The organism is Caballeronia jiangsuensis (assembly GCF_046030135.1).
Classification (GTDB): domain Bacteria; phylum Pseudomonadota; class Gammaproteobacteria; order Burkholderiales; family Burkholderiaceae; genus Caballeronia; species Caballeronia jiangsuensis.
In genome coordinates this window covers 223,830-278,910 of sequence record NZ_JAQQDB010000005.1, presented here as the reverse complement: position 1 = coordinate 278,910, position 55,081 = coordinate 223,830, and the positions used below count along the sequence as shown (strand labels likewise).

At 63.8% G+C, this 55,081-nt stretch carries 52 protein-coding genes and 1 pseudogene (1 of these 53 running past the window's edge); 33 read left to right on the top strand and 20 right to left on the bottom strand.

From position 1 onward, the window contains the following. Positions 1-247: 247 nt before the first annotated feature. From urtA to ureG, 16 genes are all read left to right on the top strand, one after another. The gene (gene urtA, locus PQR08_RS07895; protein ID WP_238212574.1) at positions 248-1,555 is read left to right on the top strand and encodes an urea ABC transporter substrate-binding protein; all 1,308 of its coding nucleotides are present in this window, start codon (positions 248-250) and stop codon (positions 1,553-1,555) included. Between the two features lie 82 nt (positions 1,556-1,637). After that, positions 1,638-3,242: an urea ABC transporter permease subunit UrtB gene (gene urtB, locus PQR08_RS07890; protein WP_408161235.1), complete on the top strand. Its 1,605-nt coding sequence runs from the start codon at positions 1,638-1,640 to the stop codon at positions 3,240-3,242. A 3-nt stretch (positions 3,243-3,245) separates the two neighbouring features. Beyond that, positions 3,246-4,439 carry an urea ABC transporter permease subunit UrtC gene (gene urtC, locus PQR08_RS07885; RefSeq protein WP_238212578.1) on the top strand — a complete coding sequence of 398 codons (1,194 nt, stop codon included), beginning with the start codon at positions 3,246-3,248 and terminating at the stop codon, positions 4,437-4,439. Then, entirely contained in the window at positions 4,436-5,320 is an 885-nt protein-coding gene (urtD, locus tag PQR08_RS07880; protein WP_238212580.1) for an urea ABC transporter ATP-binding protein UrtD, read from the top strand. Before urtC ends, urtD begins: the two co-directional genes overlap by 4 nt. Positions 5,321-5,990: 670 nt before the next feature. Further along, a complete protein-coding gene (gene urtE / locus PQR08_RS07875) occupies positions 5,991-6,683 on the top strand; it encodes an urea ABC transporter ATP-binding subunit UrtE (RefSeq protein ID WP_035503144.1) in 693 nt (230 codons plus the stop codon). Between the two features lie 29 nt (positions 6,684-6,712). Next, on the top strand, positions 6,713-7,573 hold the full coding sequence (locus tag PQR08_RS07870) for an urease accessory protein UreD (protein WP_408161234.1): 861 nt from the start codon (positions 6,713-6,715) through the stop codon (positions 7,571-7,573). Positions 7,574-7,745: 172 nt separating this feature from the next. Next, positions 7,746-8,543 carry a transporter substrate-binding domain-containing protein gene (locus PQR08_RS07865; RefSeq protein ID WP_250483943.1) on the top strand — a complete coding sequence of 266 codons (798 nt, stop codon included), beginning with the start codon at positions 7,746-7,748 and terminating at the stop codon, positions 8,541-8,543. Positions 8,544-8,561: 18 nt separating this feature from the next. Continuing rightward, entirely contained in the window at positions 8,562-9,239 is a 678-nt protein-coding gene (locus PQR08_RS07860) for an amino acid ABC transporter permease (protein ID WP_238212584.1), read from the top strand. Beyond that, complete coding sequence (locus PQR08_RS07855; RefSeq protein ID WP_187605883.1) at positions 9,236-9,886, top strand: amino acid ABC transporter permease; 651 nt, start codon at positions 9,236-9,238, stop codon at positions 9,884-9,886. The genes PQR08_RS07860 and PQR08_RS07855 overlap by 4 nt, the downstream gene beginning before the upstream one ends. Then, positions 9,873-10,592, top strand: coding sequence for an amino acid ABC transporter ATP-binding protein (locus PQR08_RS07850; RefSeq protein ID WP_187605884.1), 720 nt, complete (start codon positions 9,873-9,875; stop codon positions 10,590-10,592). Before PQR08_RS07855 ends, PQR08_RS07850 begins: the two co-directional genes overlap by 14 nt. Positions 10,593-10,668: 76 nt before the next feature. Continuing rightward, complete coding sequence (locus tag PQR08_RS07845; RefSeq protein ID WP_014192076.1) at positions 10,669-10,971, top strand: urease subunit gamma; 303 nt, start codon at positions 10,669-10,671, stop codon at positions 10,969-10,971. 4 nt (positions 10,972-10,975) lie between these two features. Then, the gene (locus PQR08_RS07840; RefSeq protein WP_035503136.1) at positions 10,976-11,281 is read left to right on the top strand and encodes an urease subunit beta; all 306 of its coding nucleotides are present in this window, start codon (positions 10,976-10,978) and stop codon (positions 11,279-11,281) included. A gap of 16 nt (positions 11,282-11,297) precedes the next feature. Continuing rightward, positions 11,298-13,004, top strand: coding sequence for an urease subunit alpha (gene ureC / locus PQR08_RS07835; protein ID WP_408161233.1), 1,707 nt, complete (start codon positions 11,298-11,300; stop codon positions 13,002-13,004). 6 nt (positions 13,005-13,010) lie between these two features. Continuing rightward, the gene (gene ureE / locus PQR08_RS07830) at positions 13,011-13,619 is read left to right on the top strand and encodes an urease accessory protein UreE (RefSeq protein WP_250483944.1); all 609 of its coding nucleotides are present in this window, start codon (positions 13,011-13,013) and stop codon (positions 13,617-13,619) included. Continuing rightward, complete coding sequence (locus PQR08_RS07825; protein ID WP_250483946.1) at positions 13,606-14,286, top strand: urease accessory protein UreF; 681 nt, start codon at positions 13,606-13,608, stop codon at positions 14,284-14,286. Before ureE ends, PQR08_RS07825 begins: the two co-directional genes overlap by 14 nt. An 11-nt stretch (positions 14,287-14,297) precedes the next feature. Further along, complete coding sequence (gene ureG, locus PQR08_RS07820; RefSeq protein ID WP_187605887.1) at positions 14,298-14,948, top strand: urease accessory protein UreG; 651 nt, start codon at positions 14,298-14,300, stop codon at positions 14,946-14,948. Between the two features lie 149 nt (positions 14,949-15,097). On the opposite strand, the gene PQR08_RS07815 is transcribed toward ureG, so the two are convergent. Continuing rightward, entirely contained in the window at positions 15,098-15,820 is a 723-nt protein-coding gene (locus tag PQR08_RS07815; RefSeq protein WP_250483945.1) for a GIY-YIG nuclease family protein, read from the bottom strand. Positions 15,821-16,002: 182 nt separating this feature from the next. On the opposite strand from PQR08_RS07815, the pseudogene PQR08_RS07810 reads away from it, so the two are divergent. Next, positions 16,003-16,320, top strand: a pseudogene (locus PQR08_RS07810) (GTP-binding protein); the annotation flags it as partial. Between the two features lie 6 nt (positions 16,321-16,326). Here the strand turns inward: PQR08_RS07810 and PQR08_RS07805 are convergent. From PQR08_RS07805 to waaC, 4 genes are all read right to left on the bottom strand, one after another. After that, positions 16,327-17,133, bottom strand: coding sequence for an FkbM family methyltransferase (locus PQR08_RS07805; RefSeq protein WP_250483947.1), 807 nt, complete (start codon positions 17,131-17,133; stop codon positions 16,327-16,329). Positions 17,134-17,357: 224 nt separating this feature from the next. Beyond that, positions 17,358-18,680, bottom strand: a complete 1,323-nt coding sequence (gene waaA / locus PQR08_RS07800; protein ID WP_250483957.1) for a lipid IV(A) 3-deoxy-D-manno-octulosonic acid transferase — start codon at positions 18,678-18,680, stop codon at positions 17,358-17,360. A 32-nt stretch (positions 18,681-18,712) separates the two neighbouring features. Then, positions 18,713-19,597, bottom strand: coding sequence for a Kdo hydroxylase KdoO (gene kdoO / locus PQR08_RS07795; protein ID WP_187605889.1), 885 nt, complete (start codon positions 19,595-19,597; stop codon positions 18,713-18,715). A 51-nt stretch (positions 19,598-19,648) separates the two neighbouring features. Continuing rightward, on the bottom strand, positions 19,649-20,644 hold the full coding sequence (gene waaC / locus PQR08_RS07790; protein ID WP_408161232.1) for a lipopolysaccharide heptosyltransferase I: 996 nt from the start codon (positions 20,642-20,644) through the stop codon (positions 19,649-19,651). A 172-nt stretch (positions 20,645-20,816) separates the two neighbouring features. Here waaC and PQR08_RS07785 point away from each other — a divergent pair, with 172 nt between their 5' ends. Then, positions 20,817-21,248: a DUF29 domain-containing protein gene (locus tag PQR08_RS07785; RefSeq protein WP_187605891.1), complete on the top strand. Its 432-nt coding sequence runs from the start codon at positions 20,817-20,819 to the stop codon at positions 21,246-21,248. A gap of 58 nt (positions 21,249-21,306) precedes the next feature. On the opposite strand, the gene PQR08_RS07780 is transcribed toward PQR08_RS07785, so the two are convergent. After that, on the bottom strand, positions 21,307-22,707 hold the full coding sequence (locus tag PQR08_RS07780; protein WP_250483949.1) for a phosphomannomutase/phosphoglucomutase: 1,401 nt from the start codon (positions 22,705-22,707) through the stop codon (positions 21,307-21,309). 117 nt (positions 22,708-22,824) lie between these two features. On the opposite strand from PQR08_RS07780, the gene PQR08_RS07775 reads away from it, so the two are divergent. The 6 genes from PQR08_RS07775 (at position 22,825) to PQR08_RS07750 (ending at position 28,635) form a co-directional block, all read left to right on the top strand. Beyond that, positions 22,825-23,151, top strand: coding sequence for a hypothetical protein (locus PQR08_RS07775; protein WP_187605893.1), 327 nt, complete (start codon positions 22,825-22,827; stop codon positions 23,149-23,151). Then, entirely contained in the window at positions 23,148-24,410 is a 1,263-nt protein-coding gene (locus PQR08_RS07770) for an oligosaccharide flippase family protein (RefSeq protein ID WP_238288454.1), read from the top strand. Before PQR08_RS07775 ends, PQR08_RS07770 begins: the two co-directional genes overlap by 4 nt. After that, positions 24,407-25,213, top strand: coding sequence for a glycosyltransferase (locus tag PQR08_RS07765; protein WP_250483950.1), 807 nt, complete (start codon positions 24,407-24,409; stop codon positions 25,211-25,213). The genes PQR08_RS07770 and PQR08_RS07765 overlap by 4 nt, the downstream gene beginning before the upstream one ends. Positions 25,214-25,256: 43 nt before the next feature. After that, the gene (locus PQR08_RS07760; protein WP_250483951.1) at positions 25,257-26,396 is read left to right on the top strand and encodes a glycosyltransferase family 4 protein; all 1,140 of its coding nucleotides are present in this window, start codon (positions 25,257-25,259) and stop codon (positions 26,394-26,396) included. 25 nt (positions 26,397-26,421) lie between these two features. Continuing rightward, positions 26,422-27,456 carry a UDP-glucose 4-epimerase GalE gene (gene galE, locus PQR08_RS07755; protein ID WP_187605897.1) on the top strand — a complete coding sequence of 345 codons (1,035 nt, stop codon included), beginning with the start codon at positions 26,422-26,424 and terminating at the stop codon, positions 27,454-27,456. 69 nt (positions 27,457-27,525) lie between these two features. Further along, the gene (locus tag PQR08_RS07750) at positions 27,526-28,635 is read left to right on the top strand and encodes an MraY family glycosyltransferase (protein WP_187605898.1); all 1,110 of its coding nucleotides are present in this window, start codon (positions 27,526-27,528) and stop codon (positions 28,633-28,635) included. A 62-nt stretch (positions 28,636-28,697) separates the two neighbouring features. Here the strand turns inward: PQR08_RS07750 and PQR08_RS07745 are convergent, their stop codons facing one another. Continuing rightward, entirely contained in the window at positions 28,698-29,393 is a 696-nt protein-coding gene (locus tag PQR08_RS07745) for a dienelactone hydrolase family protein (protein ID WP_250483952.1), read from the bottom strand. Between the two features lie 736 nt (positions 29,394-30,129). Here PQR08_RS07745 and PQR08_RS07740 point away from each other — a divergent pair. Continuing rightward, positions 30,130-31,551 (top strand): hypothetical protein, encoded by a 1,422-nt coding sequence (locus PQR08_RS07740; RefSeq protein WP_408161231.1) that lies wholly within the window; start codon positions 30,130-30,132, stop codon positions 31,549-31,551. A gap of 11 nt (positions 31,552-31,562) precedes the next feature. On the opposite strand, the gene PQR08_RS07735 is transcribed toward PQR08_RS07740, so the two are convergent. Then, on the bottom strand, positions 31,563-32,021 hold the full coding sequence (locus tag PQR08_RS07735) for a hypothetical protein (RefSeq protein ID WP_187605900.1): 459 nt from the start codon (positions 32,019-32,021) through the stop codon (positions 31,563-31,565). A gap of 196 nt (positions 32,022-32,217) precedes the next feature. On the opposite strand from PQR08_RS07735, the gene PQR08_RS07730 reads away from it, so the two are divergent. Next, complete coding sequence (locus PQR08_RS07730; RefSeq protein WP_250483954.1) at positions 32,218-32,511, top strand: hypothetical protein; 294 nt, start codon at positions 32,218-32,220, stop codon at positions 32,509-32,511. Between the two features lie 14 nt (positions 32,512-32,525). On the opposite strand, the gene PQR08_RS07725 is transcribed toward PQR08_RS07730, so the two are convergent. The 5 genes from PQR08_RS07725 to PQR08_RS07705 form a co-directional block, all read right to left on the bottom strand. Further along, on the bottom strand, positions 32,526-34,760 hold the full coding sequence (locus PQR08_RS07725) for a polysaccharide biosynthesis tyrosine autokinase (RefSeq protein ID WP_408161230.1): 2,235 nt from the start codon (positions 34,758-34,760) through the stop codon (positions 32,526-32,528). Between the two features lie 88 nt (positions 34,761-34,848). Beyond that, positions 34,849-36,003: a polysaccharide biosynthesis/export family protein gene (locus PQR08_RS07720; protein ID WP_035500925.1), complete on the bottom strand. Its 1,155-nt coding sequence runs from the start codon at positions 36,001-36,003 to the stop codon at positions 34,849-34,851. A gap of 50 nt (positions 36,004-36,053) precedes the next feature. After that, positions 36,054-37,433: an undecaprenyl-phosphate glucose phosphotransferase gene (locus PQR08_RS07715; protein ID WP_187605903.1), complete on the bottom strand. Its 1,380-nt coding sequence runs from the start codon at positions 37,431-37,433 to the stop codon at positions 36,054-36,056. A gap of 136 nt (positions 37,434-37,569) precedes the next feature. Then, positions 37,570-39,099, bottom strand: coding sequence for a mannose-1-phosphate guanylyltransferase/mannose-6-phosphate isomerase (locus PQR08_RS07710; protein ID WP_222946537.1), 1,530 nt, complete (start codon positions 39,097-39,099; stop codon positions 37,570-37,572). Positions 39,100-39,242: 143 nt separating this feature from the next. After that, on the bottom strand, positions 39,243-40,241 hold the full coding sequence (locus PQR08_RS07705; protein ID WP_035500959.1) for a GlxA family transcriptional regulator: 999 nt from the start codon (positions 40,239-40,241) through the stop codon (positions 39,243-39,245). Positions 40,242-41,348: 1,107 nt separating this feature from the next. On the opposite strand from PQR08_RS07705, the gene PQR08_RS07700 reads away from it, so the two are divergent. The 4 genes from PQR08_RS07700 to PQR08_RS07685 all read left to right on the top strand — a co-directional run bounded on the left by PQR08_RS07700 (position 41,349) and on the right by PQR08_RS07685 (position 44,910). Further along, the gene (locus tag PQR08_RS07700; protein WP_187605904.1) at positions 41,349-41,801 is read left to right on the top strand and encodes a GDP-mannose mannosyl hydrolase; all 453 of its coding nucleotides are present in this window, start codon (positions 41,349-41,351) and stop codon (positions 41,799-41,801) included. A 373-nt stretch (positions 41,802-42,174) separates the two neighbouring features. Beyond that, entirely contained in the window at positions 42,175-43,233 is a 1,059-nt protein-coding gene (locus PQR08_RS07695; protein ID WP_408161229.1) for a GlxA family transcriptional regulator, read from the top strand. A 46-nt stretch (positions 43,234-43,279) separates the two neighbouring features. Next, complete coding sequence (locus tag PQR08_RS07690; protein ID WP_408161228.1) at positions 43,280-43,867, top strand: phosphatase PAP2 family protein; 588 nt, start codon at positions 43,280-43,282, stop codon at positions 43,865-43,867. A gap of 113 nt (positions 43,868-43,980) precedes the next feature. Beyond that, positions 43,981-44,910, top strand: coding sequence for a LysR family transcriptional regulator (locus PQR08_RS07685; RefSeq protein ID WP_408161227.1), 930 nt, complete (start codon positions 43,981-43,983; stop codon positions 44,908-44,910). On the opposite strand, the gene PQR08_RS07680 is transcribed toward PQR08_RS07685, so the two are convergent. The 5 genes from PQR08_RS07680 to PQR08_RS07660 all read right to left on the bottom strand — a co-directional run bounded on the left by PQR08_RS07680 (position 44,837) and on the right by PQR08_RS07660 (position 50,866). Beyond that, positions 44,837-45,937, bottom strand: a complete 1,101-nt coding sequence (locus PQR08_RS07680) for a glycosyltransferase family 9 protein (RefSeq protein WP_408161226.1) — start codon at positions 45,935-45,937, stop codon at positions 44,837-44,839. The two genes, PQR08_RS07685 and PQR08_RS07680, sit on opposite strands and share 74 nt — an antisense overlap. Before the next feature lie 15 nt (positions 45,938-45,952). After that, positions 45,953-47,851: a polysaccharide biosynthesis protein gene (locus PQR08_RS07675; protein WP_408161225.1), complete on the bottom strand. Its 1,899-nt coding sequence runs from the start codon at positions 47,849-47,851 to the stop codon at positions 45,953-45,955. 12 nt (positions 47,852-47,863) lie between these two features. After that, positions 47,864-48,889 (bottom strand): MraY family glycosyltransferase, encoded by a 1,026-nt coding sequence (locus PQR08_RS07670; RefSeq protein WP_408161224.1) that lies wholly within the window; start codon positions 48,887-48,889, stop codon positions 47,864-47,866. A gap of 181 nt (positions 48,890-49,070) precedes the next feature. Then, on the bottom strand, positions 49,071-50,045 hold the full coding sequence (locus PQR08_RS07665; RefSeq protein ID WP_408161223.1) for a UDP-glucose 4-epimerase family protein: 975 nt from the start codon (positions 50,043-50,045) through the stop codon (positions 49,071-49,073). Continuing rightward, positions 50,042-50,866 (bottom strand): glycosyltransferase family 2 protein, encoded by an 825-nt coding sequence (locus PQR08_RS07660; RefSeq protein ID WP_238288435.1) that lies wholly within the window; start codon positions 50,864-50,866, stop codon positions 50,042-50,044. Before PQR08_RS07660 ends, PQR08_RS07665 begins: the two co-directional genes overlap by 4 nt. A 246-nt stretch (positions 50,867-51,112) precedes the next feature. Here PQR08_RS07660 and PQR08_RS07655 point away from each other — a divergent pair, with 246 nt between their 5' ends. Genes PQR08_RS07655 through PQR08_RS07645 form a run of 3 tightly spaced genes read left to right on the top strand, consistent with a single transcriptional unit; the run spans position 51,113 to position 54,591 of the window. After that, positions 51,113-52,534 carry a UbiA family prenyltransferase gene (locus PQR08_RS07655; protein WP_408161222.1) on the top strand — a complete coding sequence of 474 codons (1,422 nt, stop codon included), beginning with the start codon at positions 51,113-51,115 and terminating at the stop codon, positions 52,532-52,534. Between the two features lie 3 nt (positions 52,535-52,537). Continuing rightward, positions 52,538-53,854 (top strand): FAD-binding oxidoreductase, encoded by a 1,317-nt coding sequence (locus tag PQR08_RS07650; RefSeq protein ID WP_408161221.1) that lies wholly within the window; start codon positions 52,538-52,540, stop codon positions 53,852-53,854. Then, positions 53,851-54,591, top strand: coding sequence for an SDR family oxidoreductase (locus tag PQR08_RS07645; RefSeq protein WP_408161220.1), 741 nt, complete (start codon positions 53,851-53,853; stop codon positions 54,589-54,591). The genes PQR08_RS07650 and PQR08_RS07645 overlap by 4 nt, the downstream gene beginning before the upstream one ends. Before the next feature lies 1 nt (position 54,592). On the opposite strand, the gene PQR08_RS07640 is transcribed toward PQR08_RS07645, so the two are convergent. Continuing rightward, the gene (locus tag PQR08_RS07640; protein ID WP_238288431.1) at positions 54,593-54,991 is read right to left on the bottom strand and encodes a GtrA family protein; all 399 of its coding nucleotides are present in this window, start codon (positions 54,989-54,991) and stop codon (positions 54,593-54,595) included. A gap of 2 nt (positions 54,992-54,993) precedes the next feature. Then, positions 54,994-55,081 carry the end of an O-antigen ligase family protein gene (locus PQR08_RS07635; protein WP_408161219.1) on the bottom strand. 1,214 nt of this gene lie beyond the right edge of the window, so only the last 88 of its 1,302 coding nucleotides appear in the window; the start codon falls outside the window, past its right edge; the stop codon is at positions 54,994-54,996.

Sequence of the window (55,081 nt, the reverse complement as noted above, 5' to 3'; positions counted from 1 at the left end):
AACGAACACGGGATCCGGCAACAGAATAAGCAAAAACAAAGCGAACCCGCACCGCAACGATGCACGCACGCCCCGACGTGCACCAAAACCCCGCCGCCTACTGAGTATCCCGCCCATTAAAATTTCGCTGTACGAGCACCAAACCCTTACCCCAAAAGCATTCCACCCCAATTGGCATAACCCTTGCAGAACGATCCGAGCAATCGTCATTGCTCAAACAAACACATCGGCAAGGGGAACACTCATCATGAAACGACGCAGTCTGCTGAAGTTCGGCTCCATGTCGGGCGCGCTCGCCCTCGCGGGTCAGCTTCCGATCACGAAAGCTCAGGCCGCCGATACGGGTCCGATCAAGGTCGGCATCCTGCACTCGCTGTCGGGCACGATGGCCATCTCCGAGACGTCGCTGAAAGACACGGCGCTCATGACCATCGCCGATATCAACAAGAGCGGCGGCGTGATGGGCCGACAGCTTCAACCCGTCGTCGTCGATCCGGCTTCGAACTGGCCGCTCTTCGCCGAAAAAGCGCGTCAGCTTCTCACGCAAGACAAGTGCGCGGTCGTGTTCGGCTGCTGGACGTCGGTGTCGCGCAAGTCCGTGCTGCCAGTCTTCGAGGAACTCAACGGGCTTTTGTTCTATCCCGTTCAGTACGAAGGCGAAGAGATGTCGCGCAACGTGTTCTATACCGGCGCGGCGCCGAATCAGCAGGCGATCCCCGCCGTCGAATATCTGATGGGTCCGGAAGGCGGCAGCGCCAAGCGCTTCTTCCTGCTCGGCACCGACTATGTGTATCCGCGCACGACCAACAAGATCCTGCGCGCGTTCCTACACTCCAAGGGAGTCAAGGATGCGGACATTCAAGAGGTCTACACACCATTCGGACATAGCGACTATCAAACCATCGTCGCGAACATCAAGACATTTGCCCAAGGGGGAAAGACAACTGTCATCTCTACGATCAACGGCGATTCGAACGTACCGTTCTACAAGGAGCTCGGCAACCAGGGCCTGAAAGCGACCGACGTGCCCGTCGTCGCATTCTCGGTCGGCGAAGAAGAGCTGCGCGGCATCGACACCAAGCCGCTCGTCGGCCACCTCGCCGCATGGAACTACTTCATGTCGGTGAAGAACACCAACAACTCGAAGTTCGAGAAGGAATTCTTCGAGTACGTGAAGGCGCAAAACCTGCCGGGCGGCGACAAGCGCGTGACGAACGATCCGATGGAAGCGACCTTCGTCGGCATCCATATGTGGAAGCAGGCTGTCGAAAAAGCAAAGAGCGCCGATGTCGACAAGGTGCGCACCGCGATGATCGGCCAGACCTTCGCCGCGCCCTCGGGTTTCACGCTGTCGATGGACGGCAATCACCATCTGCACAAGCCCGTGATGATCGGCGAAATTCGCGGCGATGGGCAGTTCAACGTCGTGTGGAAGACGAAGACCGCGGTGCGCGCGCAGCCGTGGAGTCCGTATATCGCGGGCAATCAGGGCAAGCCGGATATCGTCAGCTCCATTCCCGCGTTCCTGCGCCGGCAGCGCGTGCAGGTCGCGTAATGCAAGTGATGGTTTGAAGCAGTGAGGCCGCGCGCGCGTTCGCGATTCGCGCGGCCGTCCATGTCTCATCAGAAAGGCCATCATGACCGGTTCAATCATGCGGGTATTGCTCGCGCTCTTCATCGCGATCGCGCCGTTCAGCGCCCATGCACTCTCGAACGACGATCTCGCCCCGCTCGCCGGCGACGACTTCGACGCCAAATCCGCCGCCATCGACAAGCTCATCGCCAATGCGGATGCGCCTTCGGTCGCCGTGCTCACCGCGTTGTCCGACGGCTCGCTCGTCGCGACCGATAACGGCCACGTCTATATCCAGTCCGACGACGGCAACAAGGACCCGCTCACCGGCAAGACCGTCGAAGCGCCCGACGCGCAGCAGATCACGCTCTCCAATACCCTGCGCACGAAAGTCGCCGGCGCGTTGTCGGGCCTGCAGCTCGCCTCCGCCGACACCGCGAAACGCCGCGACGCGATCGCAGCGCTTCTGAAGAACCCCGACGCCTCGATGAAGCCGCTGATCGACCGCGCCCGCGCCATCGAGAAAGATCCCGAACTGAAGAAGCGGCTCGACACGCTCTGGGCGATGACCGCCCTTCACGATCCCGACGCCGGCAAGCGTCTCGAAGCGGCACAACTCGTCGCGGCGCGGCACGATCTCGACATGTACGAGTTGCTGCGCCCGATCGTCGCGAAGAAAGCGGACGGCTCGTTCAACGAACCCGACGAGAGCGTGCGCAACGCGGCGCAGGAAGGCCTCTACGCGCTCGATTCGATCCAGCGCCGCAGCGAAATCTTCGGCACGATCTTCGCGGGCCTCTCGCTCGGCAGCGTGCTGCTGCTCGCGGCGCTCGGCCTCGCGATCACCTATGGCCTGATCGGCGTCATCAACATGGCGCACGGCGAGTTCCTGATGATCGGCGCATATGCGACCTATGTCGTGCAGAACCTCGTGCAGCATTACGCGCCCGCCGCGTTCAACTGGTATCCGCTGTTCGCGGTGCCCGCATCGTTCGTCGCGGCGGCGCTGGTCGGCATCGTGCTGGAAAGGCTCGTGCTGAAGCATCTCTACGGACGTCCGCTCGAAACGCTGCTGACGACTTTCGGCGTCAGCCTGATCCTCATTCAGGCGACGCGCACGCTCTTCGGCGCGCAGAACGTGCAGGTGACGAATCCTTCGTGGATGAGCGGCGGCGTCTCCGTGATGCAGAACCTGATCCTGCCGTACAACCGTCTGACGATCCTCGCGTTCTCGCTCGCAGTCGTGGCGATCGCGTGGGGCGTGCTCACCAGGACGCGTCTCGGTCTGTTCGTGCGCGCGGTGACGCAGAACCGCCGCATGGCCGCGTGCGTCGGCGTGAAGACCGCGCGCGTCGATTCGTATGCGTTCGCGTTCGGCGCGGGCATCGCGGGACTCGGCGGCTGCGCGCTCTCGCAGATCGGCAACGTCGGTCCGGATCTCGGCCAGAGCTACATCATCGATTCGTTCATGGCGGTGGTGCTCGGCGGCGTGGGCCAGCTCGCGGGCACGGTGATCGGCGGCTTCGGGCTCGGGCTCGTGAGCAAGACCGTCGAGCCGTTCTGGGGTGCGGTGCTCGCGAAGATCGCGGTGCTCGTGCTCATCGTATTGTTCATCCAGAAGCGTCCGCAGGGCATGTTTGCCCTGAAGGGCCGCAGCGCGGAGGCCTGAGCCATGACCGCCTCGACCAATATCGGCGCGAATCTCGACGTCGCGCCGCAACCCGATCCGAGCGCCGCGCGCGCGGGCTTCGCGCTCGGCCTGCCGCCGCGCGCCTCGCTCCTGCCGCGCAAGGGCTGGCTCGCGCTGATCGCCCTCATCATCGCGATGGGCATCTTCGTGCCGGTCAGCGCGCTCGTGCTGCCGGAGACGAGCACGTTCCATTTGTCCGCCTATGCGATGACGCTGACGGCCAAGCTCATGTGCTACGCGATCGGCGCGCTCGCGCTCGATCTCGTGTGGGGCTATTGCGGCATCCTGAGCCTGGGCCATGCGCTCTTCTTCGCGCTCGGCGGCTACGCGATGGGCATGTACCTGATGCGCTCGATCGGCCGCGAGGGCACGTATCAGAGCGACCTGCCCGATTTCATGGTGTTCCTCGACTGGCACAAGCTGCCGTGGTACTGGGAAGGCACGGAGCATCTCTGGTATGCGCTGCTGCTCGTCGTGCTGGTGCCCGGCGTGCTCGCGTGGGTGTTCGGTTTCTTCACGTTTCGCTCGCGCGTGAAGGGCGTGTATCTGTCGATCATCACGCAGGCGATGACCTTCGCCGCGATGCTGCTCTTCTATCGGAATGAAACGGGCTTCGGCGGCAACAACGGCTTCACGGACTTCAAGCGCATCGCGGGATTTCCGATCACGCATCCGGGTACGCGCACGGCGCTCTTCCTCATCACGTTCGCGATTCTCGTGCTCGCGTTTCTCGCGGCGCGCTGGATCGTCACGTCGAAGCTCGGGCGTGTCGTGACCGGCGTGCGCGACGGCGAAGCCCGTCTGATGTTTCTCGGCTACAGCCCGCTCGCGTACAAGCTTTTCATCTGGACGGTGTCGGCCGTGCTGTGCGGCATCGCGGGCGCGCTGTATGTGCCGCAGGTCGGGATCATCAATCCGAGCGAGATGTCGCCTGCGAACTCGATCGAAATGGCGATCTGGGTCGCGGTCGGCGGACGCGGCACGTTGATCGGTCCGATCGTCGGCGCATTCGCGGTGAATGGCGCGAAGAGCTTTTTCACGGCGTACTTCGCGGAATACTGGCTGTTTTTCCTCGGCCTCATCTTCACGCTCGTGCCCTTGCTTCTGCCGAACGGCATCATGGGTCTCGTCGATCTCGCGCGCCGCAGAAAGAGCGCAGGAGACTCCGCAGAATGACCGCACACAATGCATTGATCGTCGATCTTCCGCCGATTCCGCCCGCGCCGGACTCGCTCGAATCGAACCACAAGAACATCAATGTCATCTCCGGCCTGGGCCATGTGCTCGCGCCCGGCGAGATCGACGTATCGCACGGCACGATTCTCTATCTCGAAGACGTCACCGTGAGCTTCGACGGCTTTCGCGCGCTGAACAAGCTGACGCTGTCCATCGACGTGGGCGAGCTGCGCTGCGTGATCGGACCGAACGGCGCGGGCAAGACGACGATGATGGATGTCATCACCGGCAAGACGCGTCCCGATGACGGCAAGGTGTTCCTCGGGCAGACGCTCGACCTCACGCGCATGTCGGAGCCGGTGATCGCGCGCACGGGCATCGGCCGCAAGTTTCAGAAGCCGACTGTGTTCGAGAATCATCCTGTGTGGGAGAACCTCGAACTCGCGATGAAGACCGACAAGCGCTGGTTTGCTTCATTGCGCGCGAGGCTCGACGGGCAGGCGCAGGCGCGCATCGAGGAAACGCTGGAGTTGATTCGATTGCAGCATCAGGCGACGCGGCTTGCGGGTGAGCTGTCGCATGGACAGAAGCAGCGGCTCGAAATCGGTATGTTGCTGATGCAGCAACCGGCTCTTTTGCTGCTCGACGAGCCTGCGGCTGGCATGACCGATCATGAGACGATGGAACTTGCTGAATTGCTCAACAAGCTGCGTGGATCGTGTTCGATGATGGTCGTCGAGCATGATATGGAGTTTGTGGCCGCGCTTGCGGGGGAGCGTGGGAAGGTTACTGTGATGGCCGAGGGCCGCGTTCTTGCCGAGGGGACGCTTGATGATGTCAAGCGGGACGAGGCTGTTATTGAGTCTTACCTCGGGCGGTGATTTGCTTTTTATGTCGTTGGCTTTCTTTTCGTGGAATCCTGAATTCGCTGTGGTCTATTGGCACTGCCCCTGTGCGGGGCGGCAGTCACTTTCTTTGCTGCTGCAAAGAAAGTAACCAAAGAAAGCAGCTCGTTCAGGCCCGCGGTCACACGCACGTTGGCCATGCTTGCCAGCCCGCGGTGGCACTCGCCTAAGTGTCGCCCTCGAAGGACTAACCGGGCTTGGCTCGCACACGGTCTGCCGCCCGAGACGATTCAGCGCGCTGGTTCAGCACGAAAGAGCTTCGGCACAGCGCTTCGCGCTGCCGTGGGGTATGCGAAGGAAACCATCGAAGAAGAAGCACGCGCAAACCCGATTGACCCATCGGCCGCGTAGCGGGCTGGAGCTATTTGGTGCTGAACCAGTGAGGTAAGCGGTGCGAGGTGGCAGACCGTGCGCGATCCAAGCCCGATTGGGCCTTTGGGGGCGACACTTAGGCGAGGGCCACCGCGGGCTGGCAAGCGTGGCCAAACTGCGTGTGACCGCGGGCTTAGACGAGCTGCTTTCTTTGGTTACTTTCTTTGCAGCAGCAAAGAAAGTGACTGCCGCCCCGCACAGGGGCAGTGCCAATAGACCGACACGAATTCAGGATTCCCCGAAAGAAAGCCAACCCGAAAACCGAAACCCGAAAATGCTACAAGTCGACAACCTGAACCAATACTACGGCGGCAGCCACATCCTCCGCGATGTGAAGATGACCGTCCCCGACGGCGAGCTGACAGTACTGCTGGGCCGCAACGGCGTAGGCAAAACGACGCTCCTGCGCTGCCTGATGGGCGTCGTCCCGACCAAAAGCGGCACGATCAACTGGCGCGGCAACAAGATATCTTCGATGCCAACGCATGCGCGCGTCGCAAACGGCCTCGCCTATGTACCGCAGGGACGCGATATCTTCGGCCGTCTCACGGTAGAAGAAAACCTGCTGGTAGGCGCAGCAAGCCGCAAGGCGCCATCGAAGATTCCCGACCGCATCTACGATCTCTTCCCCGTCCTGCGAGACATGAAAAACCGCCGGGGCGGCGATCTCTCCGGCGGTCAGCAACAGCAACTGGCAATCGGCCGCGCGCTGATGAGCGAGCCGCAACTCCTCATCCTCGATGAACCGACCGAAGGCATCCAGCCATCGATCATCCGCGACATAGGCCGCACGCTGCGACAGCTCGTCGATGAAATGGGCATGACGGTGCTGCTCGTCGAGCAATACTACGACTTCGCCCGCGAGCTCGCCGACCGCTACTGGGTAATGAGCCGCGGCGAAATCGTCGCGGGCGGCGCGGGATCGGAAATGGATGCGCATGGAGTGCGCGAGCTGATCGCCGTATGATTCAGGCTCAGCTCTGAAACGCACCGCTCATGCACCACGAATCCCACGCGACGCTAGTCGATCCAAACATCTGGCGCGGCTCGCTCGAACTCGGCTACGCGCATCAGCATGGCCGCACGGTTTGCGTTCATCGCAAGCACGAAGGGCCGTTGAGGCTGCAACGCCCGCTCTATCCCGAAGGCGATATCTGTCACTCGGTCATCGTGCATCCGCCGGGCGGCGTGGCAGGCGGCGATCGCCTTTCCATCGATGTTCGTCTTGAGGAGCACACGCACGCCGTCATCACGACGCCCGGCGCGACCAAGTGGTACAAGGCCAACGGCAAGCTCGCGACGCAGCGCATCGACATCGGACTCGCGGCGCATGCGAAGCTCGACTGGCTACCGCAGAACAACATCGTGTTCGAATCGTCGAACGTCGAGCTCGAATTCAATCTCACGCTCGATGAAAGCGCGAGCGCCATCGGCTGGGATGCGATGCTGCTCGGCCGCGCCGCCGCCGGCGAGACGTGGACGCAAGGACACATCAAGGCGATATCGCGCATCGCGCGGCGCGACGGCACGACGCTCTGGTTCGAGCGCACGCTGCTCGATGCGAACGATCCGCTGCGCGATGCCGCGCAAGGTCTCGCCGGCTTCCCCGCCTACGGCACGCTGTGGGCGATCGGCCCCGCTTGCGACGATGCGCTCGCCGAAGCCCTCACCGCGCAACTGCCCTTCGACGATCAACTGCGCGCCGGCGCATCGTGCGTCGGACCGGGCGTGCTGATCGTGCGCGCAATCAGCCGCTCGATGGAGCCGCTGCAAAACGCGCTCATCGAATGCTGGACGCGTCTTCGTCCCATCGTGCATGGCGTCGATGCGCGGCCTCTGCGTTTGTGGACTACCTAGTACGCACCAGAGAAGCGCATCCGCTTGCACAGCCGTTGTGCGCGCTCATGGACGCGCAACTCGCGAACGCAGACGATACAAAGAAGAGACATCGATGGCACGACTCTCGCTTTAACCCTCGGCTCAAGAGCCGCGCCTTCCAACGCGGCCGCTCAAGACCGAAGGATCATCGATGTTCACCACGCTCACCCCTTTCTCCCGCGCGCGGCGCACCGCGCTCGTCGCGCTGCTGCTCTCCCTGGCTCCTTTCGCCGCGCACGCCGACGCCCTCGACACCATCGCGAAGAACGGCACGCTGCGCGTAGCCGTGCCCGAAGACTATCCGCCCTTCGGATCCGTCGGCGCCGACATGAAGCCGCAAGGCTACGACGTCGACATGGCCGCGCTGCTCGCCAAGTCGATGAACGTGAAGCTCGAACTCGTGCCCGTGAACAGCGCGAACCGCATTCCGTATCTCACGACCAACAAGGTCGATCTCGTGATCTCGTCGCTCGGCAAGACGCCGGAACGCGAGAAAGTGCTCGATTTCTCGACGCCTTATGCGCCCTACTTCCAGGGCGTGTTCGGCCCCGCCGATATCAAGGTCGCCAGCCCCGCCGATCTCACCGGCAAGACCGTCGGCGCGACGCGCGGCGCGCTCGAAGAAATCGCGCTGTCGCAGATGGCGCCGAACGCGACCATCAAGCGCTTCGAGGACAACAACGCGACCATCTCCGCGTTTCTCTCGGGACAGGTGCAACTGATCGCGGCGGGCAACATCGTCGCGGCCGCGATCCTCGCGAAGAATCCGCCGCGCCGCCCGGAAGCGAAGTTCATCATCAAGGATTCGCCCTGCTTCGTCGGCATGAACAAGAACGAGCCGCGCCTGATGACCAAGGTCGACGACACCATCGCGCAGGCGAAAAAGGACGGCACGCTCAACACGATGTCGAAGAAGTGGTTCAGCCAGCCGCTGCCCGCGAGCCTTTGAGAGAGCGCACGGCAACGTATGGCCTATGAACTTCAATTCGCCGATCTCGCGCAATACGCGGGCATGTTCGCGAGCGGCGCGGCAACGACGCTCGCATTGACCGCGGTCTCGACGGCGCTCGGGGTGTCGGTCGGCGTGCTCGGCGCCGCCGCGCGCGACAGCCGGCGTGCGTGGCTGAGTGCGATCGTCGGCGGCTACGTCGAAGCGGTCCGCAACACGCCGTTCATCGTGCAACTGTTCTTCGTGTTCTTCGGCCTGCCCGCGCTCGGCATTCACCTGAGCGAATACGTCGCGGCCATTCTCGCGATGACGCTCAATCTCGGCGCGTATTCGATCGAGATCATCCGCGCGGGCGTCGCGGCCGTGCCGAAGGGGCATCACGAAGCGGCGGCTTCGCTTGCGATGTCGCGTGGCGAGACCTTTCGCCATGTCGTGCTGCCGCAGGCGCTCGCGAAGGTGTTTCCCGCGCTGACCAGCCAGATCGTCATCACGATGCTCGGCTCAGCCGTGGTCTCGCAGATCTCGGTGCCCGACCTCACCTATGCAGCGAGCTATATCCAGTCGCGTAACTTTCGCGCATTCGAAACGTGCTTCTTCATCACGGCGGCCTATCTCATGATGGCGCTCGTGTTGCGCACCGCGCTGAACGCGGCGGGCAAGCGCTTTCTGATGAACCACCGGAGCGCCGCGCGATGATCGAATTCACCCTGGCGCAGATCTTCGAGAACCTGCTGCTCGCGGCGCGCTGGACCGTCGTGCTGTCGATCGTGTCGTTCGTGCTGGGCGGCATCGCCGGGTTTGCGCTGCTGGTCATGCGCGTGTCGAAATCGCAGGTGCTGCGCGCGTTCGTCAAAGCCTATATCCAGATCTTTCAGGGCACGCCGCTCCTGATGCAGCTGTTCCTCGTGTTCTTCGGGCTGCCGCTGCTGGGCATCGACGTTTCGCCGTGGCTCGCCGCGACGGTCGGTCTCACGCTCTTCACCAGCGCCTATCTCGCGGAGATCTGGCGCGGCGCGGTCGAAGCGGTGCCGAAGGGACAATGGGAAGCGTCGTCGAGTCTCGCGATGAGCTATTTCGAGCAGCTTCGTCACGTGATCCTGCCGCAGGCGACGCGCATCGCCGTCGGTCCGACAGTCGGCTTCGCCGTGCAGGCGGTGAAGGACACGGCGCTCGTATCGATCATCGGCTTCACGGAACTCACGAAAGCCGGCACGATGATTTCGAATGCGACTTTCCGGCCGTTCCTCGTGTATGGGCTCGTCGCCATCATCTACTTCGTGCTTTGCTATCCGTTGACACGCTATGCGCGCACGCTCGAAAGGAAATGGAATGCCGCTCGTTGAAACCCGCAATCTTCAAAAGCAGTTCGGCGCGAATCAGGTGCTGAAGGGTATCGACTTTGCCGTCGAGCGCGGACAGGTCGTGTCGATCATCGGACGCAGCGGCTCGGGAAAGAGCACGCTGTTGCGCACGTTGAACGGGCTGGAAAGCATCGACGAAGGCTCGATCGAAATCGACGGCGAGCATTTCGATGCGCGTCATGCCGACTTGCGCGCGCTGCGGCTGAAGGTCGGCATGGTGTTTCAGCAGTACAACCTCTTTCCGCATCTCACCGCCGGAGAGAACGTGATGCTCGCGCAAACGGTCGTCAGGAAGATCCACAAGGCGAAGGCGCGCGCGACCGCGCATACCGTGCTCGAACGCGTCGGTCTCGGCGACAAGTTCGATGCGTATCCCGATCAACTCTCCGGCGGCCAGCAGCAGCGCGTGGCCATCGCACGCGCGCTCGCAATGAAGCCGACCGTTTTGCTCTGCGACGAGATCACGTCGGCGCTCGATCCCGAACTCGTCGGCGAAGTGCTCGCGGTGGTCGAAGATCTCGCGCGCGACGGCATGACGCTCATCATGGTCACGCACGAGATGCGCTTCGCTCGCAAGGTGAGCGACAAGGTCGTGTTCATGCATCAGGGGCGCGTGTGGGAATCGGGTGCGCCGGAAGAGATATTCGAGCGGCCTTCGACGGTCGAGTTGCAGCGCTTCATCCAATGAACTGCAAGCTCGTCGAAAGCCCATCCGATGCTAGCATTGCAAGGCCCAATGCCTTGCGCCCTAAAACGAAAGAGACATGAAACTCACGCCCCGAGAAAAGGACAAGCTGCTGATCTTCACCGCGGCATTGCTCGCCGAACGCCGCCGCGCGCGCGGCCTGAAGCTCAATCATCCCGAAGCCGTCGCGTTCATTTCGGCCGCATTGATGGAAGCGGCGCGCGACGGCAGGACCGTCGCCGAAGTCATGCACTACGGCACCACGCTGCTCACGCGCGACGACGTGATGGAAGGCGTGCCCGAGATGATTCCCGACATCCAGATCGAAGCGACCTTCCCCGACGGCACGAAGCTCGTGACGGTTCATCATCCGATCCCTTAAGACCATGATCCCCGGCGAATATTTCATCGACGATGGCGAGCACGAGCTCAACGCGGGACGCGAGACCGTGACGGTCCTCGTCGCGAATCATGGCGACCGGCCCGTGCAGGTCGGCTCGCATTTTCATTTCTATGAAGTCAACGCGGCGCTCAAGTTCGAACGCGAGAAGGCGCGCGGCTTTCGCCTCAATATCGCGGCGGGCACGGCCGTGCGCTTCGAGCCGGGACAGGAACGCACCGTCGAACTCGTCGCGCTCGCGGGCGACCGGCACGTCTATGGCTTCAACGGCCTCGTGATGGGCCCACTCTGAACAGGACATCAAAAACATGACGCTACGCATCGGCCGCCGCGCTTATGCTGAAATGTTCGGCCCGACGACCGGCGACCGCGTGCGCCTCGCCGACACCGATCTCATCATCGAAGTCGAGCGCGACTTCACCACCTACGGCGAAGAAGTGAAGTTCGGCGGCGGCAAGGTGATTCGCGACGGCATGGGCCAGTCGCAACGTCCTTCGGCCGAGGTCGTCGATACGGTCGTGACCAACGCGCTGATCCTCGATCACTGGGGCATCGTGAAAGCGGATATCGGCATCAAGGGCGGACGCATCTTCGCAATCGGCAAGGCGGGCAATCCGGACATCCAGCCGAACGTGAACATCGCGATCGGCGCGGCGACCGAAGTGATCGCGGGCGAAGGCATGATCGTCACGGCGGGCGGCGTCGATACGCACATCCACTTCATCAGCCCGCAGCAGATCGACGAAGCGATCGCAAGCGGCGTCACGACGATGCTCGGCGGCGGCACCGGTCCCGCGACCGGCACCAACGCGACGACCTGCACGCCGGGCCCCTGGCACATGGAGCGCATGCTCCAGGCCGCCGATGGCTGGCCGGTCAATCTCGGCTTTCTCGGCAAGGGCAACGCGAGCCTGCCCGCGCCGCTGATCGAGCAGGTGAAGGCGGGCGCGATCGGTCTCAAGCTGCACGAGGACTGGGGCACGACGCCCGCCGCGATCGACAACTGCCTCTCGGTCGCCGACGACACCGACACGCAGGTCGCCATCCACACCGACACGCTCAACGAAGCGGGTTTCGTCGAGACGACCATCGCCGCGTTCAAGGGCCGCACGATCCACACGTATCACACGGAAGGCGCGGGCGGCGGCCATGCGCCGGACATCATCAAGGTGGCGGGCGAATCGAACGTGCTGCCCTCTTCCACGAATCCGACGCGCCCCTATACCATCAACACGCTCGACGAGCATCTCGACATGCTGATGGTGTGCCATCACCTCGATCCGTCGATCGCGGAAGATATCGCGTTCGCGGAATCGCGCATTCGCCGCGAGACCATCGCGGCCGAAGACATCCTGCACGATCTCGGCGCGCTGTCGATGCTGTCGTCCGATTCGCAGGCGATGGGCCGCGTCGGCGAAGTCATCATCCGCACCTGGCAGACCGCGCACAACATGAAGGTGCAGCGCGGCGCACTCGCCGAGGACAACGCACGCAACGACAATTTCCGCGCGAAGCGGTATGTGGCGAAGTACACGATCAATCCGGCGATCACGCATGGCATCGCGCATGAAGTCGGTTCCATCGAGCCGGGCAAGTGGGCCGATCTCGTGTTCTGGGAGCCGGCGTTCTTCGGCGTGAAACCCGCGATGATCGTCAAGGGCGGCATGATCGCGGTCGCGCAGATGGGCGACCCGAACGCATCGATTCCGACGCCGCAGCCGGTGCATTATCGCGAGATGTTCGCAACGCGCGGCGGCGCGCTCGGCAAGACGTCGCTGACCTTCGTGTCGCAAATGGCGATGGAAGCGCGCATCGCGGATCGCTACGGTCTCAGCAAGCAAGTGGTCGCGGTGAAGAACTGCCGCAATGTGACGAAGGCCGACATGATTCACAATGCATGGCAGCCGTCCATCAGCGTCGATCCGCAGACCTATCAGGTGATCGCCGATGGGCAATTGCTCACCTGCGATCCCGCCACCGTTCTGCCGATGGCGCAGCGCTATTTCCTGTTCTGAGTCGCCATGCGTACCATCGACAAACGTCTGACCGCCAAGCTCGCGCCCGTGCTCGTGAAGCGCGCGCCCACCCTGACCCTGCCTTTCGATGCGCGCGGCAAGAGCCGTCTCGCCGCCACGCTCGACAACGGCGAGAAAGTCGCCCTCGTGATGCCGCGCGGCACCGTGCTCGCGGACGGCGACATGCTCGTCGCGGATGACGGCGGCTTCGTGCGTGTGGTCGCGGCGGCGGAGGACGTGCTCGTCGTGCGCGCGCCGAGCGTGCGGCTATTGACGCGGGCCGCGTATCACCTCGGCAACCGGCATACGCCCGTGGAAGTCGGCGCGGATTATCTCAAGCTCGAAGCCGATCCCGTGCTCGAAGACATGCTGAAGCGTCTTGGCGTGCTCGTCGCGCATGAATCGCAGCCGTTCCAGCCCGAAACCGGCGCATACGGCGGCGGCCACAAGCACGGCCACGACGAAAGCTTCAGCGAAGACTACGCGCTCGCGCAGAAGGTCTTCGACGAGCATCACGGGCACGATCATTCGCACGACCACGACCACGATCACGATCACTCATCGTGCGGTCATGATCACGGTCACGATCATCATCACGGTCATGCGCATCGCTGAACTCACCGCGCTTTTGCATCTCGCGTCGCCGGCGCTGCCGATCGGCGCGTTCAGCTATTCGCAGGGACTCGAAGCGGCGATCGAGCACGGCCTGATCCACGACGGCGACAGCGCGCGCGACTGGATCGCGAGCGGCCTCAGCACCGTGCTCGCGCGTGGCGAACTGCCGTTGCTCGCGCATCAGATCGAACACTGGCGTTCGCACGACGAAGCCGCGCTGCGAGCCGCGAACGATGAATACATCGCGAGCCGTGAATCGGCGGAGCTGAAACGCGAAACCGAGCAGATGGGCTGGTCGCTCGCGCAGCTGTGCGCATCGCTCGAATGGGGCGACGCGGCGCGCCGCGCGACACTCGCCGCGATCAAACCCATCGCGCAACCGACCGCCTTCGCATTCGCCGCATTCGCGCACGATGCGACGACTGAAGCAGCGCTCGCGGCCTATGCGTTCAGCTGGGTCGAGAATCAGGCGGCGGCCGCGCTCAAGTCCGTGCCGCTCGGCCAGCTTGCGGGGCAGCGCATCATCGTCGCGTTGCGCGAGCCGATCGATGCCGCCGTGCGCCGCGCGCTCGATACATCGCCCGAACGGGTCAACACTTTCGCGCCGCAACTCGGCGTTTTGTCCGCGCGGCACGAATCGCAATACTCGCGGCTTTTCCGCTCCTGAACCGATATTCCATGAACACTCCCGCTTATTCTTCCGCCGCTCGCCGAACCAAGAAACTGCCGCCGTTGCGCGTCGGCGTGGGCGGTCCGGTCGGCTCCGGCAAGACCACGCTGCTCGAAATGCTCTGCAAGGCGATGCGCGAGAAATACGACCTCGTCGCCATCACCAACGATATCTACACGAAGGAAGATCAGCGCCTGCTGACCGTCGCGGGCGCGCTGCCGGCCGAGCGCATCATGGGCGTCGAGACGGGCGGCTGTCCGCATACGGCGATCCGCGAGGATGCGTCGATCAATCTCGAAGCCGTCGATCGCATGGTGTCGAAGTTTCCCGATGCCGATATCGTGTTCATCGAATCCGGCGGCGATAACCTCGCGGCGACCTTCAGCCCGGAACTCTCCGATCTGACCATCTACGTGATCGATGTCGCGGGCGGCGAGAAGATTCCGCGCAAGGGCGGTCCGGGCATCACGAAGTCGGACCTGCTCGTGATCAACAAGACCGACCTCGCGCCTCACGTCGGCGCGAATCTCGACATCATGGCAAGCGACGCGAAAAAGATGCGCGGCGAGCGGCCCTTCGTGATGTGCAATCTGAAGGCGCTCGACGGGCTCGATGACGTCATTCGCTTCATCGAGAAGAAGGGGCTGCTGCTCGCGTAAGACGGGTGATTTTGATCCGCTCGGAAGTAGTGGCCGCACAAATAGTTTGCGCTTCTTCCAAGGAACGAAACGAGTTGCCTATGCCAGCGTCCCCATTTGATCCGGTTCCTCAAAAGAACCATAATTCGGGTGATTGACGGAGCGATGAGCTAGCGGAGGCGCCTGTCCAGCGCCGCAATCTCTGCATCTCGTTCCGCCTCGACGGCGGCATAACGACGCGTTTTTTTCTTCTTCTCTCGCACATATTCTTGGAGCAACGAGCCGGCGAGGGCTCCAATCAGGATACAAATGACATTAAAGCCACCAGAAGGCTCCCTGCCGTTTAACAAAAAGATGCTTAAAAAGGCTGCGACGAGGATGCTTCCGATCACCCAAAAGATAACGAAATGAGGAACCTGTGTTAAGGAAGCGAGGCGCACTTCGTATTTTTTGTCCACTTCCTGTATCGCGCGCTGCTTAGCCTCCGCTTTGTCTCTCGCGGCCTCCTCCTGGCGGCGACGCAATTCCGCTTCTTGCCGTTCGCGCTCTTTCCTCGTTCGACGCCGCTCCTCCTCAAGCACGCGATCCTTTTCTGCCTGAATAAGGCTTCCCGCCGACGCTTTTATAGCTTCTATCGCCGCTACTCTCGAGCACGCAAACCACTCGCGGTCGCGAGACACCCTAACGGCGTGCAGCCTCTGATGAGTTTGGCGCTCGACTAATACTGCATTCGGCACGCGGACGTAGAATTCAACCACCGAGGGAAAAGGCAAAGCAGTCCCGCTCAACTCACTAGCTCGCCGCTCTGGATCGCGTGTTGTATATCCGATCTTGACGTAATCGGGCATCGATTTGTTTGAAATAACATAAACGAAACCTTCGACTCCACTCATTGCTTTGCTATGCTTATTAATTAGAAAGAATCGATTATATTAGGATACTAAGCAACGATCTCTGTGATTTTTTGCTGCAGATTTCCAGTCCGGTTTTAACGTGTTCTCTAACCGGCCAAACCAGCGTTCCCACTTACCCTTTTCGGCCCATGTCGAACCAAGACCCCCCACTCTTGCACCGCGTTCGGCTCGGGCACGACGGCCTCGCTCAAAATGCTCTGCAAAGCGATGTGCAAGAAATACGAACCATCTACGTGATCGATGTCGCGGGCGGCGAGAAGATTCCGCGCAAGGGCGGGCCGGGCATCACGAAGTCGGATCTGCTCGTGATCAACAAGACCGACCTCGCGCCTCATGTCGGCGCGAATCTCGACATCTTGGCAAGCGACGCGAAAAAGATGCGCGGCGAGCGGCCCTTCGTGATGTGCAATCTGAAGGCGCTCGACGGGCTCGATGACGTCATTCGCTTCATCGAGAAGAAGGGGCTGCTGCTCGCGTAAGACGCGCTACATCAGCGATATCGAATTCGATATCGAGAACGCGTTCTCGCCCATCTGCACGAAATCACGCTTCATCTCGACGTGCCATTGCAGGAAGTTGCGGCTGTTCGATTCGCCGGGAAGCATCCAGTCGTGCAACTCGATCACGACGACCGGGAACTGGTTCAGCGCATCGCAATGGCGCGAAAACAGGTCCGACTCCGCGCCTTCGATATCGATCTTGAGAATGAACGGCGTCACGCCGGATGCAGGCATCACGTCTTCGAGCGTGAGCGCGTCGACGGCATAACCTTTCTCGATGGGCTTGTCAGCCGTGCGGAAGGCCCATTCGCCGCCGCCCGGATCGTTGAGATAGAGCGTGCCGCGCCGCGCCGCGATCGCGGCATTCAGCGGCGTGATCAACGGAAAGGCCTCCGCGTTCTTTTTGAGCAGCGCGAAATTCGATACATCCGGCTCGATGGCGACGATCTTCGCTTTCGGGTATGTGAGCGCGTGCCACACCGCGGCAGCGCCGATGTTCGCCCCGGCATCGACGATCAGCGGATTCTCGCAGGCATCGTAAAACGCCGCGATTTCCTTCGCGCGAACCAGATGATCCGTGGCGTATTCGCGCATGAAGAAGATCTGTCTGCACACCTCGCGATCCGCCGCGCAAGGCCGATATTCGAAGCGCCGGTTGCCCGGAAGCACGAGACCGTGCGCGCCGTACCGGACGGTGCCCCATGCATCGGTCGGTCCCGGATGTGGCCGCAAGAGGCGAAGGAGCCCGGGCGGCATCATGTCTTTGACAACGGACTTGAGGAGATCTTGCATGCGCGTCCTCTAAAGAAGATTGGCAGCACGTTCGCAGGCGTCCGGCCCATTGGTACCGTTCGAGGGGGCCGGCGGGGCGTTCAGTATCCCCCTAACCTTTTCGACGTTCAACCCTCTATTTGTCGGCAGAATGCACGATTTTGTCAGATGATTCAGGGAAAAGAACGGGAAAAGCCTGCGGATTGGCCAGTCGATCGGGCGCGCGCCGCTGGTCCGGCAAGCGATCACTTCGCCGCGTCGCTTTCCTCTTCGAGCAATGCGCTCAGCACGCTCACCGTTCGCTCCGTCGCGCCGCGATGCCGCGCCGCGAACGCCGACGCCGCCGCGCTCATCGCGAGCCGCCTCGCCTTGTCGCTGAAGATTTCGCGCAGACCGCGCGCAAGCTCCTGCGGGTCCTGGACACGCAACGCGGCGCCTGCCGCGATCGCATCGTTGGTCGCCTGCGTGAAGTTGAACGTGTGCGGCCCGATCAGCACCGGCACGCCCGCGGCGCACGCTTCGATCAGATTCTGCCCGCCGAGCGGCAACAGGCTCCCGCCGATGAACGCGAGATCGGCCGCGGCGTAATACGCGCCGAGCTCGCCCATCGAATCGCCGAGCAGGACCTGCACGTTCGCCGGCAACGGTTCCGGCACGTCCGCGCCCGATCCCGCCGCGGCCGGCTTCGGCGCCCACACCGAACGGCGCGCGCTCGTCAGCCCGAGGCTCGCGATCAGCGCCGACACTTCATCGAAACGTTGCGGATGACGCGGCACGAGAATCAGCAACGCGTCGGGCACATTGAGCGCCGCGAAGGCGCGCAGCACCAGCGTCTCCTCGCCTTCGCGCGTGCTCGCCGCGACCCATACCGGCCGATCGCCGATCGCCGAGCGCCACGCCTGACCGCGCGCGACCAGTTCGGGCGGCGCGGTCATATCGAACTTCAGATTGCCGAGCACCGCGACGTTGCGCGCGCCGAGCGCGGTGAGCCGTTCGGCGTCGGACGGCGTCTGCGCGAGCACGCGCGAAAAGCCGCCGAACACTTCGCGCACCGCGCGCCCGAACTTCGCCGCGCGCCGGTACGAACGCTCCGACATGCGCGCGTTCGTCAGCACGAGCGGCACGTCGCCGCGCTTGCATTCGTCGATGAGCGTCGGCCAGACTTCCGTTTCCATCACGATGCCGAGCGACGGACGCCACGCGCGCAGGAAGCGCCGCACGAGCACCGGGAGATCGTAGGGAAGATAGCCGCGCCACACGCGATCGCCGAACAATTCGAGGCCCGTCGCGCGGCCGCTCGGCGTCATGTGCGTCAGCAGCACGCGCGCTTCCGGATGCGTTTTCAGCAACGCATCGATGAGCGGTTGCGCCGCGCGCGTCTCGCCGACCGATACCGCATGCACCCAGATGAGCGGCGCGAGATCGTCGGCGCGGCGCGGCGGGATGCATCCGAAGCGCTCGCCGATATGCTCGCGGTATCCACGCTCCTTGCGCGAACGGATGTAGAGCCGCAGCACGGCGAGCGGTGCGACGATCCACCAGAGCGATCGATAGACGAGCCTCAGCACCGCAGCCGATGCGCCCGGGGAAGCGGCGCCGCTCAAACGAGCGCCCTGCCCTTCAGGCGCTCGAGAATGCCGAGCGGCGCGCAATCGGGGCGCGCCATCGCCTTGACGGGCAAAAAGAAGGTCTGTTCCATCATGAACTGGCCGGACATCACGGCGTGCGAAGTGTGATCGGAGAAGCAGACCCACACCGAGCCCGGCGGAAACGGCATCGCCTCCTGCGGCGCGGTCTTCTGATAGTCGAGATCGGCCTTCATCGCGTCATGCAGATGCAGCATCAGATGGTCGTACTCGCTGCGGGGCGACTTGGTGATGTGCAGCAGATTCATGAGCCACGCCGAGCCGGGCATCTGCGTCTTGATGCCGGGCAGGAAGCGCTTGGCCATGTCCTCGAACGGTTCCCCGACGCGCCATACGCGCGGCGCGCCTTGCGGATTGATGTTCGTGAACACGCGCAGAATGCGCTCGCCGTAATTCGGGCGCGACGGGAACGCATCGACGTGCAGGCGGCTGTCGTCCTTGCGCCAGGATGTCTCGCGCGTTTCGACCTGATGCAGCCTGAGGCTCGTGGGCGCGACGCGCAGCTTGCCGTCGTATTCGGGAAAGAGGCCATCGACGAGCGAGCGCGCATGATCCTGATAGCGCTTGATGAGCGAGCGCACCGCCGACTGCGTCACGTTCTCGCCGAGCACGCCGTTGAGCGCGCCGCCGTTGGGCGCGAGGCTGATGTTCTTGCGTTTGGGGTCCGCGATCTTCGGATCGAGCAGCGCGAGTTCGCCGCCTTCGATCGGAAAACGCAGATTGGGGAAATACAGCACCTTGCCGTTTTCGACGCCGGCAAGGAGCGTCTCGCGCGGCACGGAAAGATTCTTTCCCTGCCAATCGCCAGACGCGACTTCGATGATTTGAGATTCCGTCATGTGTCTACGACCTTGAGTTGCCCGAGCACGGCGCGGCGCGCGAAGGACACGCTACAGCAGGCCGAAGCCCGCGAGCGCGGCCTTGACTTCGGAAAGCGTCGGATGCCGGCTCGCGTCGCCGAGATTGACCACCTGCGGCGACCAGTAGCCGCCGGTGCGCCATGCGGTCGAGAAATTGTACAACTCGACGGTCGGGCGCTTCAGCGCCGCGGCAATATGCACCAAGCCCGTATCGACGCCGACGGTCGCGGCCGCGCCGTCGATCAGTCCGACCACCGCGGGCAGCGACAGCTTCGGCGGCACGATCGCGGCCGCGCCGAATTCCTTCGCGAGCTTTTCGCTGGTCGCGCGTTCGGCGTCGCTGCCCCACGGCAGCACGATCGACGCGCCGCGCGTAACGAGCGCCTGCCCGAGTTCGATCCACGCGGCTTCGGGCCATTGCTTGTCGGCGCGCGAGGTGGCGTGCACGAACACGACATACGGCACCGGCAGATTCAGCCCGAGCTCGGAGACGGCGAGCGTTGCGCGGCGCGTGTCGATGCCGAAGTCGATGTCGTCGGTCATCTGCGGCTTCGGCAGATCGAGCGCCGCCGCCACGAGTTGCCGCGTACGTTCGACGACGTGGGTACGCGGCTCGATCGGCACGCGCCGGTCGTAAAAGAAACGCACGGGCCATTCGTAGCCCGCGCCGTCGGTGCGATTGCCGAGACCGACGAGCGGCCCGCGCGCCCAGCTCGCGACCCACGCGGTCTTGATGAGACCCTGACAGTCGATGACGAGATCGTATTTTTCGGCGGCGAGTTCGCGCTTGAACTTGCCGATCTCGCGCCAGTTCTCGGGCGATGCGAACCCACGGCGCCAGCGCCTGAGCGAGAACGGGATCGCGCGGCGCACGCCGTGCACGAGTTCGACGAGACTTGCGAAACTTTCCTCGACGAGCCAGTCGATCTGCGCATCGGGATAGCGGCGGCGGATGTCGGCGATGGCCGGCATGTTGTGGACGACGTCGCCGAGCGACGACACGCGGACGATCAGGATCTTTTGCACGCTGGGGTGGGGAGGCGCGGGAGGGCGCTGCGCGGTGAGCAGGGAAACGGGGATTTTAGCGCGGCTTGCTTGCTGAACGGACACAGATCGTCACGCTCGGGGCGATTTGGGCCGGAAAAAAGCCGGTAACATGTCGAAGTCCGGGCAAATCCGACGACAAGAGGAGTACGCGATGGGAACGCGTTACGAACAAGACGTAGTGGCGTGGGCGCGGGAACAAGCTGCCCTGCTGCGAGAAGGGAAGTTCTCGGCGATCGACGTCGAGCACATCGCAGAGGAAATCGAAGACGTGGGCAAGAGCGAACAACGCGAACTATCGAGCCGCATGGCGGTGCTGTTGGCTCATCTGCTCAAGTGGCAATATCAACCCGGCCGCCGCGGCTCGAGCTGGCAACGCACGATCAGGGAGCAACGTCGCGCGGTGGGCGTCGCGTTGCAGAAAACGCCGAGTCTTCGCAACTCTTTGGCCGACCCGGACTGGCTGACCGGAACCTGGGCTGACGCCGTTTCCAAAGCCGTCGAAGAAACCGGACTCGACCTGTTCCCCGAGAATCTTCCCTGGTCGACAGCACAAATCCTGTCGACCGAGTTCTATCCGGAGTGACAAAAAAAACGGCACGGTCGAAAAACCGTGCCGCTTTGTCATCTACGGATAAAACCATTCAAAACGGCAACTTCGCATCCGGCTTCTCCGCCAGAATCACCCGACGAAAATCCTCCTGAATCCGCTTCAACGCCGCGTCGTTATCCGCTTCGAAACGCATCACGACCACCGGCGTCGTATTCGACGAGCGCGCCAGCCCGAACCCATCCGGATACTCCACCCGCAATCCGTCGATCGTCAGCACATCGTCCGCTCCGGTGAACTTCGCCGATTTCTGCAGACGCGCGATCAGCTCGAAGTTCTCGCCCTCTTCCAGCTTAAGCTGCAACTCAGGCGTCGATAGCGAATTCGGCAGATCGTTGAGCAGCTTGCTCGGGTCCGCCACACGCGACAGGATTTCGAGCATGCGCGCGCCGGTGTACAGGCCATCGTCGAAGCCGTACCAGCGGTCCTTGAAGAACACGTGGCCGCTCATCTCGCCCGCGAGCGGCGCGCCGGTTTCGCGCAGCTTCGCCTTCACGAGCGAGTGGCCGGTCTTCCACATCACCGGCTCGCCGCCCTGGTCGCGCACCCACTTCGCGAGATTGCGCGTGCACTTCACGTCATAGATGATCTGGCCGCCCTTGTTGCGCGACAGCACTTCCTGCGCGAACAGCATCAACTGGCGATCCGGATAGATGACCTGCCCGTCCTTCGTCACGACGCCCAGACGGTCGCCGTCGCCATCGAATGCGAAGCCGACTTCGGCATCCGTTTCCTTGAGCGCCTTGATCACGTCCTGCAGATTTTCCGGGTGCGCGGGGTCCGGGTGATGGTTCGGGAAAGTGCCGTCGATCTCCGTGAACAGTTCCACGAGTTCGCAGCCGAGCGCCTTGAACAGCTTCGGCGCGAGGCCGCCCGCGACGCCATTGCCCGTATCGACGACGATCTTCATCCCGCGCACCGGCTTCACGTCCGACACGATGCGATCGAGATAGATCTGCGATACGTCGAACTCGGTGTACGTGCCTTCGCCCGTGGTGAAGTCGCTATCGACGATGCGCTTGTACAAGCCCTGGATCTGGTCGCCGTAGATGGCCGCGCCGCGCAGCACCATCTTGAAGCCGTTGTAGTCGGGCGGATTGTGGCTGCCCGTCACGACGATGCACGAGTCCACGCGACGCTCGCCCGAAGGCAACGGCAGCGGCACGCTCGCCGCGAAGTAGCCGACGGGCGTGGGCACCATGCCGACATCGACGACATCGACGCCCGCCGCGCGCAAGCCCTCGGCAAGCGCGCCGACGAGTTCGGGGCCGGAGAGACGTCCGTCGCGCGCGACGACGACCGAGTCACCGCCCTGCTTTTTGATCTCGCTGCCGAATGCCTGGCCGATGCTCTTCGCGACATCCGTGTCGACCGTCTTGCCGACGATGCCGCGAATGTCGTAGGCCTTGAAGATGGATTGGGATACTTGGCTCATGAGATGGCTACCTCTTCTCTATTAATTGATGGTTTCTCGGCGATGCAGCCATGAGGGCATGCAGGTCGTGACGGTTGGCGCGCCATGCAGCGTGCGAGGCGCGTGAACGACTGCCAGATGACGTACGAATTCTGCCTATGCGTCTGTCAAATCAACACGAAAGAAACAATTGGAAGCAACTGGATGCAAAACCAGCGCAACGGGCAAGCCGCGGATCGCACTTATAATCGCTGTCTTTCGGCGCTCTCGTGGTTGCGCGCGGCGGTTCAAAGCCTGCGCGTTCATTCTAATCCAATGCTCAAACGCTCTTTCGCCTCGATGCCTTCGAATGAGGCGCGTCTGCGTGCAAACACACAAAACTTGACCGAACACGCAGACTTGCAGGGCGGTCAGGCTGAGGTAGCACGCCGTGTGCCCGCCTGTGCCGCCGGATCGGCCGCATGAAGGCGCTGACGCGCTCCGGTAACCCGGACGTCGCCCGCGCGCTCGCCAATATCGTCTGGCTCGGGCTCGAACGGCTCACGCAGATTGCGGTGGCCATCGTCATTTCGGGACTGCTCGCGCGCTATCTCGGCCCCGACGTTTTCGGCAAATGGCAATACGCGAACACGCTCCTGCTCGTGATCGCGCCGATCACCTGGGTCTGCGGCGCGGAAATCCTCGTGCCGACGATCGTCAACCGCACGCCCGCCGAAGCCGGCGCGGTGCTCGGCAGCGCGTTCGTGCTGCGCATGGGCGTCTCGATCATCGCGCTCGTCGTCACATGGATGTGGATCGCGGCGGGCGGCACCGATCCGATGGTCGGTCTGATGCTCGCCGGCCTCGCCGTCACGATGCTCTTTCGCGAGCCGTTCATCGGCGTCGTCAATTCGTGGCTGCAAAGTCTCACCTACAGCAAGCCGCAGCTCATCGCGAGCATGGCGGCGGCCATCGTCAAGGCGGCGCTTGTTTTCGCGCTGGTGCGCGCGATGGCCGCGCCGTCGAGTTTCGGCTGGCTCTGGGCGCTCGAAGCCGCGGCGATCAGCGCCGCGCTCGTCGTGTATTACATGCGCCGTCACGGCGGCACGCTCGGCTGGCGCTTCGATCGCGCACTGTTCAGACATTTCGCGAGCGCGGGCACGGTGTTCTGGCTCGGACTCATCTGCATGTATCTGTTTCTCAAGCTCGACCGGCTCATGCTCGCGCATCGCGTGTCGTTCGCGGAACTCGGGCTCTACTCCGCCGCGCAGCAGTTGAACGAGAACTGGATCGCGCTCGCGCTGATGCTCTCGCAGACCATCGCGCCGGCGTTCGTCTATCGCGTGCAGGAAACCGCGCGCCTCAGGCGCAATCTCGTGCGCCTCTTCGCGATGACCGCCGTGCTGATGATCGCGGGCGCCGCCGTCCTCGATGCGCTCGCGGGCTTCATCATCGCGCGCGTGTTCGGGCCGAACTACGCGGGCGCCGCCGATATTTTCCGCTGGGCCGTGTGGCTGTCCGTGCCAGCGGGCATCGAGGCGATCGGCAATCTCGTCGTGCTGAAATATCAGGCGAAGTACGTGCTGCTGTCGAAATGGCTGTTCGCGCTGGCCGTCGCGTTCGCGGTGAACTGGTTCACGATTCCGCGCATCGAAGGCTACGGCGCGCTGATCGGGCTCGCGGCGGGCTATGTCGCGGCGGCGTCGGTGAATTTTTACTACATCCGTTTGCGGCTGCGCGCATGAACGATCTATCCGATGTCGCCGTGCTGATGCCCGCGTTCAACGGCCAGGCCGAGGTCGAACGCACGCTCGCATCGTTCAGGGAAGCCTCGACGGTGAACGTGCTGATCGTCGACGATGGCAGCACGCCGCCGATCGTCGCGCCCGTCATCGACGGCATGCGCATCGACATTCTGCGGATGCCGCGAAACGGCGGCATCGAGCGCGCGCTCGAAGCGGGCATCGCGGCGCTCGCCACGGGCGGCATACGTTATGCGGCGCGCATCGATGCCGGCGATCTGGCGACGCCCGGCCGTCTCGCGAAGCAGCGCGCGTACATGGAGGACCATTCGCGCGTCGCGGTGCTGGGCATGTGGACGCACGTCGTATCGACGCAAGGCGCGCCGCTCTTCGACCTGACGCCGCCGGCCGAGCCCGCCGCGATCCGCCGCACGATGCTCGCGCGCACGTGCTTCACGCATCCTTCGCTGATGCTGCGGATCGATGCCGTGATCGAAGCGGGCAACTATCGCGCGGACTATCGCGCGGCGGAAGATCTCGATTTGATCCTGCGGCTCCTGCAACGGCACGACGGCGCGAACCTGCCCGAGTTCGGTCTCTTCTACGAGCTGAACGAAAGCGGCATCAGCGCGACGAAGCGGCGCGTGCAGGTGATGTCGACATTGCGCCTGCAACTGCGTTATCTGCGCGTGACGAATCCGCTCGACTGGGCGGGCGTCGCGAAAAGCATCGCGCATCTCGTCCTGCCGTATCGCGCGTTGCGTGGTCTGAAGGCGCGATTGCTGAAGTCCACGTCTTCCGCGTGAAAATTTCAATGTTCAGTTCGCGCCACGTTGAGCGCTCTTCCGGATGACGAAAGAAAAGTCGAGTCTTCGCATCGCCCTCGTCTGCAACACGGCGTGGGCGATCTACACCTACCGGCAAGGCGTGTTGCGCATGCTGACCGCGGCCGGTGCGCAAGTGACGATCATCGCGCCGCGCGATCGCACCTTCGAGCCGCTCACGGCAATGGGCTGCCGCTGCGTCGAGCTGCCGGTCGCATCGAAGGGAACGGACCCGCGCCAGGACTTCAGGACGCTCGCCGCGCTCTATCGCGAATATCGCGCGACGCGCCCGCATATCGTGTTTCACTACACGATCAAGCCGAACATTTACGGCTCGCTCGCCGCGATGCTCGCGCGCGTGCCGTCGATCGCGGTGACCACGGGCCTCGGCTACGTCTTCATCCAGAAGAGCCGCACGGCGCAGGTCGCGAAGCTGCTGTACCGTTTCGCGTTCCGCTTTCCGCGCGAAGTGTGGTTTCTGAATCGCGACGATCACGAAGCATTTCTGCACGAGAATCTGCTCGCGCATCCGGATCGAGCGCGGCGCCTGCACGGCGAAGGCGTCGATCTCGATGAATTCGCGTTTCAGCCGCTGCCCGCGCGCGCGGACTTCGTTTTCATCCTGATCGGGCGGCTCCTTTGGGACAAGGGCGTGGCGGAATACGTCGAGGCCGCGCGCAGAATCCGGGCGAAATATCCGCACGCGCGTTTTCAATTGCTCGGGCCGGTCGGCGTCGACAATCCCAGCGCGATCAGCCGCACGGATGTGCAGAAGTGGGAAGCGGAGAATATCGTCGAATATCTGGGCGAAGCCAACGACGTGCGCCCGCTCGTCGCCGCGGCGGATTGCGTCGTGCTGCCCTCGTATCGCGAGGGCGTGCCGCGCACGCTGATGGAAGCCTCGGCGATGGGCCGTCCGATCGTCGCCACCGATGTGCCCGGCTGCCGCGAGGTCGTCGAGGACGGCGTGAACGGTCTTCTCTGCGAGGTAAAGAACGCCGACAGCCTGACCGAAGCGCTCGAACGCATGCTGACGCTCTCGTCCGGCGAGCGCGAAGCGATGGCGCTGCGCGGCCGCGAAAAAGTCACGGGCGAATTCGACGAAAAGAATGTCGTCGAACGCTACAAGGGCACAATACATGCCATCACAGGCATTTCACTCTGATTTCATGCAATCGGGAGAGCAAAAGATGAATGGTAATCAGCCGACGAAGGGCACGATTCTCGTCACCGGCGGCGCGGGCTTTATCGGTTCGCATACGTGCGTCGAATTGCTCGACGCGGGCTATGGCGTCGTGGTCATCGACAATCTCGTGAACAGCCGCGCCGAATCGCTGAAGCGCGTCGAAAGCATCGCTGGCAAGCGCGTCGCGTTCCATCACGCCGACGCGCGCGACGAAGCCGCGCTCAACCATATCTTCGACACGCACGAGATCACCGGCGCGATCCACTTCGCCGCGCTCAAAGCCGTGGGCGAATCGGTCGCGAAGCCGGTCGAGTACTACAACAACAACATCGGCAGCCTGCTCGCCGTGCTGAAGGTGATGAAAGAGCGCAACGTGCGCAACTTCGTGTTCAGCTCGTCCGCGACGGTCTACGGCGTGCCGAAGAGCGTGCCGATCGACGAATCTTTTCCGCTTTCGGCGACCAACCCTTACGGCCAGTCGAAGCTCATCGCCGAACAGATCCTGCGCGATCTCGAAGTCTCCGATCCGTCGTGGCGCATCGCGACGCTGCGCTATTTCAATCCGGTCGGCGCGCATGAGAGCGGGCTGATCGGCGAAGATCCGGCGGGCATTCCGAACAACCTGATGCCGTATGTGGCGCAGGTGGCCGTCGGCAAGCTGGAGCGCCTGCGCGTGTTCGGCAGCGATTACGATACGCACGACGGCACCGGCGTGCGCGATTACATTCACGTCGTCGATCTGGCGCGCGGGCACATCGCGGCCATCGACGCGCTGAAGACGCTCGACCGCAGCTTCGTCGTGAATCTCGGCACGGGCCAGGGCTATAGCGTGCTCGATGTCGTGAAAGCGTTCGAGGCGGCGTCGGGCAAGCCCGTGCCGTACGAGCTCGTGCCGCGCCGCCCGGGCGATATCGCCGCCTGCTACGCCGATCCGGCCGCCGCCGCGGAACTGATCGGCTGGCGCGCGGAGCACGGCATCGAACGCATGTGCGTGGATCACTGGCGCTGGCAGTCGCAAAACCCGAACGGGTTCGCGTAAAGTCTCGCTGCGCCCCGCCTCGTCGTTCCGAGCGATGCGGGGCTGCTTCTCCCAACCGGTTCTATTTTCATGCTTAGTTTCGCGCTTGCTTTTCTGATCTCGCTGCTCGTGACCTTGTTGATCGTGCGCTTCGCACACCTGCAGGAAGGCGTGCTCGGCGACACCGATCTCGCCGGCGTGCAGAAGTTTCACGCGCGCCCGGTGCCGCGCATCGGCGGCGTGGGCATCATTTGCGGGCTGACCGCATCGGCGGTGCAGTTGCGATGGAGTTATCCGGCCGTGTCGGGCGGGATTCTCGGCATCGTCGCGTGCGGCCTGCCGGCGTTTCTCTCCGGGCTGATCGAAGACCTGACCAAGCGCGTCTCGCCGCTCGCCCGCCTCGTCTGCACGATGGCCGCCGCGGGCCTCGCCTATGCGTTGCTGAATATCGCGGTCACGCGCATCAGCGTGCCGCCGCTCGATTTCCTGCTGTCCTACGCGATCATTTCCTGCGCGGTCACGGTGCTCGCCGTCGCGGCGCTCGCGAACGCGGTGAATATCATCGACGGCTTCAACGGCCTCGCGTCGATGGTCAGCTTCATGATGTTCGCGTCGCTCGCCTACGTGGCGTTCCAGGTGCACGATCCCGTCGTGCTGTCGGGATCGCTCATCATGATGGGCGCGGTGATGGGCTTCTTCATCTGGAATTTCCCCGCCGGCCTGATCTTTCTCGGCGACGGCGGCGCGTACTTCGTCGGCTTCATGCTGGGCGAGCTCTCCATCATGCTCGTGATGCGCAACCGCGACGTCTCCGCGTGGTATCCGGTGCTGCTCTTCATGTATCCGATCTTCGAGACGTGTTTCTCGATCTATCGCAAGAAGTTCATTCGCGGCATCTCGCCCGGCATTCCGGACGGCGTGCATCTGCATATGCTCGTCTACAAGCGGCTGATGCGCTGGGCCGTCGGCGCGAAGAACGCGCACGAACTCACGCGGCGCAACTCGCTCACGTCGCCGTATCTGTGGCTGCTGTGCCTGATCGCGGTGATTCCCGCGACGCTCTTCTGGCGGCACACGGTGCATCTGTTCTGCTTCGTCGTCGTGTTCGCGGCGACGTATGTATGGCTCTACATGAGCATCGTGCGCTTCAAGTCGCCGCGCTGGCTAGTGTTTCGACGGCCGCACACCGTGAAGAAGTAAGCTCTTTTCCCCGACGATGAACGCCGCCCCGCTCCGGGCGGCGTTTTCGTTTGCGGCCTCGCTTACGTCAGATGCTTTTTGAAAAACTCCGCGGTGCGGCCGTTCGCGAGTTGCGCTGCCGCCGCGTCGTAGTGCGCGCCCTGGTTGCGCGCAAACGCGTGGTGACAGCCGGGATACGTGAACGCCTCGACGTTCGCGTGCCCTTGCACCGCCGCGAGCACGCGACCGCGCGCGTCGGCGGGAATGAACTCGTCTTCTTCCGCGAGATGCAGCATCAGCGGCACCTTGATCTTCGGCAGCTCGGCGAGATACTGGTCGGTGCCGCCGCCGTAATAGGAAACCGATGCGTCGATATCCGTGCGCGCGGCCGTCAGGAAAGACAGCAAACCGCCGAGACAGAATCCGACCGAACCGATCTTGCCCTGCACTTGCGACAGCCCGCGCGCAAAGCCGATGGTCGCCGCGATGTCCTCGACGCCCGTGTTCACGTCGAACGCGTTGTAGTACTTCAGCGCCTGCTGCCACTCGGCTTCGGATTTGTCGGTCAATTCGACGTTCGGTTCGAGCCGCCAGAAGAGATCCGGGCACAGCGCGACATATCCCTGGCGCGCGTACTCGTCGCAGGTTTCGCGCATGTCGGCGTTGATGCCGAATATCTCCTGGATCACGATCACGGCGGGCGCGGGCGTTTGCGCGGGATAGGCGACGTAGGCGTCGAAATTGCCGTCGGGCGTGGAGATGCTGAGCCTGTCGGACATGGGAGTCTCCTGAGTGATGTCGTGAATCGAAAGCGCGCAAAGGCCCGATCGAGCGCGCGCCTGGCCGGTAATCGAAGTGTGATTCGCGTGTGTGACGATGAGACACGGGCTATCGGAGAAAGCCCCGCGCGTTGGGGACGAAGCGATCGATGCACGAAGCGCAACGCGGCCTGCCTTGCGGCAGGAACCTATTTGATACGCGAAAATCGGCGCGCGCGCCAGCTTTGAATCGCGCGGATTCGGCGTGCGGAGAACGGGCCACCCGTCCCTGCGATGATCGCGAGTCCCCGGATGAAATCGAATCGCATCGATCGATCGGGTTCCTGCATGCGTGTTGCGCCGAACAAGCCCATGCCGTTTCCCTTCTGCGAGGGTCGTTTGTTGTCGCGTGGCTCGCGCGGCGGAACCGCGCGTCCTCGTGGGCCTGCTTACCCCGAAACCGGGTTACCTCGTATCGGCACGTGCACGCACATCGCACGTATTGAGTGGTCTCACGCCGGAACACGTCGCTTCCGGCCATTCAATCTTCGGTCCGCAAATCGGGGACGATCCGCCAGAATCCCGTGCTTTGCGGACAGGAGCGCGCGACAAAGACACGCGCCCAACGATGCGTGGTGCGGCGCACATGCGCGTCCGTCGTTTCACGCCGAAGACTAGGCGCCTGACGCCGCCGCGACGGCGCGCGCTAAAAGCCGCTGATATATTCGACGCAAAAAATGGGGTTCCCGGGGTCGTCATGCGCAACAAGTTCGCCGTCATCTGGATATGGCTTTGCCTGCTTCCGCTCGCATTCGACTTCAAGGGCGTGGAGGCGGCCAGCAGGACGGTCGATATTCTGCTCACCGTGACCTCGATGGGCGCCGCCTGCGCGATTCTGCTGATCGCGCCGCGCTTCGCGCGCCGTTCGCGCATGCGCACGCTCGTCACCTCGCTCTTTCTGCTGACGATCTTCGGCAGCGTCGCCACGCAATTGCTGCAAGGCAACGACGCGGGCAACTACGCGCGCGTGATCCTGCCATTCCTGCTGATGCTGCTCGGCTATTTCGTCGGCTGCCGTCCGTGGGATGCGCAGCGTCTCGAACAGATCGAGCGCGCGATGATCGGCTCGCTGATCGCATCGATCGTGTTTGGCGTCGGCTTCGACATGGCGACGTCCGATGGAACCGGGAACATGAGCATGCACGTCGTCCCGGTCACGTTCCTCTGTCTGCAAGGGCTGCTGCTGCACGAGTTCGTCTTCGCGCAGCGCATCGCGAAGCTCGCCGCGCTGCTCTTTCTCGCGACGATCGTCGTGGAGATCGTCTGCGCCACGCCCAGCCTGCTCGTGGGCACGGTGCTGCTCATCGCTTACGCGACCTGGCTCGCCGCGCCTTCGATCCGGCCGTTCTTCACCGCCGGCCTGCGCGCGGTCGCGATTCTGACGCTGCTCGGCGCGATGGCGGCCGCAACGGCCACGTTCTTCCCGACCGTCGCCCAGCAGTTCATGCAGCACATGTCGTTCGCGAAGGACGTGCCGGCCGCACGCGATCCGGTCACGATCGCGCGTCTCGCCGAAATGAAGGATCAGGTCGATCAGACGACATCCTCGACGCTCTCGACGATGGTCGGCATGGGATACGGACACGACTATCGCTATTCGCCGTCGTACTTGCCCGATCTCGCGGGCATGATCAGCGAGAAGGATTTCTACGCGATCAGAATCTGGGCGGCCGGCCACGATTTCTGGGTCTATCAGTTCTTCGCGGGCGGCCTGCTGTTCGGACTCGCGCTGCCGCTCGCCGTGCTGTGGGCGCTCTGGCGCGGCTCGATGGCCTATCGCGCGTGGCGGCATCGCGCGCCCGATGCGCCGCATCTGTCCGTGCTCGGACGCGCGCTCTTCGTGCTCGCGGCGCTACCCGCGACGTCGATCGGCGGCAATCCGCTCGGCGACCGCTTCTCGGGCGTCGTGTTTGGCGTCGCGCTCGGACTCGTCGTCGCGTCGTACGCGCGCATCGCGCACGTCATGCAGATGCGCGCCGCCGAAGCGGCCGGGTATGAGCCGCCGCAGAGACCGCCGTGGTTTGGCACGCCGCCCGACATACGCCCGCAGGACGAACCGTTACCGGAAATCCTGCCGGCGAATCCGTCGCGCGCGCCCGGCTCGCTGCCCGCGCAATAGCGCGGTCAGGTTCACTGCGCGGGAAGGTGCGCCCTCAGATACTGCGCGAAGCCGTTCTGCACGGAGATGATTTTCGTCGCGCAGTCGTTGAAATCGGAGCCGCGCGCGCGTTCATCGCCATACATGTCCTTGCATTGGGCGAAGAGCGAGATCGTCGCGCCGTTGCCGTTCGCGATGCGCGTCGCCGAAAACACCGGCTTGCCGGAATCCGATGGCATATCGGTTTCGATGGCGGCATCGTCGGCGCGGGTCAGGCGTTCCTTCGAATTCTGCGCGACGTAGGTTTTCGTCAGCTTCCAGGCCGCATCGCATTGCGCGGCGTCGCGGCACGAGACGGTCGCGTTGCGTTGCGCGTCGTCGAGCGTCTGCTGCGAGAGCAGGAACGTGCGTTCCTTCTGCTGCTCCTTCTCGGCGGACGAGCAGGCGGTGAGGACAACCGAAGCGAGTGCGAGAGCGATGAGCTTTTTCACGGACGGACAGCCTAAAAACCAGGTCGGACGGCGATTATAACGACGCCCGCTTTCGTCGCGCGTAAAACTCGGCTGCATCGGGTGAATGGCCGCTCGTGCATGGTTTTTGGCGTCGGCGGGCGGCAGCGCGCAATATCCTGTGTTCATGCGTGCGCGACTCGCCGTCAGCGCATCCGACAAACCCGGAGGAGACGTCATGAAACATGCGCTAGGCACGGCGCTTTTGTCGCTGGCGATGACCGCGCTCGCGCCCTCGGTTGCCCATGCCGACGATGCATCGCCGACAGACAAGCTGCTCGCGCAGCAGAACGGTTATGTGGGGAATCCCGCGGGCGGCGCGCGGCTGCGTCCGAGCGGACACAAGGCCGACGCCAAGTCGATGATGATGCCGAAAAGCGCCGCCGCGGCGCTCTATCCGGCGCCGCCGGGCCTGAACCCGCCGGCGCCGACCGCGGCGCGCTCGCGCGACATCTACAAGTCGCCGTACTGAAGCGCGCCGGAGCTTTACTCCGCGATGCTTTCGTAGCCGTAATAGCCGGCGTACGTGCTGCCCATCAGCACCTTCGATTGCGGAACATCGGTGAGCAGCACGCCTTTCATGTGCACGCCGCCGTGATACAGGCGCTTCATCGTTTCGCCGATTTCCTGCACCTGATTCTTGCCATGCCGCACGACGAGCAGGCTCGTGCCCGCGTGCCTGCCGATCACGGTCGCGTCGGTCACGGCGAGCACCGGCGGCGTATCGATGACCACGAGATCGTAATGCTGCTTCAGCTCGGCGAGAATTTCACCGAGACGGTCGCTCGCGAGAAGCTCCGCCGGATGAGACGGCAGCGCGCCCTTCGGAATCAGATCGACGCCGGGCAGTACGTCGTGCAGGATCGTGCTCATCACGTCGGCGCCCATCAGCACGTCGGAGAGACCGGGCGAATGGCGCACGCCGAAGTGCGAGTGAATGTCGCCGCGGCGCATGTCGGCGTCGATCAATAGCACGCGCTTTCTCGTCGAGGCGACGAGCGTCGCGAGATTCGCCGAGAGGAACGACTTGCCCGCTTCCGGACGCGAGCCGGTCAGCATCACGACGTTGTTGCGCGCATCGGAAAGCTGCAGTTGCAGCGAGGTGCGCAGACCGCGAATGCCTTCGACAGCCGCATCTTCCGGCGCCTGCGCGGCGAGCACGTGCAGCCCTTCGCGGCGCATCCCGACGTGCCGTTGCAGGCGAAGCTGCTGCGTGCTGCGCGGCACGATCGCGAAGACGCGCGTGCCCAGTTGCCGTTCGATGTCTTCCGGACGCTCGACGCCGCCATACAGCGCCTTGCGAATGAACGCGACGATGATGCCGAGCACGAGTCCGATGCCCGCCGAGATCAGGATCACGAGCGCGCGCTTCGGACGCACGGGATCGTCGGCGGCCTGCGCGAGATCGACGATGCGCACGTTGCTCACCTGCCCCGCCTTCGCGATGCGCAGTTGCTGCGTGCTGTTCAGCAGGTTCGTGTAGAGCTCGGTGCTCGAACGCACGTCGCGCATGTAGCGCAGCGCGGTCTGCTCGGTATCGGGCAGCGTCGACACGTTCTTGCCGAGGCGCGTCTGCGCGACGGTGAGCGCGGCGATCTGCGCATCGAGCGCCTGTACCGAAGGATGATTCGCCGTGAAGCGCAGCGAGAGTTCGGCGCGCTGTTGCTGCAAATCCGTGAGCTTCGTCTTGTTGTCGACGACCTGTTGCAGGAGCAGGCGGCTTTCCTCGGAGAGATCGACCGAGCCCTGCTTGTTGCGGAACGCGCTGTAGCGCTGCTCGGCTTCGTCGAGCTGCTTCTTCACAACCGGCAGTTGCTGCTCCAGAAACGCGAGCGTGTGTTCGGCTTCGGCCGAGCGCTTCTGCGTGTCCTGCTGCACATAGCGGTTCGCAATGTTGTTGACGATCGCCGCAATTTCCTTCGGATTACTACCTTCCAGAGATACGCCGATAATGCCCGACTGCAATGCCGTCTCCGCCACGGTGAGGCGCTTTTGCAAACGGTCGATGGTCGTGAGCGTCGAGAAGCGTTGCAGGTCGAACTGCACGCCCGGCTTGCTCGTGAGTTTGTCGACCTTGAGCGTAATGAGACCTTGCGGCGTCATGCCGGACGCTTCCTGACCGACGTGGCCGGTGAGAATGCCGAGACCGTCCGGATCCTGGAGCACGTATGCGCCATGCTCGCCCGCGACGAGCGTGAACTTCCTGTCGTAGAGCGCCTTCGGCGTGTCGAAGAGCGGCACGTCGATCTCTTCGCCGCCCCATGCGAAGCGCGACAGATAGCCCGGCGGCATCGGCCTGTTCAGCATCGAGAACACGTTGCCGACGAGCTTGCCGACGACCGGAAACGAACGCGGCGACGCGCCGATGTCGAGATGCAGACGCCGCACCGTATCGTCGATGACGAGGCGCGAACGCAGAAGCTCGATCTGCGCGGCGGTCACGGACTTCGTATCGGTGAGTTGCGGCGCGACCGCCTGCACCGCCTCGGCGCTGGCGTTCGCTTTCGCATTGTTGCCGCTGGCCTCGTCCACCTGAATCATCGCGTCCGCCTTGTAGGTCGGCGGCGCAAGGTAGGCGTAGGCGGTTCCGAGCGCGACCACGGCGAGCGTGACGAGCGTCACGAGCTTCCAGTTGCGCATCACCGCGGCCAGATAATCGGACAGCCGCAATTCGTCGGCAGTCGATATGTCTGTATACCGCGTGTCAAAGTTCATGGCCATGATCTCGCTCGCTTGTATTTTTTGAGTCGAACAATGATGCTCCGGCGCGCCCCCGCGCGCGCCGGTCAAACGCCTGCGGTCAAAGCACTTACTTCGTCAGCACGGCCGCCGTCAGACCCGCGTTGATCGCCGGCAAGAGCAGGTTCAACACGCGCGAGAAGCGGACGAGCCCGCTGTTGTCCACGTAGACGACGTCATGCGGCTGCAGCTCGAAGTTGTTCGCGAGCAGCATGGACACCGGCGAGAGCGCGTCGAGCTTGTAGACCTCCGGCTGGTCCGTCGCGCCGTTGCGGATCACGTACAGCTCGCGCGGGTTCGACGTTTCCGGGTTGAAGCTACCCGCCTGCGAGATCGCGTCCGAAAGCGTGAGCTTGCCGTTGCGCATCGGGATCACGGTGGCGGGCTTGGTCACTTCGCCCATCACGTAGACGCCGTTCTCGTCGCGCGAATCGACACGCAGCGCATCGCCCGGGCGAAGCATGATGTCCGACGGGCTGCGGCCCTTCGCCGTCATGCCGGCCATGTTGATGTTGTACGTGACGCCGTCGCGGATCAGCGTGACGCGGCTCTGGTCCGCCGTCGTCGCGAAGCCGCCGGCGCGGCCGATCGCCTCGGTGAGCGTCATCGGAATGTCGTTGATCTGCTGCGAGCCCGGCGTGCGCACGTCGCCGTCGATATACACCTGCGACGCACGGAACGACGCGACGCGCACCGTCACCTGCGGCTTCACGAAGACCTTCGAAAGCTGCGTGTACAGCTCGCGCTGAACCTGCGTCTCGGTCTTGCCCGCGACATGCAGCGAACCCGGCACATACGGGAACTGCAGATTGCCGTCCGCATCGACGACGAAGCCAGGCGCGGCATCCGACGTGCGCGTCTGATTCGCGGGCTGGCCGAGTGCCGCGACGAGTTCCGGGTGATCCCACACCGTGATTTGCAGCACGTCGCCGACGCCCAGCTTGTACGGCGCAGGCTTGCCGTAGAGCGATGCGTTCGGATCGGTCGCCGCGGAAGGCTGCGCGGTGCGCATCTTCTTCACGAGCGCGGCATCGATCGTGGTGATCGGAATGTTGGTCGTGGTGGCCGGATCGCCCTGATCGTTCGACGTCTCGACGAGCTGCGCCGGCTTTTCCATGTGCATGCCCGGCGAGAGCCCGCAACCCGTCAGGATCACGGAGATGGAAGCTGCCGCAGCCAGGCTCGTGAGGCGGAAGATACGCGACACGTTGGTGTTGGCGGCCATGGAGTTGGTGCCCGGTTGTTGTTGGTTGTGCATAATGGTCGTCCCCTGCTTCAGTAAGCGTTGGTGTGGCGTAGTCCCTTGAAGATCGTTGCGGCGATGATTCTCATATCGAGTCCGAACGACCAGTTACCCAGGTAGTACAAATCGTGAGCGACGCGTCCTTCCATCTTTTCGATCCGATCCGTTTCTCCACGAAAACCGTTGACCTGGGCCCAGCCGGTGATGCCTGGCTTGATCCGGTAACGATGGATATACCCCGATACGACCTTCTGATACAGGTCGTCATGTTCGAGCGCGTGTGGACGCGGGCCCACGACCGACATGTCGCCACGCAGAACGTTGAAGAACTGCGGTAGCTCATCGAGGCTGGTGCGGCGCAGGAACGCCCCGACACGGGTCACGCGCGGATCGTCGCGCGTGGCCTGGCGGAGCACTCCGGCCTGTTCCGTGTGCATGCGCATCGAACGGAACTTGTAGATGGTGAAGACGCGGCCGTCCGCGCCCTTGCGGTTTTGCCGGAAGAGCACGGGCCCGCGCGAAGTCAGCTTGATCGCGAGCGCGATGCAGATCAGCGCGGGCGAGACGGCGATGATCGCGCCGAGCGCGAACACGCGGTCGAAGAGTTCCTTCTGCAACTGCGCGGATGCCGACAGCGGCGACGCGACGAGATTGATCGCGGGCTGGCCGAGCAGATCGGTCACGCCGCTTTCGAAGAGCGCGAGGCTGCGCACGTCGGGGATGAAGCGCACGTTGAGCAGATCGTCGCGGAATTCGTTCACGAAGCGCAGGATCGTGGGCTCTTCGGAAAGCGGCAGCGCAAGCCACACTTCGTGCACGTTCTGCGTGCGCACGAAGCTCACGAAGTCGTCGAAGTCGTCGTACACCGGCACGCGCGTGTTGAGCCGCGCCTTGCCCGGCGCCGCGTTGAATGCCGCGCGCATGCGAAAGCCCGTGTCCTGCGAACGCTCGATCTTGCGCAGGATCGCATCGCAATGCCTGCCGCTGCCGACGATCGCCACCTGCTGCAAGTTCAGGCCGGCGTTGCGCATGTGCGCGAGGATCGCGTGCGTGATGAGGCGCCCGGCGATCATGAGGCCGCCGGACATCGCGGTCCAGTAAGCGAACCAGAGGCGCGACACGTAGTCGAGGCGATGCAGCGAGAACATCAGCGCGAGCGCGCAGCCCTGCACGACGAGCCAGCCGAGCGAGACCTGACAGGCGAGCTGGAGCTTGCTGCGGCCGCGCCATGACTGGTAGACGCCGAAGCCAGGAAAAAGGGCGAGCGAAAACGCCGCCGCGAACGCGACGAACGCCATCGAATAGGTGTGAGCCTCGATGTACTCGAACCTGATTTGCGACGCCACCGCCGCGCCGCCGACGATCATCACGACGTCGAACAGGCGCGCGAGCAATCCCTGTAAATCGCGCATGTTTTTTTCCCCGGAACGCAATCAGCCCTTTACCGCCCGCCTCAGTCTCCTCCTCGCCTTAGCCCGTCTTTTCGAATGAAAGCCGTTGCAAAGAAGTCAGTTGCCTCAAACCGTGATGCCCTTGCCCTCCGAGCGCTCAGTGGCGTCCGTAGGTATCGTCGAAGCGCACGATGTCGTCTTCGCCGAGATAGCTCCCCGACTGCACTTCGATGATCTCGAGCGGCACCTTGCCCGGGTTCTCCAGACGATGCCGCACGCCGAGCGGAATGAACGTCGATTCGTTCTCGGAGAGCAGAAACTGCTCTTCGCCGCGCGTGACGAGCGCCGTGCCGCACACGACGACCCAGTGCTCCGCGCGATGGTGATGCATCTGCAACGACAGCTTCGAGCCCGGCGACACCACGATGCGCTTCACCTGAAAGCGCTCGCCGTGCTCGATCGAATCGTAGAAGCCCCACGGACGGCGCACCTTGCGATGCGTGTCCGCTTCGGGCGCGTGCTGCTCGCGAATGCGCGCGACGAGCCCCTTGATGTCCTGCACGCGCGAACGGTCCGCGACGAGCACGGCGTCGTCCGTCTCGACGACGATCACGTTGGTCGTGCCCACGCACGCGACGAGGCGTCCGCCTTCGGAGCGCGCATAGCTCGACGTCGCGCCTTCGAACACGACACGGCCGCTCGCGACGTTGCCCGACTCGTCCTTGTCCATCGCGTCCCACACGGCGTCCCACGAGCCGAGATCCGACCAGCCCGCGACGAGCGGCACGACGACGCCGTCGCACGGCTTGCTCGGCGTGCCGATGTGTTCCATCACGGCATAGTCGATCGAGTCGGACGGCGCGCGGCCGAATTGCGCGGCGTGTGGCCGGAAGAACTTGCCGTCGTCCTCGCCTTCCTGCGCGGCGGCCGAGCAGGCCGCATGCATGTCGGCGTTGAGCTTCTTGAGCGACGCGAGCCACACGCTGGCGCGCACGATGAAGATGCCGCTGTTCCACCAGTACGTGCCCGCCGCGACGTATTGCGCGGCGAGTTCCGCCGCGGGCTTTTCGACGAAGCGATCGATCTTATGCGCGCCGTCGTCGAGCGCGTCGCCCAGACGGATGTAGCCGAAGCCGGTGTCGGGGCGCGTCGGCGGAATGCCGAGCGTCGCGATCACGCCGCGCTCCGCATGTTCCGCCGCGATCGCGATGGCGCGATGCAGCGCGGGAATGTCCGCGATGGAGTGATCGGCCGGCATCGCGACCATGATCGCGTCCTCGCCGTCCTTCACCGCGGCGAGCGCCGCCAGCGTGAGCGCGGGCGCGGTGTCGCGGCGCGCCGGCTCGACGATGATGCGTGCATCGACGCCGCTCTCGCGCGTCTGCTCTTCCGTCGTGAAACGATGCTCCTCGCCGCACACGATGATCGGCTCGCCGTCCACCTTGAAGTCGCCCGCAAAGCCTTTCAGCCGCGCAACCGTAGCCTGCAACAACGAGTCATGCCCGATGACACCGATCAATTGCTTCGGGAACTGTTCACGCGACATCGGCCACAGGCGGGTGCCCGAGCCGCCGGCGAGGATCACAGGGACGAGGCGGCGGCACGGCCCGGCCACCTTGGCCGGGCCTGCCTCCACACCTGCTGCTCCCTGCTCCACCCCACCTTTCGTGCGTGCTTCATTCGTCATAGAGGACTCCTGCCTGCAAATTCATTCGAACGACAATGCCGTCCGGGAAATGATCAAATGCCGAACCGATCGGGTCCGGCCAAAGGTCCGACGCTTTTCGCCATAGTCGGCGTCAGAGCGGCCCACGTCACACTCCACGCGGGTCAGCCGTTCGCCTCGCGTCTGCTCTGCATCCGGTACTCCGTCGGAGAGATCAGAAGACGCTTGCGGAAAATCTTCGCGAGCCTGTCGCCGTTACCCATGCCGCTTCTGCGCGCGATCTTGTCGACCGGCAATTCCGAATCGGTCAGAAGCGCGCAGGTCACGGCGAGGCGCGCCTGCAACAAATAATCGGACGGCGTGATGCCCATCTCGATCTTGAAGCGGCGCAAAAAGTTGCGCTCGCTCATCGCGGCCACCTGCGCCGCATCGACGACCGAAATCGGCCGTTCACAGTTGTCCTGCAACCAGCGCGCCGCCGCGCGGATCTTGTCGCCCGCGGACGCCGCGCCGCTGTCGCCGAGAATCGACACGAGCTTCGCGGCGGAACCGGGCATCAGACGCTCGGCCACGCTGCGCGACACGTCGATGCCCAGATCGCGCTTCACGATCAGCAGCGCGCCCTTCATGGACTCGTAGCGGTCGCCCGCGTCGCCCTGCTGCTCGTCGCGCACGAGATGCATCGCGTTGTTGAAGCGCGCCTGCGAGTCCTGCGCCTGGCCGATGCCCGCGGCGTCGAGCACCTTGCGGCCCTCGGAAATCGCGCGCACGACCGTGGTCTTCGACTGCACGCGGCGCAGCCATTCGATGATGCGATCGTCCTTCGCGGCGTCGTCGGCGCCGCGGCCGCCCGCGACGAAGAGCGCGTCGAAGCCACCGTAGTGGCGCGCGTCCAGTCCGTCGGTCCACACGCGCACCGACGACGAGCACGCCACGTTGCCGCCCTCGACGGACAGAAAACGCACGTCATAGCTGCAGTCCGGCCGCGACTTCGCCGACGCGAACTCGTTCGCCATGTGAAAGACCTCCGCGACGATCCCCGCGCCGAGCAGGGAAAAACCGTCGAACAGCAAGATCGCGATCTGGCGGACCTCGGTCGGCGAGGCTTTCGTCGCGGGAGGCGTCCAACCCATGACAGCGGGTTCTAGAGTGGCGTAAGGCATGGTCATCCTCTGCAGCTTTGCTTCCTGGAAGGCGCGGAAGAGTTTCTCGGCCATTGCGGCGCACCAATTGACTTTCCCGAACTTCGCCGGGTTGCCGTGACCGATTGGAACGAAGTGTTGGCGGAATCGATCCGCTGGCTTGAATAATAAGCAGACAATCTTTTTTGTGCTCTAGATTTTCGCGCTTAAACCACAGAATCTGTTCCGCTGTGAGGGTGAGCGCACATTGATATCGCTCCCCAGATTCTGGAATGCCGTTTTCAAAGCATGTATTACGGGAAATGGATTTGTCATACAAACTTTGCCGGACGGGCTTAGCGCAATTCGATTACGGTGCCGCCAGATCGGACATTCGCGCGACCGCAACGCCCCGAGTGACGGCCCTGTGCGCGTCGCCGCGCACTTCAGCGGCCATGTCGGATCAAAGAAATTGATTCAGATTTGAAACGTCGAGTGGACGAAAAACCGGACGTTCGTACCGTGTGAATCGGAAAATTTTGGGTTTGCCGTTACATTTGGGAACCGGATGTAATAGATATTTCAGCCGCCTATTTAAAAGTCCGATTGGATTGGCAGTTGAATGGCGCTGATTTTCCATTAATCGTATATCAGGTAATCGAGCCATTTTAAATTAGCCCTTTCGATTTTTATTCAAGAGCATAATGCGGTGTTTTCAAAAGAGGCTGGATGCTGTGCCGCAATATGCGAATGGCGGCGTCGAACCCGCGCGCGCGCGGGACCAGGGGACTGTCCCGGTCCGCCATCGGCTAGTCTTTTTGCGGCGGCGCACGCTGTGACACTATTTGTTGAATCGTCCAATCAAATTTTTTCATTCTTCGGTCGAATGCCGCCGAATTCGCGCGCACGTTCGCAATTCGCGCGGCGACGATTTCGACGCATCGAACGGGCTTGCGAATCGGTCAAGTTTGCCGCTTATGGAAATACCTGTGATGCCCGAACTCGTCAGCCTTGCTTGTTTCACTCTTGAGAATCGATCTTCGCCGTCTTCGGACGAAGCACATCGGCGCGTGCGCATGCGCACGGTCATGCGATGACGCAGGCAGCATCGTTTGCGTTGCGCACGACGACGGCTAACACGGAGCAACGATGTTGAGCAACGCGGACTTCCTGACGGTGGTGCGGCTTACGCCGCTCGTGGCGATCGACCTGATCGTCACCGACGGCAACCGGCGCATTCTCCTGGGACATCGGCGCAACCGGCCGGCGCAGGGCACGTGGTTCGTGCCGGGCGGGCGCATCACCAAGAACGAAACGCTCGACGCCGCGTTCCGGCGCATCGTCCATAACGAGCTCGGCGTCGCGAGCGCGCAGCGTTCGGCCTCGCGTTTGTTCGGCGTGTACGAGCATCTGTATGACGACAACTTCGCGGGCGCGGACGAAATCGGCACGCATTACATCGTGCTCGCCTACACGATGACGCTGAGCGGCAAAGTGCCGATCGGCCGCTTCGATCAGCACAGCGACTATCGATGGCTCCTGCCCGACGACTTGCTCGCGCTCGACGACGTACACGAGTACACGAAAGCCTACTTCCGCTGATCCGGATCGGAAGCGCGCGCTGAAGGACAAACGGCGCGCATTGCTGCGCGCCGCCCGCCCTACCGCCAAGAACCATCGATCATCTACTGCTTCCCTTGATAACGGTACGCGAGCGTCCGTTCTTGAGCGCGCGATAACGCAAATCGCGCCGTCCGATTTAGTCAGACGACATGCCGACTGCGAGCCTCTTCCCCGCGTACCGAGATCATCTGCCAACAGTTCGTCAATTTCGGACTCGGGGCACGGCGACCGTTGGGCGCCGCGTATAGTGCGACCCATGTAAGCTCACTTTCCCGTTACTTACGTTCCTTCATGGACCGGGCCCGGGCAAGGCGTGACAGCGCCGGCTCCAGTCCGCACCGGAGAGAAGTCGATGGTGTACGCCAATGGTACGGGCAGGCTTCAGGTCGTGCGCGGCGTCGCGCCCGACGCGCCGCCCGCCGATATGGCCAGCGCGGAGAAGCGGATCGGCATTCTGATCTTCGAGGACTTTTCGCTCGTCGAAGTCAGTTCGATCTCCGAGGTCTTCTCGGTCGCGAATCAGGTTCGCGTGCCCGCCGATGCCGGCCAGCACGCCGAAGCGCCGAACTATTCGGTGCGGTTTTTATCGAGTGAAGGCGGCAGCGTGGCGAGCAGTTGCTCGATGCGCATCTGGACAGAAGGTCTCGAAACGCGCTGGACGAACGAATGCGACGCGCTCTTCATCGCAGGCGGCGTCGGCGCCCGGCATGCGCGAAACGACGTCGTGCTGAAGAAACGGCTCGGCCGCGTGGCGCCGAAGATTCCGTTCATCAAGGCGATCGGTGAAGGCGCGCACATTCTCGCCGCCGCCAATCTCACCGTGCAGAACCGCTCGCTCGATTTCACCGGAGAGTCCGGGCATCGCGCACTTCCGTCCGCGTTGTCGAACCCGCTTTTCATCGCCGAGCAGACGCTAACCCTCGACGATCCGAAAGGGCCGATCGCGGCGGCGCTTTCGATCATCAAGCGCGATCACGGCGCCGCGCTCGCGCGTGAAGTCTCGGAGCGCTCGATCCCGGGCGCATGGCAAAAACTCGCCACCGTGCTCGACGATACCGAAGCCGGCGGCGTGCGCCAGAAGATCGATGCGGCCGCGCGCTGGATTCGCGAGAACTACGTGCGGCCGATCTCGATCACCGACGCCGCACGCGTCGCCGCGATGAGCGAGCGCAATTTCCTGCGCCGCTTCAAGGCGCAGATCGGGCTCACGCCATCGGAATATCTGCTGCGCGCGCGCCTCGATGCGAGCTGCATGTTGCTTGCCGCGACCGATCTTCCCGTCGACAAGATCGCGCGGCGTTGCGGCGCGGGCAGCGGCGACGGCCTCGCGAAGATCTTCCGCAAGCGGCTGTCGATATCGCCGACCGAATACCGGCTGGCCGGCCGCCGAAAACTGGGCGACGGTTCGTAGCGCTTTCGATCGAGCCCGCGCGCCAGCCTGCCTATAACGGATACGCATGGAATCAAAAGTCCTCTGGACACTTTCGAATCTCGGCGACGCGGCTTTCTTGCTCCCGCTCGCCCTCGTCTGCGCGCTGTGGCTGCGCACTGTGGACGCGCGTCTCGCGTTGCGCTGGGCGATCCTGCTCGCGAGCGGCATGGGGCTCGTCGGTCTCTCGAAGATTCTCTACGCCGGCTGCGGCCTCGAAATCGCCGCGATCCAGTTGCGCATGATCAGCGGCCACACGATGCTCGCCGCATCGATCTATACGGTCGCGGGCGGACTGCTGCTCGGCGGTTTCGGCGGCGGCTGGTATCGATGGGGCGCGGCGGGCGGACTCGCGCTCGCGGCGGCGATCGGCGCGAGCCGCATCATGCAGGACGCGCACACGCCCGCCGAAGTCGTCGCGGGCTGGGTGCTCGGCGCGGTCATCGCCACGCTCTTCCTCGTGCGCGTTTTCGATCAGCCGCGCAAGATGCCGCGCGCGCTCGTCGCGGGTTGCGGGCTGCTTGCCGTGTCGTCGATCGCCTACGGCCATCACGCGCCGTTTCAACGCATGATCGAACACTACTCGGGGTGGCTCTGCCAGGGGCTCGGGATCTGATCTCATCGCCTGTCCGGTCGAGGCGATCCCAAGTATGATCGTCGCTTGAAAACTCACGCTCTCCTTTCGCGCGCGCCCTTGCCGGCGCGCGATCACGTTTCCGGAACCCGAGCATGGACCGCTTTCTTGCAATGAAAGTCTTCGCGCGGGTCGTCGAGGCGGGCAGTTTCTCCAAAGCCGCCGATGCCCTGCGCCTGCCGCCCGCGAGCGTCTCGCGCACGCTCCAGGCGCTCGAAGCGCATCTCGGCGCGCGCCTCATCAACCGCACGACGCGCAGCATCAGCATCACCGAGGACGGAGAAGCCTATTACGAGCGCTGCGTGCGCGTGCTAGGCGAAGTGGACGACATGGAAGCGTCGCTCTCGCATTCGAAGCTCAGTCCCAAGGGCAACGTCAAAGTGAGCCTGCCGACGGTGATGGCGAAGAACACGATCATTCCCGCGCTGCCGGAATTTTTCGCGGCGTATCCGGACATCGGCGTCGAGTTGCTGCTCACGGACCGGCAGGTCGATCTCGTCGAGGAAGCGGTCGATTGCGTCGTGCGCGTGGGCGCGGTCGGCGATGTCGGGCTGGTCGCGAAACGCGTCGGCGCTTATACGCAGATCACGTGCGCGTCGCCGGGATACATCGAAAAGCACGGCGAGCCGGTGTCGCTCGATGACCTCGAGGAGCACCTCGCCGTCGGCTATGTGCTCAACAACTCGGGCCGGGTGCGCAACTGGGAATTCGTCGTCGATGGCGAAACGCGCGTCGTCGCGATGAAGCACAAGATCGCCGTGAACGATGGCGATTCATATATCGCGGCAGGCGTGACGGGACTCGGCCTGATCCAGAGTTCAAGCTATACGCTCGATCCGCTCATCAGAAGCGGCGCGCTCAGGGAAGTGCTGAAAGAGTATCCGTCGTATCCGCGTGTGGTGTCGGTGCTGTATGCGTCGAATCGCCATCAGCCGCGCCGCGTGCGCGTGTTCATCGACTGGGTCGCGGAGCTGTATGGGCGGCTGCCGTCGTTTCAGGTGAGCGGCAAGCCGAACTCGAACTGATCGATGCCTCGCGCGCGAACGGCATCGCGCGCCAGTCGTAGTCGCGATACGCGCGTTCGAGCGCGTCCAGGTCGGCGGGCCGCGCGCTCGCGTGAATGCCTTGCAGATGCGGCAAGGCGAATTCGACCGCGACGCAGTTGGCGTAATCCCGCGCGCGCATAAAGGCGGGAATCGTCGTGAAGAACGCGGTCGTCGGAACGTCGAAGCCATCTGCGATATGCAGCGCCGCCGAATCGGCCGTGACCAGATAGCGCGCGTGTCCGATCCACGCGAGGAAATCGTCCGTGTCGCGTGAAAGCGGCGCGATATCGCGATAGCGCGGATGATCCACCGCGCCGAAGCCCAGCACCGGCAAGCCGGTTTCGTCCGCGAGCCGCGCGACGATGCGTGCGCGCACCAATGTTGGAATGCTGCGCACCGGCGTGCTCGCGTCCGGACAGAAGAGCGCGTAGGGCTCGCTCTCGATGGCTCTCAGCGGCACATCGGCGAGCCATCGATTGCGATTGTCGCCAGCGGCGATGCTGTCGGGCGCGATGCCCATCGCCCACAGGAAGAAATCGATCATCGGCATCGAAGCGAAGCGCGGCCAGAAAAGCTGATTGCCGATGTCGATCCTGAGCTCGTTTGCAGGCAGGCTCACGAGCGGCACGGGCAGATCGACGATATCGCCGAAACCCGGCGCGGCGAGCGCGTAGATACGCTGCACGTAGCGCGGCGCGCGCGCCGGACGATAGATCGTGAACCGAAGATGCGGATGACGGCGCTTGACAGCGAAGAGCGCCGATAACCCGATGATGGAATCGCCGAGCGTAACGCCGAATGCGTTAACGAGATGCACGCGGCGCGCACGCGCATAGTCCGCATCGAAGGCTTCGCGGCCCGCGTTCAGGATATTGGCGGGCAAGTCCGCAAACCCGGATGCGTCGGCGTGCGCGACTTCGAGATCGTACGGCGCGACGATCTCACCGCCCGGCGACAACAGCGAGCCCGCGTGGGTCAGCGCATGAACATCGTCGAGCGTCGTCATGCGTGACCGTGCGCGTCAGCCCGCCGCGCCGCGCTCGCGCGCCGTCGGCACGGCCGTGACGCTCTGCAGGACGGGCAGCGTCGCCGTCTGATACTCCGGCACCCAGCGGCGCAGGTCGCGGCGCACTTCCTCGTCGGAGAGCACGCGATGCTGCATGAGCCAGGGCAGCAACGCGTCGATGAAATCGTTCGGCACGCCACGCGCCTGCGCGATGCGCAGTTTCGGATGCGGCGTGCGCGTGGTGGTTTCGTCGTCGGCGAGCAGTTCCTCGTAGAGCTTCTCGCCGGGACGCAGGCCCGTGAACACGATGCGGATCTGCTCTTCCGAGAAGCCGTAGAGACGAATCAGGTCGCGCGCGAGATCGACGATCTTCACGGGCTGGCCCATGTCGAGAATGAAGATTTCGCCGCCGCGCCCCATGCTCGACGCCTGCAACACGAGCTGCGCGGCTTCCGGGATCGTCATGAAGAAGCGCGTGATCTCCGGATGCGTGACGGTCACCGGGCCGCCTTTCGAAATCTGCTGCTGGAACTTCGGAATCACGCTGCCCGCGCTGCCGAGCACGTTGCCGAAGCGCACCGTCTCGAACTGCGTGCGCGGCGCGGACTGCTGCAACGCCTGGCACGTCATTTCGGCGAGACGCTTGCTCGCGCCCATCACGTTGGTCGGGTTGACGGCCTTGTCGGTGGAGATCAGCACGAAGTGGCGCACGTCGTGGCGCATCGCCGCGCGCGCGACGCGCAGCGTGCCGAGCACGTTGTTGCGCACCGCCTGCCACGCGTTCTGCTCTTCCATCAGCGGGACGTGCTTGTACGCGGCCGCGTGGAACACGATATGGGGCGTGAAGCGCGCCATCGTCTGATCGAGCAGCAGCGAATCCTTCGCGTCGCCGACGACCGGAATCACCGAGCATTCCGGAAAACGCTCGTGCAGTTCCTCGATGAGGCGATACATCGCGTACTCGGAAAGATCATAGGCGACCAGTTGCGCGGGCGAGAAACGCAGAATCTGACGGCACAGTTCCGAGCCGATCGAACCGCCCGCGCCCGTCACCATCACGACGCGTCCGTGCAGCAGTTGTTCGACGTGCGGCATGTCGATCTTCACCGGCTCGCGGCCGAGCAGGTCTTCGAGGTCGATCTGCCGCACGCGCGACAGGAAGTTGCCCTCGCCCGCCGTCAGCTGGCTGAGCGCGGGCAGCACCATCACCTTGACCCCGGCGCGCACGCACAACGTGGCGACGCGCCGCTGCTCCTCGACCGACGCTGACGGAATCGCGATGATCACGTAATCCGTCTTGAACTGCTCGGCGAAGCGCGGCAGCTCGCTGAACGAGCCGAGCACCTTGTGGCCGAGCACTTCGCGTCCGCGCTTGGCGGGATCGTCGTCGAGCAGGCCGACGAGGCGCCATTCGCTGGAACGCGCCAGCTCGCGCGCGAGCATCGCGCCCGCGGTGCCCGCGCCGAGCACGATCACGGGCTTGCCCTGTCCGACGAGGCCGCCGTACAGATAGAACTCCTTGCCCGCGCGATAGAGCGCGCGCGCGCCGCCCATCGACAGGAAGAGCAGGAGCGGCGAAACGATGAGCACCGAGCGGGGAATGATCGGAATCGGCTGCGACATCACCGCGCCCACCATCACGACGAGCGCGCCCACGATGATGGACTTGGAGATGCGCATCAGATCGGGCAGGCTCGCGAATACCCACATGCCGCGATAAAGGCCGAAGACGCGGAACACGATGGCGTAGACCGGCACGACCCAGACGAGCGCGGCGAGCGCGCCCTGGCGGAAGTCATGGGGAATCGCGCCGTTGAAGCGCAACAGATAAGCGATGAGCCAGGATCCGACGACGGCCACGAGATCGAAGCCGAACGCCCCCGCCGATAGCCATGTAGCTTTTATTCGATTCATCAGCTTGGACCCTCAAGATTGTCCGGAATGGCGGGCCTCATGACGCCGCCAATGCGCGTCGACCACCGCGCCCGCTGCCACAACCACGACTGCCCAGCCCGCAACTGCCGCCCACTGCCCCGCGAAAGAGAACCGCAGCGCCCAGTTTGCGAGCATTATGCCCGCCAGCATGAGCAGATACCACGTGATTGCGGTGCGCGCATGCCCCAATCCGAGGCGCACCATGCGCTGATAGTAATGCTCCCGGTGGGCCTGCCAAAATTTTTCGCCGCGCGCGAGGCGGCGCAACAGCGTGACCGTGGCGTCCGCGATGAACGGCGAAAACACGAGCGCCGGAAACCAGACCGGCCATGCGCCTCGTTGCCAGCCCCAATAACCGAGCGCGCCGGCGAGAAACCCTAACGGAATAGACCCGGCATCGCCCAGAAAAATCCGGGCCGGATGGAAATTGAGGGTCAGAAATCCGGCCGCCGCGCCTGCGATAGCGAGGCTCGCGAGGCCGAGATCGGCTTGCGGCGCGGGTCCGGCGAGCGCCGCGAGCGCGTAGCCGCCGAAGCCGAACAGCGCCATGCCGCCCGCGAGTCCGTCCGAGCCGTCCATGAAGTTGTAGAGATTCACCAGCCACAGCATCAGAAAGCCGACGAGCACGAGCGCCCACCACGGCACGTCCGCCGGATGCACGACGATGACGAGCGCCACCGCGACGATGTGTGCCGCGAAGCGCACGCGCGCCGGCAGCCCCCGGCGATCGTCGATTTGCGATACGGCGGCGAGAAAGACGGCGCAGGCCGCGACCAGCCACATCGACGGCGCCGCGACGATGAGCGCGACCACGGCGACCGGCACGATGCCCCAGCCGCCGACGCGCGGTGTGGGCCGTTCGTGCAACGAGCGCTCGTTGGGGATATCGGTGGCGAGCCGCCACGCGAGGCCGGTGCGAATGAGCGTCCGCAGAATCAGCGCGCACGCGGCGAAGGCAAATACCGCTACCGCCATCGCGGCCAGCAGCGGCGAAGCTTCAAAATACGAATGCAGCATGCAATGTTATTGAGTTATCGACCCCGAAGCATACGCGAACGACTGCCGGGTTTTAGTTTTAAATATATGAAAAATAAGGAAAATCGCCTCGACGATATCTGTCAGGCGTCTTGCAATGCCTGCGTCGAAGCAGCGCTTATTTTAACGTTCGCGGCTGGCCTTTTCGGCGGCGCGAGACCGGTTATCGCCCGCGCGTCGAGTGAAACCACGCTGCGGTGGCGGCCAGGCCTTCGTCGAGCGTTTGCGGCGCGTTCCAGCCGAGCGTGTCGCGGATGCGGCGCGAATCGACCCGCAGGCTGCCGGTCAGCCGATCGACCTGCGCGGTCTTGCCAGCGACGCGCGCGACGCCGCGCAAGAGTCCGCCCGGCACCGGCACGAGCCGCGCGGGCTTGCCGAGATGCTCGCCGAGCTTGCGGGCGAGTTCGGCGACGCTCGGATCGTAGCCGTCGGTCACATGGAACAGGCGCCCTGCGGCGGCCGGATTGAGCGCGCATTCGATGGTCGCGCTCGCCAGATTGTCGACGGAGACGAGACTGCGACGCGCATCGATCGCGCCGAGCGGCAACGGCATGCCGCGTGCGATCGCGCGCATCATCGCGAGGAAGTTGGCGCGCACGCCGGGACCGTAGACGAGCGGCGGCCGCACGATCGCGACCTCCAGTCCCGTACGGCTGCCGAATTCGAGCAGTGTCACTTCGGCTTCCGCCTTCGAGACGCCATAGGCATCGGGCGGATTGCGCACGTCGTCCTCGGTGAACGGGCGGCCCGGATCGCATTCGCCGAGCGCCTTGATGCTGCTCATCAGGACGAAACGCGTGACGCCCGCGCGCCGCGCGGCTTCGGCGGCGGCGAGGGTGCCCTCGACATTGGTCGCGCGGTACGCGCTCAGCAGCGCCTCGGCGTTCTTATGCGCGGCGTCGGTCATCACATGGACGCGCGCGGCGAGGTGAATCACCGCATCGCAGCCAGCGAACGCGTCCGGCGCGATCGATTCGAGGCCGTCGATATGGCGGATGTCGACGCCCGGCTCGCACTGCGCGTCGTGCCGCACGAGTCCTGTCGCGCCGATGCCGCGAGCGAGCAGCCCACGGCTCACCGCACGGCCGACGAAGCCGTTGGCGCCGGTGATCGCGATACGTCGGCCGGTATCGCTCACAGCCACTTCCAGCCGAAGCGGTTGAAAAACCGGTACGCCGACGTGACGAAGAGCTTGATGTGCACGGAACCCTTCTTCGCCGCGCCGCCGCCGTGATGCAGGATGCGCACCGACGGCACATACGCGATGCGCGCGACGCGGCGCGTGCGCAGGCTCAGGTCGTAGTCCTCGAAATAGAGGAAATAGCGCGGATCGAAGCCGCCGAGCGACTCGAGCACGTCAGTGCGAAAGAGCATGAAGCAGCCGCTCACGATCGGCGGATCCCACACGATGTTCGTCTCGCCGATGACATCACGCATCTCGTAGCGCGCGAGGCGTCCCGCGAACGGTTTGCGCAGCGCGGACGGCAGGAAGCCGCGCACGAAGAGATCGAGCACGGTCGGATAGCGGCGGCAGAGAAACTGCTGACGGCCGTCGTCACCGCCGATCCACGGCGCGAGCAGGCCCGTTTCGGGCGAGTCGCGCAGGAAGGCGAGCGCGCGGCGCAGGCCGTCCGCATTGAGCTCGACGTCGGGGTTCAGGATCAGGTGATAGCGGCTGTTGGCGCGCGCGATCGCGAGATTGTGGCCGCGCCCGTAGCCGACGTTCCCGTGCCCTTTCAGCACCACCGTGTCGAATTCGGCGTCCGACGGCGCGGGCAGATCGGCGAGTTCGCCTGGATTGCCGTTGTCGATCAGATACAGGCACGGGCGCCCGGCGACGTCGTGCAACTGCGCGAGCGCGCTTTCGAGCGTTTCGATGGTGCGTGCGAGCAGCGCGGTATCAGGCCGGTAGACGACGATGGAGATGCTGAGGGTGATCGGTGATGCGTTCGCGTTCATCGGACAGAGGGGGTGTCCGCGCCACGAAAGGAAAACGGACCGCATCGACGAGTGGAAGACGCCAAGATTGTCCTCAATGTGGGTGTTTTCGGCAACCGCGCGGCATGGCACACAACGCGGCAAGACGAATTTTTCTTGTTACAGATTGTGCTAAATTCCGCGAGCACGTGAAGGATTCTGCCGCGTCTTTCCTTTGGTCCGGACTGGACGCGCTGTGGGCTTAACCGATCACCTGACGTGAATTGTATGAACAAGCCCATTGTCGTCGATCTGGACGGAACGCTGATCCACTCCGACATTCTCGTCGAGAGCGGATTCGCCTTCCTGAGATCGTTTCCGCAGAGATTCTATAAACCGCTGCAATGGCTCTCGAGCGGCGGCAAGCCCGCACTGAAGTCGCGGCTCGCTGAACATGTGAGCATCGACGTCACGACGCTGCCCTACAACACGCAGATCGTGAACTGGCTGCGGGAGATGCGCGCCGCGGGCCGCACGATCGCGCTCGCCACGGCGAGCCATGAGACGTTCGCGCAGCGGATCGCGGAGCATCTCGGCATCTTCGATCGCGTGTTCGCTACCGACGAGCATGTGAACCTCTCTTCGCATCGCAAGCGCGACCGGCTCGTCGCGGAGTATGGCGAGAAGGGTTTCGACTACGTCGGCAATTCGCGCGACGACATCGCCGTCTGGGCCGCTGCCGATCGCGCGTACGTAGTCAACCCGCATGCGGGCGTGATGCGCGCGGCGTCGAAACACGACAACATCGAACAGGTTTTCGAGAGTCGCCAGCCGACGCTCAAGGTCTGGGCGAAGTCGCTGCGCCTGCATCAGTGGCTGAAGAACGTGCTGATTTTCGTGCCGCTGCTGGCGGGGCATCAGTTGAAATCGCCGACTGCGATCGGGTTCGCGGTGCTCGCGTTCTTCGCGTTCGGGCTGTGCGCGTCGAGCGTGTATCTGCTCAACGATCTGCTCGATCTCCAGGACGACCGACAGCATCCGGTGAAGCGCAAGCGCCCGCTCGCCGCCGGCACGATGCCGCTCGCGTGGGGCGTGGCGCTCTGCCCTGTCCTGCTCGCCGCCGCGTTCTCGATCGCGCTCACGTTCCTGTCGTGGAAGTTCAACGCGGCCCTGCTCGGCTATTACGTGCTGACGCTCGCCTATTCGCTCGCGCTCAAGCGCCAGGTGATGATCGATGTCGTCGTGCTCGCCGCGCTCTACACGACGCGCATCGTCGCCGGGGCCGCGGCGATCCACATCCCGCTTACTTTCTGGCTGCTGGCTTTTTCGATGTTCGCGTTCCTGAGCCTCGCGCTCGTGAAGCGCTACACCGAGCTTCACGCGATGATGAAGGCCGGACGCGACAGCGCCCGCGGGCGCGGCTATCTGGCGAGCGATCTCTCGATCGTGTCGTCGCTCGGGACGTCGTCGGGCTATATCTCTGTGCTCGTGCTCGCGCTGTACATCCAGGACGAGCGCACCACGATGCTTTACCGGCATCCGCAATTCATCTGGATGGTTTGTCCGCTGATGCTCTACTGGTTCAGCCGGACATGGGTCATCACGCATCGCGGCAGAATGAACGACGATCCCATCGTGTTCGCGGCGCGCGATCGCATGAGCTTGCTCGTCGTCGCGCTGTGCGGCGTCGCGTTCTGGCTCGCGATCTGACCGATGAGCGATCTGCTCTCCTGGGGCCGCTACCCGCATCTGCCGCAGACGGCGCACGCCGCGCACTGGCGCGACGAAGCGCAGACGCGCTGGCACGACGTGCAGAGCGCGCACGGCACGACGCTCGCGTTCGGCAATGGCCGCAGTTACGGCGACGTCTGCCTCGCCAGTTCGAATCATGTGTTCCAGACGCTCGCGCTCGATCGCATCATCAGCGCCGACTGGACGCGCGGCATCGTGCGCGCGGAGCCAGGCATCACGTTCGAGCAGATCCTCGCGATCGCGGTGCCGCGCGGCTGGATGCTGCCGGTCACGCCGGGCACGAAGTACGTGACGCTGGGCGGCGCCATCGCCAACGATGTGCACGGCAAGAATCATCATGTGCGCGGCACGTTCGGGCGGCATGTGCGCGCGTTCGGCCTCGCGCGCAGCGACGGCACGCTGATCGAATGCTCGCCCGAATCGAACACGGACATGTTCAATGCGACGATCGGCGGCCTCGGGCTCACCGGTCTCATCCTGTGGGCCGAGTTCTCATTGATGCCGATCCGTACGAGTCTCATCGACGTGACGAGCATCCGCTTCGGCAAGCTCGACGAGTTCTTCGATCTGTCGGAGGAGTATGACGCGAAGCATGAATACTGCGTCGCGTGGGTCGATTGCGCGAGCCGCGGGCCTGCGCTCGGACGCGGCATTTTCATGGCGGGCGATCATGCGATTCACGGCTCGCTCGATGTCGAGCAACGCAACAAGCGCCGCGTGCCGTTCACGCCGCCCGTGTCGCTCATCAACGGCCTCACGCTGCGCGCGTTCAACGAACTGTATTACCGCAAGCAGCGCAAGCCGATCGAGATTTCGCGCGTCGGCTACGACGGATATTTCTATCCGCTCGACAGCCTGCTCGAATGGAATCGCATCTACGGGCCGTCGGGATTTCAGCAGTATCAGTGCGTCGTGCCGGCGGCGAGCGCGCGCGATGCGGTCCGCGCGATGCTCGATCGCATTTCATCGAGCGGCACGGGTTCGTTTCTCGCGGTGCTCAAGCGTTGCGGAGACATTCCATCGCCGGGACTGTTGTCGTTTCCGATGGAAGGCACCTCGCTCGCGCTCGACTTTCCGCAGCACGAGATGCGCAACTCATCACTCTTCGGCGCGCTCGACACGATCGTGCGCGAAGCCGGCGGACGCATCTATCCGGCCAAGGACGCGCACATGTCGGGCGCCGATTTTCGCGCCGCCTATCCTCGATGGCAGCAACTCGAATCGCTTCGCGATCCCGCGATGCTGTCGCATTTCTGGAAACGAATGACCGGCCTATGAAGAACATCGTCATCGTGGGCGCCACGTCCGCCATTGCCATCGCCTGCGCGCGCGAATGGGCGACCAAAGGCGCGCGCTTCTTTCTCGTCGCGCGCAATCAGGAGCGCATGGAGCAGGTCGCCGCCGATCTGAGCGCGCACGGCGCTGCTGCGGCGGCTGTGCATCGGCTCGATATCGACAAGCTCGACGATCACGCCGCGATGCTCGCCGACTGTGCCGCACAGATGGATTCGATCGATATCGTGCTGGTCGCGTCGGGTACGCTGCCGGATCAGGCGGTCTGCCAGAACGATCCTGCCGTCGCGGTGCGCGAGTTTCATACCAATGCGCTCTCCCTGATCGCGTTGCTCACGCCGATCGCCAATCGGCTCGAAGCGCAGCGGCATGGCACGCTGGCGGTGATTTCGTCGGTGGCGGGCGATCGCGGGCGGCCGTCGAATTATATTTATGGCAGCGCGAAGGCCGCGTTGCAGGCGTTTCTCGAAGGCTTGCGCGCGCGGCTTTTCAAGGTGGGCGTGCATGTGGTCGATATCAAGCCCGGCTTCGTCGCCACGCCGATGACCGCGGGTCTGCCGCTGCCGGGGCCGCTCGTCGCGACGCCGGAGAAGGTCGCGAAGGATATCGTGCGCGGGATCGAGAGGAAGAAGGACGTGCTTTATACGCCGTGGTTCTGGTGGGGCATCATGCTGATCATTCGCAATGTGCCTGGCTTTCTGTTCAAGCGAGCTTCGCTTTAGGTTAGGCAAAGGTGCGGAAGACGTAGCGCTTGTCGAGGCGGTACTTGATCACGTAGCCGATCGCCAGGCCGATGCACGCACCGATGTAGCGCGCCTCCGCCGTTCCGAAGATGTGGTTGAAGCCGAATTCCACGCCCCAGAAGATCGCCGTCGTGACGAGGCCCATCGTCACGTAAAGCGTGAACATGGTCGCGTCGTGACGCGCGTTCTCCGCCTTGAAGCGGAAGATCCATTTCTTGTCGAGCACGTATTTCACGACGAGACCGACGCCGGTGCCGATGAATACCGAGAGCAGGATGTGCCACGGGCCGGTGTAGAGGCGCGTGGTGAGGTCCTGCGCGCCGATGTTGGCGGCAGTCGCGATGGCGGCGAAGAAGGTGTAGAGCAGGGCGAGTTGCATGGTCAGGGCGATTCGCGCAAAGGCGCCGTCGATCCGCCTAGCGCGCGCCCGGTGTACATGACGATTCCGCTCAGCAGCACGAAGAAGCAG

Coding starts and splice junctions, on each gene's coding strand:
- urtA (WP_238212574.1), top strand. CDS start 248: ATGAAACGACGCAGTCTGCTGAAGTTCGGCTCCATGTCGGGCGCGCTC.
- urtB (WP_408161235.1), top strand. CDS start 1,638: ATGACCGGTTCAATCATGCGGGTATTGCTCGCGCTCTTCATCGCGATC.
- urtC (WP_238212578.1), top strand. CDS start 3,246: ATGACCGCCTCGACCAATATCGGCGCGAATCTCGACGTCGCGCCGCAA.
- urtD (WP_238212580.1), top strand. CDS start 4,436: ATGACCGCACACAATGCATTGATCGTCGATCTTCCGCCGATTCCGCCC.
- urtE (WP_035503144.1), top strand. CDS start 5,991: ATGCTACAAGTCGACAACCTGAACCAATACTACGGCGGCAGCCACATC.
- PQR08_RS07870 (WP_408161234.1), top strand. CDS start 6,713: ATGCACCACGAATCCCACGCGACGCTAGTCGATCCAAACATCTGGCGC.
- PQR08_RS07865 (WP_250483943.1), top strand. CDS start 7,746: ATGTTCACCACGCTCACCCCTTTCTCCCGCGCGCGGCGCACCGCGCTC.
- PQR08_RS07860 (WP_238212584.1), top strand. CDS start 8,562: ATGGCCTATGAACTTCAATTCGCCGATCTCGCGCAATACGCGGGCATG.
- PQR08_RS07855 (WP_187605883.1), top strand. CDS start 9,236: ATGATCGAATTCACCCTGGCGCAGATCTTCGAGAACCTGCTGCTCGCG.
- PQR08_RS07850 (WP_187605884.1), top strand. CDS start 9,873: ATGCCGCTCGTTGAAACCCGCAATCTTCAAAAGCAGTTCGGCGCGAAT.
- PQR08_RS07845 (WP_014192076.1), top strand. CDS start 10,669: ATGAAACTCACGCCCCGAGAAAAGGACAAGCTGCTGATCTTCACCGCG.
- PQR08_RS07840 (WP_035503136.1), top strand. CDS start 10,976: ATGATCCCCGGCGAATATTTCATCGACGATGGCGAGCACGAGCTCAAC.
- ureC (WP_408161233.1), top strand. CDS start 11,298: ATGACGCTACGCATCGGCCGCCGCGCTTATGCTGAAATGTTCGGCCCG.
- ureE (WP_250483944.1), top strand. CDS start 13,011: ATGCGTACCATCGACAAACGTCTGACCGCCAAGCTCGCGCCCGTGCTC.
- PQR08_RS07825 (WP_250483946.1), top strand. CDS start 13,606: ATGCGCATCGCTGAACTCACCGCGCTTTTGCATCTCGCGTCGCCGGCG.
- ureG (WP_187605887.1), top strand. CDS start 14,298: ATGAACACTCCCGCTTATTCTTCCGCCGCTCGCCGAACCAAGAAACTG.
- PQR08_RS07815 (WP_250483945.1), bottom strand. CDS start 15,820: ATGAGTGGAGTCGAAGGTTTCGTTTATGTTATTTCAAACAAATCGATG.
- PQR08_RS07805 (WP_250483947.1), bottom strand. CDS start 17,133: ATGCAAGATCTCCTCAAGTCCGTTGTCAAAGACATGATGCCGCCCGGG.
- kdoO (WP_187605889.1), bottom strand. CDS start 19,597: ATGACGGAATCTCAAATCATCGAAGTCGCGTCTGGCGATTGGCAGGGA.
- PQR08_RS07785 (WP_187605891.1), top strand. CDS start 20,817: ATGGGAACGCGTTACGAACAAGACGTAGTGGCGTGGGCGCGGGAACAA.
- PQR08_RS07780 (WP_250483949.1), bottom strand. CDS start 22,707: ATGAGCCAAGTATCCCAATCCATCTTCAAGGCCTACGACATTCGCGGC.
- PQR08_RS07775 (WP_187605893.1), top strand. CDS start 22,825: ATGACGTACGAATTCTGCCTATGCGTCTGTCAAATCAACACGAAAGAA.
- PQR08_RS07770 (WP_238288454.1), top strand. CDS start 23,148: ATGAAGGCGCTGACGCGCTCCGGTAACCCGGACGTCGCCCGCGCGCTC.
- PQR08_RS07765 (WP_250483950.1), top strand. CDS start 24,407: ATGAACGATCTATCCGATGTCGCCGTGCTGATGCCCGCGTTCAACGGC.
- PQR08_RS07760 (WP_250483951.1), top strand. CDS start 25,257: ATGACGAAAGAAAAGTCGAGTCTTCGCATCGCCCTCGTCTGCAACACG.
- galE (WP_187605897.1), top strand. CDS start 26,422: ATGAATGGTAATCAGCCGACGAAGGGCACGATTCTCGTCACCGGCGGC.
- PQR08_RS07750 (WP_187605898.1), top strand. CDS start 27,526: ATGCTTAGTTTCGCGCTTGCTTTTCTGATCTCGCTGCTCGTGACCTTG.
- PQR08_RS07745 (WP_250483952.1), bottom strand. CDS start 29,393: ATGTCCGACAGGCTCAGCATCTCCACGCCCGACGGCAATTTCGACGCC.
- PQR08_RS07740 (WP_408161231.1), top strand. CDS start 30,130: ATGCGCAACAAGTTCGCCGTCATCTGGATATGGCTTTGCCTGCTTCCG.
- PQR08_RS07730 (WP_250483954.1), top strand. CDS start 32,218: ATGAAACATGCGCTAGGCACGGCGCTTTTGTCGCTGGCGATGACCGCG.
- PQR08_RS07725 (WP_408161230.1), bottom strand. CDS start 34,760: ATGGCCATGAACTTTGACACGCGGTATACAGACATATCGACTGCCGAC.
- PQR08_RS07720 (WP_035500925.1), bottom strand. CDS start 36,003: ATGGCCGCCAACACCAACGTGTCGCGTATCTTCCGCCTCACGAGCCTG.
- PQR08_RS07715 (WP_187605903.1), bottom strand. CDS start 37,433: ATGCGCGATTTACAGGGATTGCTCGCGCGCCTGTTCGACGTCGTGATG.
- PQR08_RS07710 (WP_222946537.1), bottom strand. CDS start 39,099: ATGACGAATGAAGCACGCACGAAAGGTGGGGTGGAGCAGGGAGCAGCA.
- PQR08_RS07705 (WP_035500959.1), bottom strand. CDS start 40,241: ATGCCTTACGCCACTCTAGAACCCGCTGTCATGGGTTGGACGCCTCCC.
- PQR08_RS07700 (WP_187605904.1), top strand. CDS start 41,349: ATGTTGAGCAACGCGGACTTCCTGACGGTGGTGCGGCTTACGCCGCTC.
- PQR08_RS07695 (WP_408161229.1), top strand. CDS start 42,175: ATGGTGTACGCCAATGGTACGGGCAGGCTTCAGGTCGTGCGCGGCGTC.
- PQR08_RS07690 (WP_408161228.1), top strand. CDS start 43,280: ATGGAATCAAAAGTCCTCTGGACACTTTCGAATCTCGGCGACGCGGCT.
- PQR08_RS07685 (WP_408161227.1), top strand. CDS start 43,981: ATGGACCGCTTTCTTGCAATGAAAGTCTTCGCGCGGGTCGTCGAGGCG.
- PQR08_RS07680 (WP_408161226.1), bottom strand. CDS start 45,937: ATGACGACGCTCGACGATGTTCATGCGCTGACCCACGCGGGCTCGCTG.
- PQR08_RS07675 (WP_408161225.1), bottom strand. CDS start 47,851: ATGAATCGAATAAAAGCTACATGGCTATCGGCGGGGGCGTTCGGCTTC.
- PQR08_RS07670 (WP_408161224.1), bottom strand. CDS start 48,889: ATGCTGCATTCGTATTTTGAAGCTTCGCCGCTGCTGGCCGCGATGGCG.
- PQR08_RS07660 (WP_238288435.1), bottom strand. CDS start 50,866: ATGAACGCGAACGCATCACCGATCACCCTCAGCATCTCCATCGTCGTC.
- PQR08_RS07655 (WP_408161222.1), top strand. CDS start 51,113: ATGAACAAGCCCATTGTCGTCGATCTGGACGGAACGCTGATCCACTCC.
- PQR08_RS07650 (WP_408161221.1), top strand. CDS start 52,538: ATGAGCGATCTGCTCTCCTGGGGCCGCTACCCGCATCTGCCGCAGACG.
- PQR08_RS07645 (WP_408161220.1), top strand. CDS start 53,851: ATGAAGAACATCGTCATCGTGGGCGCCACGTCCGCCATTGCCATCGCC.
- PQR08_RS07640 (WP_238288431.1), bottom strand. CDS start 54,991: ATGCAACTCGCCCTGCTCTACACCTTCTTCGCCGCCATCGCGACTGCC.